Source organism: Methylobacterium sp. ME121, from assembly GCF_000974725.1.
Taxonomy (GTDB): Bacteria; Pseudomonadota; Alphaproteobacteria; order Rhizobiales; family Beijerinckiaceae; genus Methylobacterium; species Methylobacterium radiotolerans.
In genome coordinates this window covers 1-55,741 of sequence record NZ_BBUX01000009.1, presented here as the reverse complement: position 1 = coordinate 55,741, position 55,741 = coordinate 1, and the positions used below count along the sequence as shown (strand labels likewise).

The window sequence follows — 55,741 nt, the reverse complement described above, 5'->3', positions numbered from 1 at the left end:
GCGCTCAACGCCACGATCGAGGCGGCGCGCGCCGGCGCCGCGGGCCGCGGCTTCGCGGTCGTCGCCTCGGAGGTCAAGGCGCTCGCCGAGCAGACCGCCCGGGCCACCGAGGAGATCACCGGCCAGATCGGCCGGATCCAGTCCTCCACCGGGCAGGCCGCGTCGGCGATCGACGGAATCGGCCGGCGCATCCGCGAGATCGACGGCCTGGCCGCCAGCATCGCGGCCGCCGTGGAGCAGCAGGGCGCGGCCACCCAGGAGATCGTCCGCAACGTCGCCGAGGCGGCCGCCGGCACCGGCGCGGTGACCGGCACCATCGCGAGCCTCGCCCAGTCCGCCGAGGAGACCGGCACCGCCGCCGCCCAGGTGCTCGGCGCCGCGACCGAGATGTCGCGCCAGTCCGAGCATCTCGGGGCCGAGGTCGCCCGCTTCCTCGCCACGGTGCGGGCCGCGTAGGGAGCCCCTCACGGTCGGGCGGCGGATCGCGTAGGACGGCGCCATGCCGCCCGCCCTGCCGCCCGACATGCCGCCCAACTTGCCGCCCGCACTGACCACGATCCTGCTCCTGGCGGTGCCCCTCGCCGCCGCCCTCTCGGCGGGCCTGATCCTGCGCCTGCGCCCGCTGCTGCAGCGCTACGCCCTGGCCCGGCCGAACGCCCGCTCCAGCCACACCGTGCCGACCCCGCAGGGGGGCGGGATCGCCGTGGTGACGGCCCTGGTCACGATCTCGGGCCTGCTGATCGCGGCGCCGGAGATCGGCGGCCGGCCGGACTGGATCTGGCTCGCGGGCGGCGCCCTGGCCCTGGCGCTCCTCGGCGCCGTGGACGACGTCCGGCCGCTGCCGGCCGCCCTACGGCTCGCCGTGCAGGCCGTCGTGGTCGGCCTGCTGGTCTGGCACCTCGACGGGCGGCTGCTCCCCGCCCTGCCGCTCTGGCTGGAGCGCGGCCTCGCGCTGCTGGCCGGCCTGTGGTTCGTCAACCTGACGAACTTCATGGACGGGCTCGACTGGATGACGGTCGCGGAGTTCGTCCCGGTGGCGGGCGCGCTCCTGCTCATCGGCCTCGTCGGGCACCTGCCGCCGCTGCCGACCCTGGTGGCGGCGAGCCTGCTGGGCGCGGTGCTGGGCTTCGCGCCGTTCAACCGGCCGGTCGCGCGGCTCTTCCTCGGGGATGTCGGCTCGCTGCCGGTCGGGCTCGTCACCGCGTGGCTGCTGTGCCAGCTCGCCCTGGCGGGCGGCCTCGCCGCCGCCCTGCTGCTGCCGCTCGTGTACCTCGCCGATGCCAGCCTGACCCTCGCCGCCCGGGCGGCGCGGGGCGAGCGGGTCTGGGAGGCCCATCGCGGGCACTACTACCAGCGGGCCACCGTCAACGGGCTCGGCGTGCCCGGCGTGGTCGGGCGGGTGTTCGCGGTCAATCTCGCCCTGGCGGCGCTCGCCGCCGCGACCTTGTTTTGGCCGTCCTGGACGGTCACGCTCGCCGCATCGGCCGCCGGGCTCGCCCTGGTCGCCGCCCTGCTCCGCCGCTTCGCCCGCGCCCCGGCACCGGGCCCAGCCGAAGGTGCCGCCCAGCCGTGAAAGGTGCCGCCCAGCCGTGACCGGACTCATCGCGCTCACCGGGGCGACCGGCTTCATCGGCCGCCACCTGCTCGCCGACCTCACCGCGCGGGGCTACCGGGTCCGCGTGCTGCTGCGCCGGCCCACGACCGTGCCGGAGGGCGCGGCGAGCGCGGTCGTGGGCGACCTGACCCGCCCGATCAACATGGCGGCGGCCCTCAGCGGCGTCGACGCGGTGGTGCATTCGGCCGGCCTCGCCCACGCCAATCTGGGTCCGACGGCGTCGGGGACACCGGAGGACGACTATCGCACGCTCAACACCGAGGCGACGCGCAGGCTCGCGGAGGCCGCGGCGCGCGCGAAGGTGCGCCGCTTCGTGTTCCTGTCGTCGATCCGCGCGCAGGTGGGGGCGAGCGCGCCGGAGGTGGTCGGGGAGGGCGATCCGCCCCGGCCGACCGACGCCTACGGCCGCTCCAAGCTGGAGGCCGAGGCGGCGCTCGCCGAGATCGGCCTGGACTGGGTCGCGCTGCGCCCCGTCCTCGTCTACGGGGCCGGCGTGAAGGGCAACATGGCCGCGCTCCTGCGGCTGGCGCGCAGCCCCTACCCGCTGCCGCTGGGCGGCCTCGCGGCGCGGCGCTCGCTGATCTCGCTGGAGAGCCTGTCGGGCGCCGTGGACGCGGTGCTGGCGGCGCCCGCCCCCCTGAACCGGGCCCTCGTCGCGGCCGACCCGGACCCACTCAGCCTGCCCGAGATGATCGCGTCCCTGCGCCAGGGCCTCGGGCGCGGCCCGGGCCTCGTCCCGGTGCCGGCCGGGCTCCTCCGGCTGGCCTGCCGGCTGACCGGCCGGGACGCGCAGTTCGCCCGCGTCGCCGAGGGGCTCGTCGCCCGCGCCGACGGGCTCGCGTCCCTCGGCTGGCGGCCGGCCGGGTCGACCCGCGACGGACTCGCCCGGCTGGCCCGCGACGGCGGCTGAGGCGCGGCCCGCCTCAGCGGCCCGCGTAGATGTCGGTGATCTTGCCGAGCAGCGACAGGGCGTCCGCCTTCGAGCGCTGGAAGGCGTTGCGGCCGACGATCGAGCCGAACCCGCCACCCGCCTGGATGGCGCGGATCTCGTCGAGGAAAGTCGCCTCCTCGGCATGGGCCCCGCCGGAGAAGATCACGATCCGCCGTCCGTTGAAGGCGCATTGCACCACGTGGCGGACGCGCTCGGCCGCCGTGCCGATCGGGATGCCGGTCGACTCGTAGACCTTCCTGGCCGCCGGCTGCTCGATATGGGCCGAGGGCAGCTTGACCTTGATGATGTGGGCGCCGAGCTGCGCGGCGATCTGGGCCGCGTAGCCGATCACGTCGATGGCGGTCTCGCCCTCCTTCGAGAGGGCCGAGCCGCGGGCGTAGGACCAGATCACCACGGCGAGGCCGACGCTCTTGGCCTCCTCGGCGATCTCGCGGATCTGCCCGTACATGGCGTTGCGGTGGGCCGAGCCCGGGTAGATCGTGAAGCCGATCGCGCAGGCGCCGAGTCGCAGTGCGTCCGCCACCGAGCCGGTGATCGCCTGCTCGGGATCCTCCTCGTCGGCCAGGAGGTCGTGGTCGTTGAGCTTCAGGATGAGCGGGATGCGCCCGGCATAGTCGCGCGCGCCCGCTTCCAGGAAGCCGAGCGGCGCCGCGTAGGCGTTGCAGCCGGCCGCCAGGGCCAGCTCGAAATGGTAGTGCGGGTCGTAGGCCGGCGGGTTCGGGCCGAAGCTGCGCGCGGGCCCGTGCTCGAAGCCCTGGTCGACGGGCAGGATCAGCATCTTGCCGGTGCCGCCGAGCTTCCCGTGCTCCAGCATCCGGGCGAGGTTGGTGAGGGTCCCGGGGCTGTCGGCCCCGTACCACGACAGGATCTCGGTGACGCGGGCGGATCGGTCCATCGGGCAGCCTCCTGGCCAGAGACCGTCGCGCCGCGGATCGGGCCGCGGGTCGTGCGCGGACGGCTCGCGGTCGGAACGGTGAGGGCAAAGCCGAGGTTCCCGCACGGGGCGCTTTCGGCTAACCGGAGGTGAGCGGGCGCCGCCCGGTCTGGGCGCGCGCGCCGGAACCGGGAGCCCCGAGGCCGACCCACGATTCGCGTCAGAGGTTCGCTCATGCGCAGGCTGATCCTGCTGCGGCACGCCAAGTCCGACCGTCCGCCGGGCGTGGCCGACCACGAGCGCCCGCTCAACGAGCGCGGGCGACGCGCCGCCCCGGCGGTGGGCGCCCACCTCGCGCGGGAGGGTCTGTGCCCGGATCTCGCCCTGGTCTCCACCGCCGCGCGGACCCGCGAGACCTGGGCCGCGATGGAAGCCGCCCTCGGCAGCCCCGAGACGCGCTGGCACTCCGAGATCTACGAGGCGCCGGCGGATCGGATCCTCGGTGTGATCCGGCAGGCGCCCGACGCGGCCGCCACGCTGATCGTGGTCGGCCACAACCCGGGCCTCGGCGACCTCGCGGCGGCGCTCGCCGGGTCGGGACCGCGGGCGGCCCGGGACCGGCTGGCCCTGGAATTCCCGACGGCGGCCTGCGCGGTGATCGACTTCGACGGCGACCACTGGGCGGAGATCGCGCCGGGCCGCGGGCGCCTCGACCGGTTCGTGCGCCCCCGGGACATCGACCCGGATCTCGGCGGCTGACGCCTCAGGCGACCGGCACCGCGACGGCGTGCGCCTCGACCTCCGCGTGGGTCGGCAGGGGCGAGCCCGGCACAAAGGCCTCGAAGGCCGCCCAGAAATCCTGCCGGATCGCGTCGCGCTCGGTCAGGATCTCGTGCCGGGAATCCGGCAGGACCAGGATATGGCCGGCCTTCAGCCGGGCAGCGAAGCGCTCGGTGTCCGCCGTGCCGCAGACCGGGTCGGCGCCCGCCGCGACGATCAGGGTCGGCAGCCCGATCCGCGGCGCCGCCCGCGGGTCGCGCAGCCGCGCCATCGCGCGGAACGCCTCGGCGAGCCACGCGATCGTCGGATCGCCGACCGCGCCGGCGCCGACCTGCCGGGCCGCCGCGGCGTTGCGGGCGTAGCGGACGGGATCGCGCGACAGGCGGTTGCCGGCGTACGGGTTGGTGGCGATCGAGACCGGCTTGCCGAACGGGATGTAGCGGCTCCCGAGGCCGAGCCGCTGCAGCCCCCGCGACAGGATCGCGGCGCCGGCCGGCCAGCGGATCATCCGGATCGACAGCATCGGCGCCAGGGTCACCAGCCGCCGGAACGGCAGCGCGCCGTCGAGGGCCGCGAGGAGGGCGACGCATCCGCCCATGGAATGGGCGAGGCCGACATGGGGCTCGGGCATCAGCGGCACCAGGATCGTCTCGGCCACGGCCCGCAGGTCGAGGCGGTAATCGTCGAATCGGGCGACGTGGCCCTTGTGTGGATCGTCCACCCGCCGGTCCGATTCGCCCTGGCCGCGCCAGTCGAAGGCGACGACCGCGAAGCCCCGGGCGCGCAGCTCGTGGATCGTCTCGTAGTACTTCTCGATGAACTCGGCCCGGCCCTGGAGCAGGCAGACGGTGCCCCGGCAGGTGCGCGCCGTCGTCTGCCAGTAGGCCGCCCGCAGGGTGCAGTCGTCGCGCGTGCCGACGGCGATCAGCGTGCCGCCCGGCGGGACCGGGTTGTCGGGCGTGCTGCGCAGGGTCAGGAGCGGCGGCTCGCGCCCGGTATCACCGTCGAAGCGTCTCACTGGCCTCACCTCAGCGCCTCCGCGCACCGGTCGCTGCACGGCCCGATGCACCCTCCGATGCACTGTGCGACCGTAGCGAAAAAATCTCGTTTCCCGCCATCGCCGGGGGTCTTGAAGCGCGATTTTCCCCCTCCGATATCTCGTCTGTGCCGGCCGTCAGGCGGCACGAGAGACGGGTCCGGCCCATCGGGCGGACCGGAATTGCATGTTGCTCAGACGAGGATATGTCATGCGTCAGTTCGATCTCGCTCCCCTGTACCGCTCCACCGTCGGCTTCGATCGCCTGTTCTCCGCCCTCGACCAGTTCGCGAGCGCCGAGGCGGCCCCGACCTACCCGCCCTACAACATCGAGCGGACCGGCGAGAACGCCTACCGCATCACCGTCGCGGTCGCCGGCTTCACCGAGTCCGACCTGTCGATCGAGGTGCGGGAGAACGCGCTCACGCTGAAGGGCGAGCGCAAGGCCGAGGGCAAGGCGGAGTTCCTGCACCAGGGCATCGCGGCCCGCGCCTTCGAGCGCCGGTTCCAGCTCGCCGACCACGTCCAGGTGACGGGCGCGGCGCTGGAGAACGGCCTCCTCCACATCGACCTCGTCCGCGAGGTCCCGGAGGCGAAGAAGCCCCGTCGCATCGAGATCGCCTCGGCGGCGCGCCCGAGCGCCCCGGTGATCGAGGGCGACGTCCGCAAGGACGCGGTCCAGCAGGCCGCCTGATCCCGCCCTCGGGCGGAACCGTCCGGTCCCGATCAGGTCCCTGGAGCGCCCCGGCCCCGGCCGGGGCGCTTTCTCGCGTCGGCTGTCATAATGGCGTGTGGCCGTCGTGCTCTCTGTCGGATTCGACGGTGCACGGACGCGCACCCGGAGTGAACCCGACCATGGTCGCCAATCTCGCCCGCGGAGCCTACAGCGCGCTCGGAGCCGGCTGGCACAAAGGCGTGCAATGGGGCGTCGGCGCGCCGATCGCCAAGCTGCGCCGCCGGGCGGTCCCGCTGCCTGGCGTCGCGGGCGCGGGCGGAATCGACGACGTGCTCTCGGCCGAGCGGGCGATCCGCCTGCCCGAGCCGTTCGAGGGCCGCAGCCTCGGCCGCATCGGCAGCCTCGAGGTCCGGCTGGCGACGCGGAAATCCGAGATTCGGCGGGCCCAGCGGCTGCGCTACAAAGTCTTCTACGAGGAGATGTCGGCGGTGCCCTCCGGGCTCGCCGCGCTGTCCCGCCGCGACGTCGACGGCTACGACGCGGTCTGCGACCACCTGCTCGTTCTCGACCACGCGGTGCCGAGGCGGAAGAAGCCGTTCGTCGAGCCGCGCCCGAAGGTCGTCGGCACCTACCGGCTGCTGCGCGGCGAGGTGGCCGAGCGGCACACCGGCTTCTATTCCGAGAGCGAGTACGACCTCGCGCCGCTGCTCGCCGCGCAGGGGCACCGGCGGCTCCTGGAACTCGGCCGCTCCTGCGTGCTCAAGCCCTACCGGAGCAAGCGGACCGTCGAGCTGCTGTGGCAGGGGATCTACGCCTACGTCCTGCACCACCGGATCGACGCGCTGATCGGCTGCGCGAGCCTGGAGGGTACCGATCCGGACCGGCTGGCCCTGCCGCTCGCCTTCCTGCACCACCATGCCCGCGCGCCGGAGGGCTGGCGGGCCCGGGCGCTGCCGGAGCGGGCGGTGGCGATGGACCGGATGCCGCGCGAGGCGGTGGATGCCAAGGCCGCCCTGCAGGCCCTGCCGCCGCTGATCAAGGGCTACCTGCGCCTCGGCGCGACCTTCGGCGACGGCGCGGTGATCGACCGCCAGTTCGGCACGACGGACGTGTTCGTCACGCTGCCGGTCGAGGTGATCGGCGCGCGCTACCGGGGCCATTTCGCGCCGGCGGGGTGAGCGGCCGCTCCGGGAACCCGGAGGGTTCGTAGCTCAGCGTCCTCGCGCGCGGAGCGAGGCAACCCGGGAGCGCCGCGCTTCGCGGGATCGCGCTGCCCTCACTCGCTTCGCTCCGCTCGCCAGGACGAGGGTGCTGCAGGCCCTTAAAGATCCCCCAATGCCAGCTGACCCTGGTTGCGCGCCTTCGGCGGCGCGGCCTTGCGCTCCTTGGCCCGCCCGGAGGCGGGGCGGGCGGCGGCCGGCCTCTTGGGCTTCGGGTCGCCGCGCATCCGGGCCACCGCCTTGTCGCGGGCCACGGCCTCCGGGGCGCTCGGGTCGTCGGTCAGCCACTTGCCGCGCTTGATCACCTCGTTCACGCGGCCCTGGTTGACCCCGACCTTGAAGGCGATCTCCTGCTGGGTCATGCCGGTCGTGGCGTGCAGGTCCAGGATCGCCCGGGCGAGTTCCGGGGTCATCTTCTGTCCGGTCAGCCGCCGGGCGGGCTTCACCGTCCGGGTCGCGCGGTCGCGCTCGCGCAGGCGCTCCAGCAGCGCCAGCGCCATGTTCATGCCGTGCTCGCGCAGGGCTTCCTCGAATTCCTTCAACGTCGCCATCGGCGCCATCCTCCGCCGGGCTCTCGGGCCGGGTGCTAGCCGAGGAACGTGCCGGGAACGAAGCGGTTGCGCAAGCCGATCGGGCGGGCGCCCTCCGCCGGGCCGGTGGATGACACCCGTCGTCCACCGGAAATGCGCGGCGCTGGCCTCCCCCCGGCGGCTCCGCTACAGGGGGCCGCACCGTGACGGCAGCCAGCGCGCAGACGATGATCAGCCCGATCCGCAGAATTGCCCCCGGCGAGACGCCCGGCTCCCTGGCGCGGGAGCTGGAGGCCGGGGCGGTGCTGCTGTTCCCGGACCTGCCGTTTCCGTTCAGCGACTTCGAGCGCCGGTTCACCGAGCGGCCCTTCGCGGACGGCAAGGCCAAGAACGTCAACATCCGCGGCGAGGCCGCCGAGCTGCGCGGGGCGGCCGGCACGCCGGAGGAGCAGGAAGCCCTGCGCCAGCTGCTGATCCGCTACCGCGCCTTCGCCCGCGAGCTGATCGGCACCTATCTGCCCGAGTACCGCGACCGGGTGAGCCTCGCCGGCACCTCCTACCGGCCCTTCGACGTCGACCGGCGCAAGCTGAGCTGGCGGCGCGACGACACGCGCCTGCACGTCGACGCGTTCCCGTCGAACCCGATCGGCGAGAAGCGGATCCTGCGGGTGTTCCGCAACGTCAACCCGGCGGGCGAGCCGCGCCGCTGGCGGGTCGGCGAGGATTTCGGGTCGATGGCGCAGAAGTTCCTGCCGCGGCTGCCGGGCTACTCGCCGCTCTCGGCGCGCCTGCTCGCGGCTCTGCGCATCACCAAGGCGAAGCGCTCGGAATACGACCACCTGATGCTGCACCTGCACGACGCCCTCAAGCAGGACGAGACCTATCAGGCCGAGGCTCCCCAGGCCGACGTGGAATTCCGCCCGGGCGAGACCTGGGTGACCTTCTCCGACCTCGTGATGCACGGGGCCATGGGCGGCCGCTACATGCTGGAGCAGACCGCCTACCTGCCGGTCGCCGCCCAGGCCGACCCGGCCCTGAGCCCGCAGCGCATCCTCGCGGCCAAGCTCGGCCGCGCCCTTCGCACCTGAGACAGGGACGTCACCGATGATCCTCGAAATCGCGCAGATCGAGATCAAGCCCGGCATGGAGGCCGAGTTCGAGAAGGGCATCACCGAGGCCTCGGCGATCTTCAAGCAGGCCAAGGGCTGCCGGCACTTCGAGGTCCGGCGCTCCATAGAGCATCCGCAGCGCTACCGGCTGCTGATCCACTGGGACACGCTGGAGGCCCACACGAAGGACTTCACCGGCTCGCAGCCCTGGCAGGATTACCGCGCGCTGGTCTCCCACTGCTTCGCCGGCCCGGTGGCCGTCGAGCATGCCGAGCAGGTGCTGAAGGCGTTCTGAGCCTCGGCGCGGGTCCGGGTAGAGCCTCCGGCGGCCCGAAGCGTTGCGACACCGACCACCGGTGCTAGGCTCCCGCGCGACCGGACCCGAGGCGAATCATCGGGGTCGCGGCGGGTGGGGAACAGGCTGATGGCGCGGCTCGGACGGCTCGCGGGTGCCCTGGCGCTCCTCGGAGGAATCGCGGGCGTTCCGGCTCTCGCCCAGTCCCCGCTCGCGCAATCCCCGCCTGCGGCCCGCACCGCGCCCCGGCCGGCCACCGCCATCGCCGCGCCGTTCGCCAGGACCTTCGTCCGGCCCGACCTCGCCAGCGCGGCGGTCCGCCTGGAGACCGCGCTCAAGGCGGAGGCCGGAGGCCCGCTGCGGCCGGCCGGCCAGTCCCGCGCCGCTGGGCTGGCCCTGCTCGCCGCCGACAAGCCGGACGAGGCGCTGGCGCCGCTCACCGCCGCGGTGGCGGCCGACCCGACCGACGGGCGCAACTGGCAGGCCTACGCCCGCGGGGCCGCCGCGGCCCTGGGCGCGCTGGAGGACAACGACTACCAGGGGCGGTCGCGGCTGCGCGGGCGGGTGACGGCCGCCGCCTACCGCGCCTACGAGCGCGCCGGGACGGCCGCCGACGCCGCGGCGGCGCTGGCCGCGCTCGGCGCCGCGGAGGCCGAGCAGGAATCCTGGCGCCCGGCGCTCGACGCCTACGCGGCGAGCCTCGCCCTGGCCGAGACCGGCCCGGTCCGGGAAACCTACGAGACCCTGCGGACCGAGCACGGATTCCGCATCCTCGACTACAAGGTCGATTCCGACGCCGCCGCCCCGCGGGCCTGCTTCACCTTCTCGGAGGCGATCAGGCCCAAGACCGACTACGCGCCCTTCGTCGCCGTGTCGGGCAGCAGCGCGGCCGCCGTGACCGGGGAGGGCTCCCAGGTCTGCGTCGACGGGCTCAAGCACGGCGGGCGCTACGCCATCGTGGTCCGCCAGGGCCTGCCCTCCGCGGTCGGCGAGAGCCTGCTCAAGGCCGCCGATTACGAGATCTACGTCCGCGACCGCGCCCCGCAGGTACGCTTCACCGGGCGCAACTACGTCCTGCCCCGGACCGGACAGGCCGGCGTGCCCCTGGTCTCGGTGAACGCGCCCAAGCTCGACGTCGAGGTGCTGCGCATCGGCGACCGCGGCCTGCTGCCGACCCTGCGCTCCGAGGATTTCCTGGGCCAGCTCAGCGGGTCCACCGCCCGGACGATCGCGTCCGAGAAGGGCCAGCGCGTCTGGAAGGGCACCCTCGACACCGCCAAGGCGGAGGTGAACCAGGAGGCCGTCACCGCCTTCCCGGTCCTCCAGGCGGTGGGCAAGCTGGAGCCGGGCCTCTACGTGATGCTGGCTCGCCCGTCGGGCGTGGCCGCCTCCGACGAGGAGTACGACACCCAGGCGACCCAGTGGTTCGTGGTCTCCGACCTGGGACTCACCGCCACCAAGGGGCGGGACGGGGTCCACGTGGTCCTGCGCTCGCTCGCCTCCGCGCAGGTGATGCCGGGCGCCGAGATCCGGCTGATCGCCCGCAACAACGAGGTGCTGGGCACGCGGACCACGGACGCGCAGGGGCACGTCGCCTTCGATCCGGGGCTCGCCCGCGGGGAGGGCGGCCTCGCGCCGAGCCTCGTAGTCGCCCAGGCGGGCGGCGATTACGGCTTCCTCGACCTCAACCTCGGCGCCTTCGACCTCACCGACCGCGGCGTGAAGGGCCGCCCCGAGACCGGCGGCCTCGACGCCTACCTCTTCCCGGAGCGGGGGGTCTACCGCACGGGCGAGACCGTCCAGCTCACCGCCCTGCTGCGCGACCCCCGCGGCGCCGCCGTGCCGGACCTGCCGCTGACCCTGGTGGTCAAGCGGCCGGACGGCGTCGAGTACCGGCGCGTCTCGGTGCCCGACCAGGGGCTCGGCGGCCGGGCCCTTCCGCTGCCGCTCCTGTCGGGGGCGATGCACGGCACGTGGCGGGTCTCCGCCTACACGGACCCGAAGGCGCCCGCGATCGGCGAGACCAGCTTCCTCGTGGAGGATTACGTCCCCGAGCGGCTGGAGGTGACCCTCAAGGCCCGGCAGGCGGCCCTGAACCGGGGTGAGGCCGCGCAGGTCGACGTCGCCGCCCGCTACCTCTACGGCGCCCCGGGCGCCGATCTCGACGTGTCGGGCAGCGTGACCGTGCAGGCGGCGGCCACCAGCGGCATCAAGGGGCTGGAGAATTATTCCATCGGTCTCGACGACGAGGCCGTGGAGCCGACGACCCAGGAACTGCAGGACCACGCCACCACGAACGCGCAGGGCGATGCCACCGTCACGGTGCCGGTGCCGCAGGTCGCGGCCCCGCGGGCGCTGGAGGCGAAGATCACGCTGGCGGTCGGCGAGCCCGGCGGCCGGGCGCTGTCGCGCAGCCTGACCCTGCCGATCCTCCCGGCCAGCCCGGTCCTCGCCCTGCGCAAGGGCTTCACCGACCTGAAGGAGGGCGGGATCGCGGGCTTCGACGCGGTGTTCGCGAGTCCCGACGGGGCGCTCCTCGCCCGGCCGGGCGTGAGCTGGACCCTGTCGCGGATCGACTCCTCCTACCAGTGGTACCGGGCGGACGGGCGCTGGTCGTTCGAGGCGGTGAAGTCCGCCCGGCGCGTCGCCAGCGGCACCGTCGACCTCACGGCCGCCGGTCCGAGCCGGATCGAGGCGCCGGTCGGCCTCGGCCGCTACCGGCTCGAGGTCTCGGCCGCGGGCGCCCCGGAGGCGACCGCGAGCCTCGGCTTCGAGGTCGGCTGGGGCGGCTCGGAGACCGCGGAGGCGCCCGACCTCCTCGACCTGACCCTCGACAAGGCCGCCTACGCGGCCGGCGACACCCTGCGGGCCAAGCTCAGCCCGAAGTTCAGGGGTCAGGCCAGCCTGATGGTCGTCAGCGACCGCGTGCACCAGACCCTGGAGGTCAGCGTGCCCGAGGGCGGCACCACGGTCAGCCTCCCGGTGAAGGCCGAGTGGGGCGCCGGCGCCTACCTGGTGGCCACCGCCTACCGGCCCCTCGACCAGGCGGCCAAGCGCCTGCCGGGCCGGGCGCTCGGCTTGGCGTGGTTCTCGGTGGACCGGGAGCGGCGCAGCCTCGGCGTCGCCCTGAAGGCGCCGGAGCGGGCGCGCCCGCGCCAGGACCTGACCGTGCCGGTCCAGCTCACCGGGCTCAAGGCCGGCGAGCCGGCTCGGATCACCGTGGCGCTGGTCGATGTCGGCATCCTCAACCTGACCCGCTACGCGGCGCCGGACCCGACCCAGTATTTCCTCGGCCAGCGGGCGCTCGGGCCGGAGGTCCGCGACCTCTACGGCTACCTGATCGACGGCATGCAGGGCTCGGCCGGGGCGATCCGCTCGGGCGGCGACGCGGGCGGCGGCGAGCTCGCCGATTCCCCGCCGACCCAGGCACCGCTCGCCCTCTATTCGGGCGTCGTCACCGTGGGGCCGGACGGCGCGGCCAGCGTCACCTTCCCGGTCCCGGCCTTCAACGGCACCGGCCGCGTCATGGTCACCGCCTGGAGCGGCGACCGGATCGGGCAGGCGCAGGCCGACGTGATCATCCGCGACCCGGTCGTGCTCAGCGCCACGCTGCCGCGCTTCCTCGACACCGGCGACCGCTCGCGCCTGTTCGTGGCCCTCGACAACGTCGAGGGGCGGGCGGGCGAGTACACGGTCGACCTGAACCCGACCGGCCCGGTCGTGGTCGGGGCCAGCGCGCTGCGCCAGACGCTGCGGCTGGAGGCCGGCGCCAAGGGCCAGTTCGCGATCCCGCTCACCGCCGCCGGACCCGGCACGGCCCGGCTCGACCTCGCTCTGACGGGGCCCGGCCTCCCGGCCGCCCTGAACCAGAGCTTCGCCCTGGGAATCTCGCCGGGGACCGGCGCCCTGCTGCGCCGCTCGGTGCGCAGCCTCGCCCCCGGGGCGAACCTGACGCTGACCTCGGACCTCCTCGCCGACCTGCAGCCCGGGACCGGCAGCGTCTCGCTCTCGGCCACGGCCCTGCCGGGGGTCGACGTGGCGGCCCTGCTCCGGGCGCTCGACCGCTACCCCTACGGCTGCTCCGAGCAGGTGGTGAGCCGGGCGATGCCGCTGCTCTACGTCAACAAGCTCGCGGCCCTGGAGAAGCTCGCCCTCGACGCGGGCGCGGACGAGCGGGTGCGCGAATCGATCGAGCGCCTGCTCGCCCGCCAGGATTCGAGCGGCGATTTCGGCCTGTGGTCGGCGCAGGGGTCGAGCGACCTCTGGCTCGACGCCTACGTGACCGACTTCCTGACCCGCGCCCGGGAGCGCGGCTTCGCGGTGCCGCAGAAGGCCTTCGCCCAGGCCCTCGACTACCTGCGCAACGCCGTGGCCAACGCCACGGAGGTGCGCAACGGCGGCGCCGACCTCGCCTACGCGGCCTACGTGCTCGCCCGGAACGGTCGGCCGGTGATGGGCGACCTGCGCTACCTCGCCGACACCAAGATCGGCGATTTCTCCTCTGCCCTCGGTCGGGCGCAACTCGCCGCCGCCCTGGCGCTGCTGGGCGACCGCGGCCGGGCCGCCAAGGCGATGGACTCGGCGCTGACCGTGCTGCGGACCGACCGCGACAAGGGCCAGTACCGCGCCGATTACGGCTCCCGCCTGCGCGACGGGGCCGGGCTGATCACCCTGGCCGCCGAGAGCGGGCTGGCGCAGGGGGCGCTGGGCCCCGCGGCGGCCGCGCTCGGCGAGGAGCAGCAGGCCGACCGGGCGACGAGCACGCAGGAGAATGCCTGGATGGTGCTCGCCGCCGAGAGCCTCTCGAACGAGGCGGGCGGCCTGTCGTTCACCCTGGACGGCGCGCCGCAGACCGGGACGCTCGCCCGGGTCTACCGGGAGGCAGCCCTCGGCGAGCGGGGCGTTCAGCTCACCAATACCGGCCGCAACCCCGTGCAGGTGGCCGTGACCGTCAACGGCAGCCCCCTGGTGCCGGAGCCGGCGGCGCAGCAGGGCTACACGATCGAGCGCAGCTTCCGCCGCCTCGACGGCAGCACCGTCGACCCGGCGAGCGGCCTGCGCCAGAACGACCGGCTGGTGGTGGTGCTCAAGGTCACGGAGGCCAAGGCGGAGGCGGCGCGGCTCCTGCTGGTCGATCCGCTGCCGGCGGGTCTAGAGATCGACAATCCGAAGCTCCTCGACGCCGACGCGCTCCAGGGGCTCGCCTTCGCCAAGTCCGACGTGCAGCCGGTCCACACCGAGTTCCGCGACGACCGGTTCGTGGCGGCCTACGACCGTGACCCGAGCCAGTCGGCGTTCTTCACGGTGGCCTACACGGTGCGGGCGGTCTCGCCCGGGACCTACGTCCATCCCGGCGCCACCGTGGAGGACATGTACCGGCCGGCGCGGTTCGGCCGGACTGCCTCGGGCAGCGTGACGGTCGGGGCGGCGAAGTAGGGCGGCCGGCGTTCGAGCGCTGCGCTCGACGTCGACCTCGCGTCATCGCGAGCGCAGCGAAGCGACCCAGGGCAGCGTGCCATCGGTGAGCTTGCCGCTTCCCTGGATTGCTTCGCTGCGCTCGCAGAGACGCGGTGCTGAGGCCATCGTCCGGCCCCCGCCTCGGACGCGAAGGCGCAACCCGCTACGCCGGGTCGCTGCGTTGCGGCGAGCACATGGTGCGCTGCGGAACCCTCGCCAGCGCCCACCCATTGCCACAGGTCTCGTTCGGAACCCGTGGAGCGATGCCCGATGCCGGACCTCGACGCGCTCGCCGGCTCCGCAGCCCGCGCGCTGGCCTACCTGCCATGGTGGGCCGAGAGCCTGATCCTCATCGTCGCCTGCTGCGCCGTGGTGATGCCCCTGCACGGGATCGTGTATCGGGCGATGAAGCGGGCGGTCGCGGGCAAGAGCCTGTTCTGGCGCTCGCTGGTGTCGCGCACCCGCGGACCGAGCCGCCTCGGCCTGATCGTGGTGGCGATCAGCCTCGCCTCGACCACCGTGCACCTGTCCTGGGAGGTGCGGATCGCCCTCAACCAGATCCTGCTGGTCGCCTTCGTGACGCTGACCGGCTGGTGCTGCGCCACCGCGCTCCACATCGCCACAGTGATCTACCTGCGCCGGTTCAAGCTCGACGCCGAGGACAACCTCCTGGCGCGCAAGCACTTCACGCAGATGCGCATCCTCGAGCGGGCCGGCGTGACGCTGGTGGCGCTCGTCACCCTCTCGGTGGCGCTGATGACCTTCGAGCCGGTGCGCCAGTACGGCGTCAGCCTGCTCGCCTCGGCGGGCGCGGCGGGCCTCGTCCTCGGGCTGGCCATGCAGCCGGTCCTGTCGAACCTCGTGGCCGGCATCCAGATCGCCATCACCCAGCCGATTCGGATCGAGGACGCGATCATCGTCGAGAACGAGTGGGGCTGGGTCGAGGAGATCACCGCGACCTACGTGGTGGTCCGGCTCTGGGACTGGCGTCGGCTGGTCCTGCCGCTGACCTACTTCATCCAGAAGCCGTTCCAGAACTGGACCCGCGACGGCGCCTCGCTGATCGGCAGCGTCTTCCTCTACGTCGACCACCGGGCGCCGGTCGCGGCGATGCGCGAGAAGCTCGCCGAGATCGCCAGGGCCACGCCCCTGTGGGACGGGCGAGTGGTCAACCTCCAGGTCTCGGACGCGAAGGAATCGACGATCGAGATCCGGATGCTGGTGAGCGCCCGCAACGCGCCCCAGGCCTGGGACCTGCGCTGCGTGGTCCGCGAGGCGATGATCACGTGGCTCCAGGCCGAGCACCCGGAGGCCCTGCCGCGGCACCGGACGGAATGGGTCAGCGCCGAGGAGCCGGCCCTGCGCCGGGCGGAGGCGCGGCGGTTCGCGGCGTGAGCGACACCATTCTGTGTTCCGGATTCCCCAGCCACGCCCTCATCCTGAAGCGCGGGTTCGACGTCTTCCGTTCGATCGTCGCTCAGTCGTCGTCGCCGGCGTAGAAACTCTCCACGCCGATGCCCTCCTCCTGCATCAACCGGGCGCGGGCGCGCAGCTTCTCGGTCTCGCTCTTGAGCTGGCCGCAGGCCGCCAGGATGTCCCGGCCGCGGGGCGTGCGCACCGGCGAGGCGTAGCCGGCGTTGAACACGATCTCGGAGAAGCGCTCGATCCGGTCCCAGTCCGAGCACTCGTAGCGGCTGCCCGGCCAGGGGTTGAACGGGATCAGGTTGATCTTGGCCGGAATGCCCTTGAGCAGCCGGACCAGCTCCCGCGCGTCCGCGTCCGAATCGTTGACGCCCTTGAGCATCACGTACTCGAAGGTGATCCGGCGGGCGTTGCTCAGGCCCGGATAGGCCCGGCAGGCGGCGAGCAGCTCGGCGATCGGGTATTTCCGGTTGAGCGGCACCAGCTCGTTGCGCAGGTCGTCGCGCACGGCGTGGAGCGAGATCGCCAGCATGGCGTTGGCCTGCTCGCCGAGCCGCGGGATCTGCGGCACGACCCCCGAGGTCGAGACCGTGATCCGGCGGCGGGACAGGCCGAGGCCCTCCTGGTCCGACATCACCCCGACCGCGTCGACCACGGCGTCGAGGTTGTAGAGGGGCTCGCCCATGCCCATGAACACGATGTTGGTCACGAGCCGGCCGACCTCGCCGGAGCCGCCGGCGTCGCGGCTCGGCATCTGGCCGGGCCAGTCGCCGAGCTCGTCCCGGGCGGTGACCAGCTGCTGGACGATCTCGGCCACCGAGAGGTTGCGCACGAGACGCTGCGTGCCGGTGTGGCAGAACGAGCAGGTCAGGGTGCAGCCGACCTGGGAGGACACGCAGAGCGTGCCCCGGTCCGGGCCGGGAATGTAGACGCACTCGATCTCGGCGCCGCGGTTGTGCTCCTGCCGGTTGGTCGGGGCCATGCGCAGCAGCCACTTGCGGGTGCCGTCGCGGGAGACCTGCCGGCTCGCCACCTCGGGCCGCTCCAGGGTGAAGTGCTCGGCGAGCTGCGCCTTCAGCGCCTTGCCGACATTGGTCATCTCGGCGAAGTCGGACGCCCCGCGGAAATTGACCCAGTGCCAGACCTGGCCGGCGCGCATCCGGCTCTCGCGCTCGGGCACGCCCATGCCGACGAGCTGCGCCTTGAGGGCCCCGCGGGTCAGGCCGACCAGCGACGGGCGGCGACCGGGCAGCGCCTCGGGGAGGAGATCCGGCGCCTTCTCGATCGCGGCATCGGCCGCGCGGGCGCTGTCGAGCGACGGCGTCGCCATGGCGTTCAAACGATCCATACGTTGGAAAGGGTCTGATATAGGCGATCGCGGCGGCGAATGCGAATGCGCGCCGCCCACAGGGGCCTTGATGGAGAGCCATGGCGACCGACACCCGAGCCGGGCAGGCGATCTACAATCCGCGGACGCTGCGGATCTACGACCTCGTCGTGCTGCGCCTGTCGAACCCGCTGATCTGGCGCTGCCCGACCGCGCGGATCCTCGCCCTCTACGATCAGCACGCGGGCGCCTCGCATCTCGATGTCGGGGTCGGGACAGGCTGGTACCTCGACCGGTGCCGCTTCCCCGCGCCCGCGCCGCGGGTCGGCCTGATGGACCTCAACGCCGACAGCCTCGCCTTCGCGGCCGACCGGATCGCGCGCTACCGGCCCGAGACCTACCGGTTCGACGTGCTCGGCGCCCCGGCCACCGGCATCGCGCCGTTCGCCTCGATCGGGATGACCTACCTGCTGCACTGCCTGCCGGGCGACATCGCCGCGAAGGCGAAGGCCTTCGACACGGTGCGGCCGTGCCTGGCCGACGGCGGCGTGGTGTTCGGCGCCACGATCCTGTCGGGCGGCGTCCCGACCACGGGTGCGGCGCGGGCGCTGATGCGGATCTACAACCGCAAGGGGGTGTTCTCCAACGTCGCCGACACCCTGCCGGACCTGCGCGCGGCGCTGGACCGCCGCTTCCGGTCGGTGGAGATCACGGTCGTCGGATGCGTCGCGCTGTTCGTGGCGCGCGAGCCGCGCTGAATCGGTCGCCGTCGTTGCGAGCGCAATGAAAAAGGGCGCCCGCAGGCGCCCTCATCCAACGTGCCGAGTCTCAAAAGAGTCAGGCGGCGGCGGTCTTCACCGGCACGCCCTTCTCGGACAGGAAGGTCTGCAGCTCGCCCGACTGGAACATCTCGCGGGTGATGTCGCAGCCGCCGACGAACTCGCCCTTCACGTAGATCTGCGGGATGGTCGGCCAGTTCGAGAAGGCCTTGATGCCCTCGCGGATCTCCTGGTCGGCCAGGACGTTCACGCCCTTGAACGGCACGCCGAGGTAGTTGAGGATCTGCACCACCTGCCCGGAGAAGCCGCATTGCGGCATCTGCGGCGTGCCCTTCATGAACACCACCACGTCCTGGGAGGCGATCTCGTTCTGGATGGTCGTGTTGGCGTCGGTCATTCCTAAAAACCCTTCCACTGTTCGACGGACTTAGTGACTGTCCCCAGAACGTTTCAATACCAGGGTCAAGCGCTCGAGCGCACGATCCATATCGAAGTCGGGCGCGACGAGCTCCTCAGGCGTAAACGGCATTGCCTCTGGCAGCCCACGGACCAGCTTGTCACCGAAGACGTTGAGGGACGCGGCCGCGAGCTTCATCGAGTCGGTCCAGAGACGATCCCAGTCAATGCGCTGCCGCATCGAGCGACGATAATCCCGCGCGGCCAAAGTCTGGAAGTAGAGGACTTCCTTGCGCCAGGACTTTGTAGATTGAGCGAGGGGCGCGGACGCATACTTTAGGATGTGGATCAGCATCTGCAGGAGCGCACTCTGGACTCCGCCGATCTCGGACCGTCCCACGCTCTCGACCTCCTCGACCACATTCTCCCAGTCGAGCACATTCGATAAGTCGGGCCTCTGAGCAAGCGCGCGCAGGGCCGCCGCCTGCTCCTCGGCCCAGGTCACGATATCGTCGTCGTAGAGACTCGGTCGATCCATCGGGAGAGCTCCCGCGTGAGGGTTCAATCCTGCGGCACGCCCGTGGTCAGCGCAAGGGCGTGGAGCACGCCGCCCATCCGACCCTGGAGGGCGCCGTAGACCATCTGGTGCTGCGCCACCCGAGTCTTGCCCTTGAAGGCCGCCGACAGGACGGTGGCGGCGTAGTGGTCGCCGTCGCCCGCGAGGTCGCGGATCTCCACCTGCGCGTCCGGCAGGGCCTCGCGGATCATGCGCTCGATCTCGCCCGCATCCATCGGCATCGGGAAACTCCTGGGCTTGAAGGGATCAGGAAGCGGGCGCGGCCGGCTGGCTCGCCATGTAGTCGGGCAGCCAGCCCTCGTGCGCCGCGGACAGGTCGGCGAGCGATATGGTCTCGCCGCCCGGCAGGGTCAAACGGTCGGAGCCGGCGACGCCGACCGAGGCCGCCGCCACACCCTGGGCCGCGGCGGCCGAGAGGAGGTCGGTGGCCGCCTCCGGCCGCACCGCCAGCAGGTAGCGGCCCTGATCCTCGCCGAACAGGTAGGCGTGGGGCGGCAGGTCAACCGGCACGTCGGAGAGCGCCGCGCCGAGGCGGCCCGCCATGGCCATCTCGGCGAGCGCGACGGCGAGGCCCCCGTCCGCGAGGTCGTGGACCGTGTCGACGGTGCCCGCCTGGATCAGGCCGCGGACGAAGTCGCCGTTGCGGCGCTCCAGCGCGAGGTCGACGGGCGGCGGCGCGCCCTCCTCGCGGCCCTCGATCACCGACAGGTAGGCCGACTGGCCGAGCCAGCCGTCGCTCGCCCCGATGAGCACCAGCACGTCGCCCTCGCGCTTGAGGGCGATCGTCGCGTGGCGCGCGACGTCGTCGAGCACGCCGACGCCGCCGATGGTCGGGGTCGGCAGGATGCCGACGCCGTTGGTCTCGTTGTAGAGCGAGACGTTGCCCGACACGACCGGGAAGTCGAGCGCCCGGCAGGCCTCGCCGATGCCCTGGAGGCAGCCGACGAGCTGGCCCATCACCTCGGGCTTCTCGGGGTTGCCGAAGTTGAGGTTGTCGGTGATGGCGAGCGGCTTGGCGCCGACCGCCGTGATGTTGCGCCACGCCTCAGCAACGGCCTGCCGGCCGCCCTCGACCGGGTCGGCCTCGCAGTAGCGCGGGGTGACGTCGCAGGTCAGCGCCAGCCCCTTCGGCCCGTCTTCGACCCGCACGATGGCGGCGTCGCCGCCGGGCTTCTGGACGGTGTTGCCCAGGATGAAGTGGTCGTACTGCTCGAACACCCAGCGCTTCGAGGCGAGGTCGGGAGAGCCGACGAGGCGCTTCAGCGCGTCGGTGAGCGAGGCCGGGGCCGGAACCTCGGAAGCCGCGATCACCGGCTGGTGGGTGTTGGCCAGATGCGGCCGGTCGTAGAGCGGGGCCTCGTCGCCGAGTTCCTTGATCGGCAGGTCGGCCACGGTCTCGCCGTGCCACTTGATGACGAAGCGCAGCGTGTCGGTGGTCCGGCCGATCACCGCGAAATCGAGGCCCCACTTCACGAAGATCGCCTCGGCTTCGGCCTCCATGCCGGGCTTGAGCACCATGAGCATGCGCTCCTGGCTCTCCGAGAGCATCATCTCGTATGGCGTCATGCCCTCCTCGCGGGCCGGCACCTTGTCGATGTCGAGCTCGACGCCGAGGTCGCCCTTGGCGCCCATCTCCACCGCCGAGCAGGTGAGGCCGGCCGCGCCCATGTCCTGGATGGCGATGACCGCGCCGGAGGCCATCAGCTCCAGGCAGGCCTCCAGCAGCAGCTTCTCGGCGAAGGGGTCGCCAACCTGCACGGTCGGGCGCTTCGACTCGGATTCCTCGTCGAACTCGGCCGACGCCATGGTGGCGCCGTGGATGCCGTCGCGGCCGGTCTTGGAGCCGAGATAGACGATCGGGTTCCCGATGCCGGCGGCGGCCGCGTAGAAGATGCCGTCGGTGCGGGCGAGCCCCACCGCCATGGCGTTGACCAGGATGTTGCCGTCGTAGCGCTTGTGGAAGCCGGTCAGGCCGCCGACGGTCGGCACGCCGAAGGAGTTGCCGTAGCCGCCGACCCCCGCGACGACGCCGGAGACGAGGCTGCGGGTGCGCGGGTGGTCGGGGGAGCCGAAGCGCAGGGCGTTGAGCGCCGCGATCGGCCGCGCGCCCATGGTGAAGACGTCGCGCAGGATGCCGCCGACGCCGGTCGCCGCGCCCTGGTAGGGCTCGATGTAGCTCGGGTGGTTGTGGCTCTCCATCTTGAAGACGCAGGCGTGACCGTCACCGATGTCGATGACGCCCGCGTTCTCGCCCGGCCCCTGGATCACCCACGGCGCCGAGGTCGGCAGCCCGCGCAGGTGCTTGCGGGAGGATTTGTAGGAACAGTGCTCGTTCCACATCGCCGAGACGATGCCGAGCTCGGTCAGCGTCGGGTCGCGCCCGATCAGGCCGCGGAAGCGCTCGTACTCGTCCGGCGTCAGGCCGTGCTGGGCCACGAGCTCGGGGGTGATCGGAACGTCGTTGCGGAACATGGGCGGTCTCGACGAGGGCGGTCCGGGAGCCCCGGCAGGGCCCTCGACCCGATGCGCGACCCGAACCGGGCCGCGCGCGGCGACGGTGACGGATTAGTGCGTTCCGCCACCGCGTTGCAATACGCCGGCACTGCTGGCCGTGTATGGGTGCCGCTCACGCCGCCGGCGGATGGGCCAGAAAATCGGCGATCGCCGCCACGAACTTGTCGCCGTAGGCCTCGCGCTTGCGCTCGCCGACGCCGTGCACGGTGCGCAGCGCCCAGAGGTCGACGGGCTTCTGGCGAGCCATCTCGATGAGGGTGCGGTCCGGGAAGACCATGAAGGCCGCGATGCCCTCGGCCCGGGCCAGCGTGGCGCGCAGGCCCCGCAGGTGCTGGAACAGCGCCTCGTCGGCCTCCGAGAGGGCGATCTCGCCGTCCTCGCGGGCGGCGGCCCGGCGGCGCTCGCGGGATTCGGCCTTCGGCTCCGGGTCGGGGCGGAGCTGGACCGGCTCCCGGCCGAACAGGATCGCCTCGCCCTTCTCGGTCATGGACAGGCCGCCGTAGCCGTCGGCGTTCTCGGCGATCGCCCCGGCCGCGAAGAGCTGGCGCAGGATCGCCCGCCAGGCCGCCACCGGCTTGTCCGCCCCGACCCCGAAGGTCTTGAGGCTCGCGTGGCCGTTGCGGCGGATCTGGTCGCTCTCCTTCCCGTGGACCACATCGCAGATATAGGCCGCGCCGAAGCGCTGGCCGGTGCGCACGATCGCCGAGAGGATCTTCTGGGCCGGTACGGTCCCGTCGACGAGGGTCACGCCACCGCGGCACAGGTCGCAGCGGCCGCAAGCGCCGCTCGACTCGCCGAAATAGGCGAGCAGCGACTGGCGGCGGCAGGTCGCGCCCTCGCAAAGGGTGATCATCGCCTCGAGCTTGCGCCGCTCGACCCGGCGGCGGTCGTCCGAGATCTCCTTCTCGTCGATCTGGCGGCGGCGGAGCGCCATGTCGTCGAGGCCGTACAGGGTCAGCGTGTCGGCGGGCAGCCCGTCGCGGCCGGCGCGGCCGATCTCCTGGTAGTAGCCCTCGACGTTGTTGGGCATGTCGGCGTGGCAGACGAAGCGCACGTCCGGCTTGTTGATGCCCATGCCGAAGGCGACGGTGGCGGTCATCACCACCCCGTCCTCCTGCAGGAACCGGTCCTGGTTCGCCATCCGCGTCGCCTGGTCGAGGCCGGCATGGTAGGGCAGGGCGTCGAACCCGTCCTTCCGGAGGGTCTCGGCCAGTTGCTCGGTGCGCTTGCGCGACGAGCAGTAGATGATCCCGCTCTCCGATCGCCGGTGCTTCAGGAACCGCTCGATCTGCCGGGCCGGGTTGTCCTTCGGCTGGAAGGTCAGCCGGATGTTCGGCCGGTCGAAGGAATGGACGAAGATCTTCGGCGGCCGGTCCTGCGGGAACAGCCGCTCGGCGATCTCGGCGCGGGTCGCGGCGTCGGCGGTGGCGGTGAGCGCCAGGGTCTGGACGTTGCCCAGCGCCGTCCGGGCGCGGGCGATCTCCCGGTACTCGGGCCGGAAATCGTGCCCCCACTGCGAGACGCAGTGGGCCTCGTCGACGGCTAGCCGCCGGACGCCGGCCCCGCGCAGGGCGTCCATGCAGCCGTCCATCAGCAGGCGCTCGGGGGAGACGAACAGCAACCGCAGGTCGCCGGAGCGCAGGGCGCGCCACGTCTCGCGGGACTCGGATTCCCCGACCGTCGAGTTCAGGGTCGCGGCGTGGATGCCGACGCTGCGCATCTGCTGGACCTGATCGTGCATCAGCGCGATCAGCGGCGAAACCACCACGGTCAGCCCCGGGTCGACCAGGGCCGGGAGCTGGTAGGTCATCGACTTGCCCGAACCCGTGGGCATCACGGCGAACACGTCGGTCCCGTCGAGCACCGCGCCGATCACCTCGTCCTGGCCGGGGCGAAAATCCTCGTAGCCGAACGTCTTCTTCAGCGCGGCGCGGGCCTCGTCGAGGCGGGTCATCGGGATCCTTGGTCGGGGTTCTGGCCGCCCTTGCGGCAGGGGTGTGTAGACACTAGCCTCCACGTGTCTACACGGGAGCCGCTATGCCGCTCAACATCCGCAGCGAAGAGGTGAATCAGCTGGCCGAGAAGCTGGCATCGCGGGCCGGCGTGAGCAAGACCGAGGCGGTGCGACTCGCGCTCGCGAACGAGCTGGAGCGCCGGGAGTCGTGCCTGTCCCTTGCAGAACGGCTGAAGCCCCTCCTCGACAGGATGGATGCCGTGCCGCGCACGGGCCTTGAGGCCGACAAGGCATTCTACGACAGCCTGAACGCCGAGTGATGTTCGTCGACACCTCGGCCCTCGTGGCGATCCTGACCGCGGAAGCGGAGCGTTCCACTCTGCTGAGCCGCCTCGACGGTGCGGTGGACCCTCTGACCTCAAGCCTCGCCGTCTTCGAAACGGCGATCGCGGTGGCCCGCAAGACGGCGATGTCCGTGGCCGACGCCGAGGCGCAGGTCGCGGAATTCATCCGCGTCGTAGGTCTGCGAATCGTCCCCATCGCCGAGGCTGAGACCGCCCTGGCCCTCGCGGCCCATGCCCGCTACGGCAAGGGCCGCCACCCGGCGCGGCTGAACCTCGGCGATTGCTTTGCCTATGCCTGCGCGCGGGTGCACGGCGTGCCGCTGCTCTACGTCGGCGACGATTTCTCGCAGACCGACATCCGCTCGGTCCTCGGCTGAGCCTCAGCCGCCGTGGAACTCGGCCACGTGCTGGGCCACGATGGCGTCGAAGGACGCGTCCGCCCGGAAGCCCAGGGCCAGGGCGGCCTCCGGCTCGAACGCCTCCGGCCAGGAGCCGACGATCCGCGCGATGGTAGCGTCGGGCGTGCGCCGGATCAGCGCCACGGCCTTGTCGCCCGCCGCGCGGCGCAAGGCCTCGATCTCCTCCGCCACCGTCGCCGAGACGCCCGGCATGGTAAGGCTGATCCGCGGGCCGATCGCCGCGAGGTCGAGCCCGGCGGCGTGGACCAGGAAGCCCACCGCCGCGGCGGGGCTGGCGAACCAGTGCCGGACGGTGTCGGGCACCGGCAGGATCGCCTCCTGGCCGGCCAGCGGCTCGCGGATGATCCCCGAGAAGAAGCCCGAGGCCGCCTTGTTGGGCTTGCCGGGTCGCACGCAGATCGTCGGCAGGCGCAGGCCGATCCCGTCGAGGAAGCCGCGGCGCGCGTAGTCGGCGAGCATGAGCTCGCCCATGGCCTTCTGCACGCCGTACGACGAGGCCGGGCGCAGGATGTGGTCGTCCGGGATGACCTTCGGGAAGGGCGGCCCGAACACCGCGAGGGAGGAGGTGAAGACGAGCTTCGGCCGGTAGCCGTCCGCCGCATTGGCCGCCCGGATCGCGTCGAGGAGCAGGCGGGTGCCGTCGAGGTTGACCCGGTAGCCGAGTTCGAGGTTGGCCTCGGCCTCGCCCGAGACCACGGCGGCGAGGTGGAAGATCACCCCCGGCCGCTCGGCGATGGCGGCCTCGGCGGCGCCCGGCGCAGTGAGGTCGGCGGCCTCGGCCCGCACCGGGCCGGAGAAGCCCTCGGGCGCCGAGGGCGGCACCACGTCGAGGAGCGTGAGGGCGGTGAGCGGCTCACCGCCGACCTGGCCGTCCTTCACCAGGGCGTCCACGAGGCGGCGGCCGATCATGCCGGCGGCGCCGAGAATCAGGGCGTGCATGGAAAACCTCCCGTGGGGTTGTGGCGTCAGGCCATCATGTCGAGGGCGCGGCCGAAGAAGTCGGCGCCGCCGAAATTGCCGGATTTGAGGGCGAGCAGCATCGGCTCGGGCCGGCCCGCCGTGCGCAGCACCGGCACGCCCGCCGCGATCTCCGGCCCGAGCAGGAAGGCGGTCAGCCCCAGCCGGTCGACCACCGCGCCGGAGGTCTCGCCGCCGGCGACCACGAGCCGGCGGACCCCGCGAGCGACTAGGCCCTCGGCGATCGCCGCCAGCGCCGCCTCGATGGCGTGGCCGGCCGCGTCGACTCCGTGGGCGGCCTGGAGCGCGCGGACCGCCTCGGGCGGGGCCGAGGTGGCGATCAGCACCGGGCCGGAGGACAGGCGCTCTTCCGCGAAGGCCAGGGCCTCCGCCACCACGTCGTCGCCCGCGAGCAGCCGCGCCGGGTCGAGGCGCAGCACCGGCATGATCGCCTCCGCGGCGGCGACCTGCTGGAGGGTCGCCTGCGAGCAGCTGCCGGCGAGGCAGGCCGAGGCTCCGCCCACCGGCTCGCCCACGGCCGCGCCGGCGGCGTCCCTGGTGCCGCGCCCGTCGGCCGCGAGCGCCCGCGCGAGGCCGAGACCGAGACCGGAGGCCCCCACCGAGAATTTGCGGTCGAGGATCGCTCGGCCGAGCACTTCGAGGTCGCTGTCGAAGATCGCGTCCGCGATGGCGGCGCCCTTGCCCTCCTGCGCGAGGGCGTCGAGGCGGGCGGCCACGGCCTCCGCGCCCCGGGCGACCGTGGCGGTGTCGATCAGGCCGACCGGACTCCGGCTCTGGCGCCCGAGCACGCGCACGAGGTTGGCGTCGCGCATCGGGTTGAGCGGGTGGTCCTTGAGCGGGCTCTCGTTCAGCGGCACCGAGCCGACGAACAGGTTGCCCTGGTAGACGCTCCGCCCCGTCTCCGGGAAGGCCGGCGTCACGAGCGCCACGGTCTCGCCAGCGTCGGCCCGCAGGGCGTCCATGACCGGGCCGATATTGCCCGCATCGGTCGAATCGAAGGTCGAGCAGACCTTGAACATCACGTGGGCCGCGCCCCGCGCCCGCAGCCAGCGCTCGGCCTCGCGGGAGCGCGCCACGGCCTGATCGGCGGGGATCGAGCGGCTCTTGAGGGCCACCACCACCGTGTCGGCCTCCGGCAGCGCCCGGCCCGCCTCAGGCACGCCGATGGTCTGGATCGTGCGCAGGCCCGCCTTGGTCAACGTGTTGGCGAGGTCCGAGGCGCCCGTGTAGTCGTCGGCGACGCATCCCAGCGCGAGGCTCATCGGGCGCTCTCCTTGTAGGCGGCGAGCCAGCCGAGGCCCGCGACGGTGTCGGCGGCCGGAATGTACTCGCAGCCGACGAAGCCGCGGTAGCCGAGCCGATCCAGCTCGTCGAACAGGAAGAAGTCGGCCATTTCGCCGGTGCCGGGCTCGTGCCGCTCGGGCACGCTCGCGGTCTGGACGTGGCCGATGAGCGGCATCAGGGCGCGCAGCCGCATGGTCACGTCGCCGTGCAGGATCTGGCAGTGGTAGAGGTCGAACTGCAGCTTCAGGTTCGGCAGGGCGAGGTCGCGGATCAGGTCCGCGGCCCGGCCGAAATCGTTGAGGAAGTAGCCCGGCATGTTCCGGCCGTTGATCGGCTCCAGGACGAGGTCGAGGCCGGCCGACGCCAGCCGCTCGGCCGTCCAGGTGACGGCCCGGCGGTAGGACTCGGCGGCCTCGGGATCGTCCCAGGGCGCGAGGCCCGCCATCAGGTGGAGCCGCCCGACGCCGGTCGCCTCGGCGTAGCGGAGCGCCGTCTCGACCCCCGCCTTCAGCTCGTCGAAGCGCTCGGGGAAAGCCGCGATCCCGCGCTCGCCCTTGGCGAAGTTCCCCGGCGGCAGGTTGAACAGGGCCTGGGTCAGGCCGTTGGCCCGGAGCCGCTCACCGATGGCCTCCGGCGGGTGCTCGTAGGGGAACAGGAACTCGACGGCGTCGAACCCGGCGCGGGCCGCGGCCTCGAACCGGTCGAGGAAGGGCACCTCGTTGAACATGAGGCTCAGGTTTGCGGCAAAGCGCGGCATTGTCTTCGAACTCCCTGCGCTCGATCCGGCTACTTCTGACCCGGCAGCTTCGCGCCCGAGACCTGCGCGTAGAGCCGCGCCACCGAGGCGTCGTCGTCCCGGCCCATGCCGGCGCCGGACGCCATCAGGAACATCTGCAGGGCCGCCGCCGCCACCGGGACCGGGTACTTCTCGGCCCGGGCCATGTCCTGCACGATGCCGAGATCCTTGACGAAGATGTCGACCGCGCTCTTCGGGCTGTAGTCGGCGTCGAGGATGTGCGGCACCCGGTTCTCGAACATCCAGGAATTGCCAGCCGACTTGGTGATCACCTCGTAGACGCGCCGGAGGTCGAGCCCCTGCTTGGCCGCGAAGGCCATGGCCTCGGCGGCGGCGGCGATGTGCACGCCCGCGAGCAGCTGGTTGATCATCTTGAAGGCCGCGCCCTGGCCGGCCGCGTCGCCGAGCTCGTAGAGCGTGCCGGCCATGGCATCGAGGGCGGGTCGCGCCTTGGCGAAGGCCGCCGCCGAGCCCGAGGCCAGGAAGGTCAGGCCGCCCTCGGCCGCGCGGGCGGCGCCGCCGCTCATCGGGGCGTCGAGATAGTGGCGGCCGGTGGCCTCCAGCCGCGCCGCCAGCGCCCGGGCGACGGCCGGATCCATGGTGGCGGAGGAGACGAACACCGCGCCCTCCGGCATCGCGGCGGCGGCGCCGTCCTCGCCGAACAGCACCGCCTCGGTCTGGGCCGCGTTGACCACCACGCTCACCACCACGTCGGCGTCGCGCGCCGCCTCGGCGGGGTTCGCGGCGGCGCGCCCGCCGGCGGCCGCGAAGCCCGCCACCGCCTCCGGGTTCACGTCGCAGGCGGCGACCGAGAAGCCCGCGCGCAGGAGCGAGCCGGCCATGCCGGAGCCCATGGAGCCCAGGCCGATCACCGCGGCGCGGTGTGTTGCGTTGGTCATCGGGGCGGCTCCTGCATGAAGGGGAGGGCGCCTCCGCATCACCGCGTGAGGCGCAAGTCCCCTCTCCCGTGCGGGAGAGGGGCGGGTCGTGCCGGGATCCGGCGCGTCAGCGGTTGACCATCCGGGCGGGCGTGACGAACACGCAGACCGAACCGACCACCAGCATGGCGGCCAGCGCGTAGAGGCCGGTGGCGGTGCTGCCGGTGGCGTCGCGCAGCGCGCCGATCACGTAGGGGCTGACGAAGCCCGCGAGGTTCCCCACCGAGTTGATCAGCGCGATGCCGGCCGCCGCGCCGGCGCCGCTGAGGAACGCCGTGGGCAGCGACCAGAACAGGGGCGAGCAGGTCAGCACGCCGGCCGCCGCCACCGACAGCGCCGCGATGGCGAGCGTCGTCGAGCCGGCATTGGCCGAGACCACGAAGGCGACCGCGCCGATCAGCGCCGGGATGATCAGGTGCCAGCGGCGCTCGCGCATCCGGTCGGCGGAGCGGCCGAGCAGGACCATCACGATCGCCGCGCAGACGAAGGGGATCGCGCTGATCAGGCCGATGTTGAAGTTGCCCTGCACGCCCGACGCCTTGACGATCGTCGGCATCCAGAAGGTCAGCCCGTACTGGCCGGTGACGAAGGCGAAGTAGATCAGGCTCATGAACCACACGCGGCCGTTGCGGAACACGGTGGCGATGGAGTGCGGGCTCGACTCCTTGCCCTGGTTGTCGGCCGCGATGTCGCGCTCGAGGAGCTGCTTCTCGGCGTCGGTCAGCCACGTGGCCTCGGCGGGGCGGTTGTCGAGGTAGAAGAACACCGCGAGGCCGATCAGCACCGCCGGGACCGCCTCGATCAGGAACATCCACTGCCAGCCGGACAGGCCGTGGGCGCCGTTGAACGCGTCCATGATCCAGCCGGAGAGCGGGTTGCCGAAGATGCCGGAGATCGGGATCGCGGCCATGAACACCGCGATCACCCGGGCCCGCCGATGGGCCGGGAACCACGAGGTCGTGTAGAGGATGACGCCCGGGTAGAACCCGGCCTCGGCGAGCCCGAGGAGGAAGCGCATCCCGTAGAAGCTCCACTCGGAGTTCACGAACAGGAACGCCCCGGAGATCACCCCCCAGGTGATCATGATCCGGGCGATCCACACCCGGGCGCCGACCCGGTGCAGGATCACGTTCGAGGGCACCTCGAACAGGAAGTAGCCGAGGAAGAAGATGCCGGCGCCGAGGCCGTAGACCGTCTCGGAGAACTTCAGCTCCTGGGACATCTGGAGCTTGGCGAAGCCGACATTCACCCGGTCGAGATACGCCACCACGTAGCAGAGCATCAGGAACGGTACGAGGCGCCAGAACACCTTCGCGTAGGTGCGGTCGGCGAAGGATTTCTGGTCCGCGGCTGCGGAGGCGCCCCCCAGCGGGGCAGCTTGGACCGGCATGGCGTACTCCCTGGTCCGGGCCGCACGGCCGCCGGACATTGGTCTTCACCGCTCGTCGGGCGGCGCTGGGGCGGTGCCATATCGCTTTTTGGCAGCGCTGCCAATCCGGTTGTGCGAGATAATGCAGGCGGCTATGTCAGTTGCGGATCGCCGCGGACGGTCTTCCCATCCCCTGCCTTATCCCGAGGCGCCGCAGCGCGGCGGAGGCCTCCTTCGGGCCCCGCCTCGGGTCGCCTCAGGATGAGGGAAGCAGGCCGGGAGGTTCGACGGGCGTCGTGGAAAAAAAACCGCGCCGGGAGAGCGGGGCCATGGACGACATCCAGCCGCCGGGGCGGCTCGTCACCCTCACCGACGTCGCCCGCGAGGCCGGGGTCGGCGAGAGCACGGTCTCGCGGGTCCTGCGCAACCACGGCTCCTACTCCAAGCGCGCCGGCGAGCGGGTGGCGGAGGCGGTGGCCCGGCTCGGCTACGTGCCGAACCGCCTCGCCGGCAGCCTCGCCGGCCAGGGAGCGAGCGCGCGGCTCGTGGGCGTCGTCATCCCGTCGCTCGCCAACGTGGTCTTCCCCGACCTGCTGCGCGGCCTGACCGCGGCCCTGGATGCCGAGGGCATCCCCTGCGTGATCGGGGTGAGCGACTACGATCCAGACCGGGAGGAGGCGCTCGTGGCCGCGCTCCTGTCCTGGCGGCCGGCGGCGCTGCTGCTCACCGGGCTCGAGCACAATCCCGGGACCGTGACCCTGGCGAAGGCCGGGGGCGTGCGCGTGGTCGAGATGATCGACACGGACGGGGAGGGGATCGACGCGGTGGTCGGCTTCTCCAACCGGGCCGTGGGGGCGGCGAGCGCCCGCCACCTCGTCGCGCGCGGCTACCGGCGGATCGGCTATCTCGGCCACGACCTCGCGGTCGACCTGCGCGCGGGCAAGCGGCTCGCCGGGTTCGAGGCGGCGCTGGGGGAGGCGGGGCTGGCGCTCTGGGGCAGGGAAATCCGGCCGGGGCCGTCCTCGCCGGCCTCGGGCCGAGCCGGCCTGGAGGCGCTGCTGGCGCGCGTGCCCGATCTCGACGCGGTCTACTTCTCCAACGACGACATGGCGCTCGGCGGCTACTTCGGCTGCCTGTCGGCGGGGCTGGCGGTGCCGGGGCGGATCGCGCTGTTCGGCTTCAACGGGCTCGACTTCGCGGCGGCGATGCCCCAGCCCCTGTCGACGGTGCGCACGCCGCGCCTGGAGATCGGTCGGCGGGCCGCCGCCTGCCTGACCGGCGAAGGCCCGAAAACAATCGATCTCGGATTCGAGCTGATCGAGGGAGCGACCGCATGAGCGACGAGAGCCGGCTGCGCGAGGAGATCTGCCGCTACGGCCGCTCGCTGTTCGAGCGCGGGCTGACGCCGGGCTCGTCCGGCAACATCTCGCTGCGCCTGCCCGACGGCGGCTGGCTGGTGACGCCGACCAACGCGTCGCTCGGCTTCCTCGACCCGGCGCGGATCTCGCGGCTCGACGATGCGGGGCGCCTCGTCTCCGGCGACAAGCCCACCAAGGAGATCCCGCTGCACAGCGCGCTCTACGAGAGCCGGAGCGCGGCGAAGGCCATCGTCCACCTGCACTCGACCCACGCGGTGGCGGTGTCGATGCTGCCTGAGATCGACCCGCGGCAGGTGCTGCCGCCGCTGACGCCCTACTACCTGATGCGGACCGGCGGCACGGCGCTCGTGCCGTATTACCGCCCGGGCGACCCGGCCGTGGCGGACGCGATCCGGGGCTTGGCCGGGAAGTACAGCTCGGTGCTGCTCGCCAATCACGGACCGGTGGTGGCGGGCGACAGCCTGGAGGGCGCGGTCTTCGCCACCGAGGAGCTGGAGGAGACCGCCAAGCTCTACCTGCTCCTGCGCAACCTCAACCCGCGTCAGCTGAGCCCCGGGCAGGTGGCCGATCTGGTGAGCCATTTCGGCCTGACCCTGCCCGAGCCGGACGACCATGCCGGGCACGATCACGGGTGAGGAGCCTCAAGGGTCGGTACGAGGCGCAAGTCCCCTCTAGGGGGACTTGCGCCAGATCCTGCGCTCGGTGCGCCGACGCTCACCCCTCGATCTTCGCGAACTCCGCCACTTCCCGCGTCGCGGCGCGCAGCGCGTTGAGCAGAGCCAAGCGGTTCTCGCGGAGCTTCGGGTCGGGCGCGTTGACGGTCACGTCCTGGAAGAACGCGTCCACCGGCGCGCGCAGCGTCGAGAGCGCCTGCATGGCGCCTGAGAAATCCTCGCGGGCGACGGCCGCCGAGGCGGTCTCCCGCGCCTTCGCCAGGGCTTCAGCCAACGCCCGCTCGGCCGGCTCACCCGCGGCGGCGAGGGCGGCGTCGGGCGCGGAATCGTAGGCGCGGCCGTCCTTCTTCTCCTCGATCCGCAGGATGTTGGCCGCGCGCTTGTAGCCCGCGAGCAGGTTCTTCCCGTCCTCGGTGTCGAGGAAGGCGGCGAGCGCCTCGACGCGGCGGACGACCATCAGCAGGTCGTCCTGGCCGGGCAGGGCGAAGACGGCGTCGATCAGGTCGTGGCGGGCGCCCTGGTCGCGGAGATAGACCTTCAGGCGGTCCGCGAAGAAGCCGAGGAGGTCCCGCGCGTCGGCGCCCGCCCGCCCGGCGAGGCCGCGATCCGCCGCGCCGACCTGCTCCAGCAGGGCCAGGCGCAGGCCCCGGTCGAGGATCAGCCGGATCACACCCAGCGCCGCCCGGCGCAGGGCGAACGGGTCCTTGCTGCCGGTGGGCTTCTCGTCGATCGCCCAGAAGCCCGCCAGCGTGTCGAGCTTGTCGGCGAGCGCCACCGCGATGGAGACCGGATCGGTCGGCACCCGGTCGGAGGGGCCGAGCGGCTTGTAGTGCTCCTCGATGGCGGCGCAGACGCTGTCGTGCTCGCCCTGGAGCGCCGCGTATTTCCGGCCCATCAGGCCCTGGAGCTCGGGGAACTCGCCGACCATCTCGGTGACGAGGTCGGCCTTGGCGAGGCGGGCGGCGCGCTCCGCGAGTGCCGGGTCGGCGCCGACCAGCGGCGCGAGGTCCTTCGCCAGGGCGGCGATGCGGGCGATGCGCTCGCCCTGCGTCCCGAGCTTCTCGTGGAAGACGATGGCGTCGAGCTTGGGCAGCCGGTCTTCCAGGCGGGTCGCCTTGTCGGTCTCCCAGAAGAACTTCGCGTCCGAGAGCCGCGCCCGGACCACCCGCTCGTTGCCGGCGGTGATCGCTTGGCCGCCGTCGGTGGCCACGAGGTTCGAGACCAGGATGAAGGCCGGCGCCAGGTCCTCGGAGCCGCCTTTCCGCAGCACGAAGCACTTCTGGTTCGCCCGGATGGTCGCGCGGATCGCCTCGGCGGGGATGTCGAGGAAGGACTCGTCGAACGAGCCCATCAGCACCACCGGCCACTCCACGAGGCCCGACACCTCCTCCAGCAGGCCCTCGTCCTCCACGAGGTCGAGGCCGCGGGCGAAGGCGAGGTCGCGGGCGTCGTGCAGGATCACGTCCTTGCGCCGGTCGGCGTCGAGGATGACCTTCGCGCGCTCCAGCGCCTGAATGTAGTCGTCGAACCGGCGCACCTCGATCGCCTCGGGGGCGAGGAAGCGGTGGCCGTAGGTCACGGTGCCGGCCGCGATCCCGGCGACCGAGACGGGGACCACCTCCGGCGTCTCGGTCTCGGGCCCGAAGGTCGCGACAATCGACTGCAGCGGGCGCACCCAGCGCAGCGAGCCCGGCTCGGCCGAGGCCGCGCCCCAGCGCATGGATTTCGGCCAGGGGAAGCTCTTGACGATCTCGGGCAGGAGCTCGGCCAGGACGTCGAGCGTCTCGCGGCCGGGCCGCTCGATCACCGCGAGGTAGAACTCGCCCTTCTTCGGGTCGGTGACGGTCGTGGCCTGATCGAGGCTCGCGAGCCCCGCGCCCTTCAGGAAGCCCTGGACGGCCGCCTCGGGGGCGCCGACCCGCGGGCCGCGGCGCTCCTCGCGCACGGCCTCGCCCCGGGCGGGCAGGCCGGCGATGTGCAGCGCCAAGCGGCGGGGCGTCGAGAACGCCCGGGCGCCCTCGTACAGGAAGCCGCGCGCCACAAGGGCGTCGGTGACGAGCTTCTTGAGATCCTCCGCCGCGCGCCGCTGCATGCGGGCGGGGATCTCTTCCGAGCGGAGTTCGAGCAGGAGGTCGGGCATGGCGCGGCCATATCGCCGCGCCGCACCCCTGTCGAGGGTCGGCGCGCGGGGCTCAGCGCGACTCGCCCTTGAGGATGGTCGAGAGCTGCCACTTCCGGTCGCCGATCGCGTGGGCGTCCGAGACCCGCCAACCGCCATCCTCGCGCACGAGATCGTACACGATGACGTTGGCGCCGTTGCCGCCCTTGCGCTCGACGGTGACCTTCGCTTGGTCCTTGCCCTCGGTGGCCTCCTTGAAGGTCAGGTTCTTCACCGTGTCGGGCTTCAGGGGCTCGCCGTTCAGGCGGTAGTCGAAATCGAGGTTGCCGGTGGCGCCGTTGGCCTGCTTCGCGTCGGCGTCGAACAAGCCCTGCAGGCGCTTCGAGTACACGGAGGAGTGATTCGGGTGCGGCTCGGCGTAGAGCTTCTTCACCGTGGCCTCGGGACCGGGATCGGCCGCCAGCGCGGGGGCGAGGCCGAATCCCAGGAGGCTGAGGGCGAGGATCGTCTTCTTCATCACGAGGTTCCCGCGTCTGCGGACGCGCCGAGGCGCGCCGGTTGGCGGGGGTTGCAACGCGCGAGGGCTCAAGGGGCTCCGCCGGCCGCCGTCTTCAGCCACGCCGCGCCGCAGGCCTTGGCCAGCTCGCGCACCCGCAGGATGTAGCTTTGGCGCTCGGTCACCGAGATCACGCCGCGCGCGTCGAGCAGGTTGAAGACGTGGCTCGCCTTGATGCACTGGTCGTAGGCCGGCTGCGCCATCCGGTGGCGCTCGCCTTCAGCGGCCGGCGCTCCGGCATCGAGGTAGGACCGGCAGGCGGCCTCCGCGTCGGTGAACTGGCGGAACAGCATCGCCGTGTCGGCCGCCTCGAAGTTGTGGCGGGAATATTCCTGCTCGGCCTGCAGGAACACGTCTCCGTAGGTGATGCGGTCGGCGCCCTCGGCGCCGTTGAAGTCGAGGTCGTAGACGTTCTCGACACCCTGGACGTACATGGCGAGCCGCTCCAGCCCGTAGGTCAGCTCACCCGCCACCGGCGCGCACTCGAAGCCCGCGACCTGCTGGAAATAGGTGAACTGGCTGACCTCCATCCCGTCGCACCAGCACTCCCAGCCGAGGCCCCAGGCGCCCAGCGTCGGGCTCTCCCAGTCGTCCTCGACGAAGCGGATGTCGTGGAGCTGGAGGTCGACGCCGATGGCGGCGAGCGACGCGAGGTAGAGCTCCTGCAGGTTGGGCGGGTTCGGCTTCAGGATCACCTGGAACTGGTAATAGTGCTGGAGCCGGTTCGGGTTCTCGCCGTACCGGCCGTCCTTGGGCCGGCGCGACGGCTGGACGTAGGCCGCCTTCCAGGGCTTCGGGCCGAGCGCCCGCAGGGTCGTGGCCGGGTGGAACGTCCCGGCGCCGACCTCCATGTCGTAGGGCTGGAGGATCACGCAGCCCTGCGCCGCCCAGAATTCCTGAAGCGTCAGGATCAGACCCTGGAAGGATTTTTTCTGGGACATCGGTCTCGGCGGCTCGGGATCGCGCGGCGGCTGGGGCCGCCGGCGGGCCGGTTTAGGTGCGGGCGGCCGGGGGTGCAAGGCGGCGGGCATCGGGCGCGAGGCGACGCCCGGGATCTGCGGCGCCGGCGGCCCGGGTTGCCTGCCCGGCCCGGATGATGGTCCGATCGCCCCGGACCCGCGGAGACAGCCGGAGACAATCATGGACAGCAGCGTCGCGATTCGCCCAATCGGCCCCGGCGACCGGGATGCGTGGCTGCCGCTCTGGCGGGGCTACCAAGCCTTCTACAAGGTCGACTTGTCGGAGGCCGTCACGGACACGACCTGGCAGCGCCTCAACGATCCGGCCGAGCCGGTGGACGGCGCCCTGGCCTGGCGCGGCGCCGAGGCGGTCGGCCTGGTCCACCACATCCGCCACCGCTCGGCCTGGACGATCGGCGACTACTGCTACCTCCAGGACCTGTTCGTGGCGGACGGCACCCGCGGGCTCGGGATCGGCCGCCGGCTGATCGAGCACGTCTACGCGGCCGCGCAGGCCGCCGGCTGCTCCCGCGTCCACTGGCTGACGCACGAGACCAACGCGGACGCGATGCAGCTCTACGACCGGATCGCCGAGAAGTCGGGCTTCGTGCAGTACCGCAGGATCCTCTGAGCGCCGGCGCCCCGCGTGCGCCGGGACACCCAAGCGTGGCGGTTTTTGGGCAATAAACCGGAACCGCCGAGCTGACGGCCAAGTTATCAGCGCAACAGGGGATCTCGGCACCTCAGCGCTGCCGAACACAAGACGTCGGACCACTCGTCATGTACAATGCTCGCACCCGCAACACCTTCGGCCGCAAGAACATCGCCGTCTTCGCCGCGCTCGCCATCTCGTCGCTGGCCGCCACGCCGTTCGTGATGAGCGCCAGCCGCGCGCTCGCCACCTCCGAGGACCAGCCGGTGGCCGCGACCCTGCGGGTCGAGCCGGTGGAGGTCGCCCCCGTGGCGGCCGCTCCGAAGGCCGAGCCGGCCTGCCGGCACAAGGTGCGGGTCGTCTACAGCGGCTACGGCCAGCCGGCGGACGGCTGCGCCGCCCACTGACGGCCCGTCGACGGCCGCGGCCGCGCCGACATCGCCTAGCCGTGGGCCGGCGCGGTCCCGGCGAGACGCTTGAGATGGAGTTCCTCCAGGTCGATCTCCGTCTCCAGCTGCCGCAGCACCGAGCTGTGGATCCGATCCTGCCGGTGCAGGTCGATCAGGGCCGACCGGCCTGAGCGCACGGCGAGCAGCGCGGCGGCGAAGTGCTCGGCCTTCTCGGCCTCCAGCGCCGTCCGCTCGTCGCGGTCCCGCGAGGACGCCCGCACCCGGCGGCGATACTCCTCGACGAGGCGCGGGTGCTGCAGCGCCCCGGTCTCGGGGAACACCAAACCCTCGAGGGCGGCGAGTCCGGCCTCGTTCACGACCACGCGGGCCATGGGCGCGTCGAGATGGCCGTCGGGGAGGTGCGCCGCGGGGTCGAGGCGGAGGCTGCGGATCAGCGGCCCCAGGGTCGTGCCCTGCACCAGCACGGTGAACAGGATCACCGCGAAGGCCGCCACCAGGATCGCGTCGCGGCCGGGAAAGTCCACCGGCAGGGCCAGGGCGGCCGCCAGGGTCACGACCCCGCGCATGCCGGCCCAGCCGACGATCAGCGGCACGGCCGGACTCGGGGAGGGCTCCTGCGCGCGGAACCGCGGCGACAGGAGCCGCCGCAGGTAGACGGCGGGGAAGACCCAGAGCAGGCGGGCGACGACGCAGGTCGCGGTGACCGCGAGGGCCAGCGGCATCTCGGCCGAGAGCGCCCCCAGCTGGCCGCCGGTCCGGGCCAGCACGCCGCGGAGCGCCAGCCCGATCAGCACGAAGACCAGGGCTTCCAGAACGAACACGACGAATTCCCACACCGCCACGGAATGGCGGCGGGCATGCGCGTCGAAGGTCTCGTGCTCCCGGCCGCCCATCATCAGGCCGCAGGCCACCACGGCCAGGACGCCGGAGGCGTGGAGCTCCTCGGCCGCGAGGTAGGCCACGTAGGCGGCGAGAAAGCTCAGCACCGTGATGGCGTTGGCGTCGTGCATCCGCCGCATCACGAGCGTCACCGCCACCCCGCAGGCGATCCCGACCGCGACGCCCGCCACCGCGAGCCACGCGAAGCTGCCGAGTGCCGCGGCGCTGCTGAAGCTGCCGGTCAGGGCCGCCGCCACCGCGAAGCGGTAGAGCACGAGGCCCGAGGCGTCGTTCACGAGGCTCTCGCCTTCCAGGACCGTGATCATCCGGCGGGGCAGGGCGACGCGGGCCAGCACCGCCTTGGCGGCCACCGCGTCCGGCGGCGACACGATGGCGCCGAGGGCGAAGCAGGCGGCCCAGGGCAGGGACGGCACCACCGCGTGGGCGACGAGCCCGACCGCGAGGGTCGTGAACAGGACCGCGCCGAGGGACAGCGACAGGATCGGGCCGAGGCTCGCCCGGAAGTCGCGCCAGACGGTGAAGTAGGCGGATTCGAGCAGGAGCGGCGGCAGGAACAGGACCATGATCAGGTCCGGGTCGAGATCGAAGGCCGGCAGGCCCGGCGCCACCGCCAGCGCCATGCCGCCGACGACGAGGGCGGCGGCCGGCGGGAAGCCCAGGCGCCCGGCCGCCAGCGACAGCAGCAGGGCCGCGCCGAGGAGGCCGAGGATCAGCTCGAACAGGGCGACGGATGTCATCGATCGGTCTCGGCGCCGGAACTCCGGCAAGCGCGGCCGTTCTAGGACGTTTCCGGGTCGGATGAATACCGAGCCGCCCAGGGTCGCGGTGCGGGCCGCGCCCTACAGCGCCCCTTCCCGCACGGCCCCCGGGTCGGCCAGCGCGTGCAGGATGCGCGCGGCGCTGTGGGCGAAGCGCAGCGTCACGGCCTTGCGGCGGGCGCCGCTCAGCGGGTGCTCCGGCGGCTCCCGCAGGATCCCGGCCCCGTAGGCGTCGGCGACGATCAGGCCGCACTCCTCCGGGATCAGCGACTCGGGCACGTCCTCGGGGATGGCGAAGAAGAACCGGTCGCAGAAGTCGCGGTAATCCGGCCATTTACGGTCGGCGCGGAAATCGGCCACGCTCGACTTGATCTCCACGATGGTGAGCTTGCCGGCGCCGCAGAGCGCGATCACGTCGGCGCGGCGGCCGTTGACGAGGGAGAATTCCGGCAGGGTGACGCAGCCCATCTCGGAGAACAGCCGGCGCACGCCGCGCTGGATGCGCAGGGCCGTGGGCGATTGCCGCCGGTCTGGCGGCAGCAGCGCCTCGACGGACGGGGGCGCGGAATCGGGAAGGCCGAGGGTGGCGGACATCGAGCTCGGGGGATGCGTCTGCGGGTGCGTCTGTACCGAATCGGGACATCCTGCCAAGTCGCGCCCGGTCCGTCACCTGCGGCGCGGCATCGCCCCACGGCATCGCCCAGCGGCGCTCACCCGAGGCAAGCCCGGATTGCGTCGAACCCGTCGGTGAGCGCGGCCGGGCCGGGCTGCAGGATCAGCGGCGCCTTGATCTCGTGGATGCGCCCGTCGCGCACCGCCGGGATCGCCGCCCAGCCGGGTCGGGAGCGGATGCGCTCGGCGTTGACCCGCTTGCCGCACCACGAGGCGAGGATCACCTCGGGCGCGGCCGCGATCACCTGCTCGGCGGTGACGATCCGGTCCCTCGCGGCCGGCTGGCGGCTCAGCTCCGGAAAGACGTCCCGGCCGCCCGCGAGGCCGATCAGGTCCGAGACCCAGCCGATGCCGGAGATCATCGGCGCGTCCCACTCCTCGAAGTAGACGCGCGGGGGCGGCCGGTCCCGCACCTCCGCGGCGGCCGCGGCCAGCCGCGCCTCGAGGCCCGCCGCCAGGGTCTCGGCCCGCTCCGGCAGGCCCACGAGGGCGCCGAGCGTCCGCACCATCGCGAGGCAGCCCGCCACGTCGCGCTGGTTGAACAGATGGACCGCCACGCCCGCGCGGGCGAGGTCGGCGACGATGCCGGCCTGGAGGTCCGAGAAGGCCAGGACGAGGTCCGGCGCCAGCGCCAGGATCTTCGGGATGTCCGCGCTGGTGAAGGCGGAGACGCGCGGCTTCTCCCGGCGGACCCGGGGCGGGCGCACCGCGTAGCCCGAGACGCCGACGATCCTGTCCTCCGCGCCCAGGAGGTACAGGGTCTCGACCGTCTCCTCGGTGAGGCAGACGATCCGCTCGGGCGGGAAGCGGCGCATCAGCGGTCGCGCCGGGTCATCGGTCGAGCCACGTCAGCAGCCCGGCCCCGGGGGCCAGCAGCACGAAGGCCCAGACCAGGGCGGAGGCGACGTTGGCCAGCTGGAACGGCAGCCGCGCCAGGCCGAGGATCCCGGCGAAGAGCGGGACCAGGGCGCGGGCCGGCCCGAAGAAGCGTCCCAGAGCCACCGCGGCGATGCCCCAGCGGCCGATGAAGGCCTCGGCCTTGGCCATGAGCTCGGGATAGCGCCGCAGCGGCCACTTGGTCTTCGCCCCCGGCCCGAACCAGCGCCCGGCCTCGTAGGAGATCCAGTCGCCGAGGGCGGCCCCCAGCGCCGCGGCGATCACCACCGGCCAGAACGGGATGTCGGCGCCGCCGACGAGGGCCCCGATGCCGACCAGGATCACGGTCGCCGGGACGAACAGCGACAGGATCGCGATCGATTCGCAGAAGGCGAGGCCGCCGGCGATGAGGGGCGTCCAGGCCTTGTGCGCCTCCACGAAGGCGAGGGTCGAGGTGCGCAGGGCTTCGATGTCCATGGGGCTCCGAACGGGGCTCAGGGGGCAGGGGGAGGGTCGGTCCCATCTGAGGCGCGCGGGGGAGGGCGGCAAGGGACAGGGGTGCGGCCGGCGCGGGAACCGGCTAACCGTAGCGGGACAACGAGCGAGTCCCGCGTTGAACGTCCTGTCGATCCAGTCCCACGTCGCCTACGGCCATGTCGGCAACGCCTCGGCGGTGTTCCCGATGCAGCGGCTCGGGGTCGAGGTCTGGCCGGTCCACACGGTGCAGTTCTCCAACCACACCGGCTACGGCGCGTGGCGCGGCCCCGTCTTCGACGCGGCAATGATCCGCGAGGTGGTGCGCGGCATCGGCGAGCGCGGGGTCCTGGGCGGCTGCGACGCGGTCCTGACGGGCTACATGGGCTCGGCCGAGATCGGCGCCGCGATCCTGGAGGCGGTGGACGCCGTGCGGGCGGCGAACCCTCGGGCGCTCTACTGCTGCGACCCGGTGATCGGCGACGTCGAGGAGGGCGTCTACGTGCGGCCCGGCATCGAGGCGTTCCTGCGCGAGCGCGCGGTCCCGGCCGCCGACATCCTCACCCCCAACCAGTTCGAGCTCGGCCTGCTCACCGGCCTGCCGAGCGGCACCCTGGCGGAGGCCAGCGCCGCGATCGCGGCGCTCCGGGCGCGCGGGCCGCGGGTGGTGCTGGTCACCTCGGCGCTCTGCGCCGACACGCCGGCCGACAGCATCGACCTGCTCGCGGGCGCCGAGGGGCGGGTGTTCCGGGTCCGGACGCCGCGGCTCGCCATCGCGGTCAACGGGGCCGGCGACTGCATCGCGGCGCTGTTCCTGGTGCACTACGCCCGGACCGGCTCGGCCGAGGCGGCGCTCGGCGCGGCGGCGGCCTCGATCTACGGGCTGCTCAAGCGCACCGCCGAGGCGGGGTCGCGGGAGATCCTGACGGTGGCCGCGCAGGAGGAGTACGTGAACCCGAGCGCGCGGTTTCCGGTCGAGGCGGTCTGAGGCGCCCCCGGGCAAACCGCTCCGCTCAAGTCCGCAGAGAGCAGCAAGGATCGACACGATGGCGCGCCGCTTCGTCACCCTCGACGTGTTCACCGAGCAGAGGCTCGCCGGAAATCCCCTCGCCGTGGTGCTCGACGCGGAGGGGCTCGACACCGCCGCCATGCAGGCCATCGCGCGGGAGTTCAACCTGTCGGAGACGGTCTTCGTCCTCCCGCCCCGGGAGGCCCGGCACCGGGCGTCGCTGCGCATCTTCACCCCCGCCCGGGAGCTGCCCTTCGCCGGGCACCCGACAGTCGGCACCGCCGTGCTGCTGGCGCTGCAGGACCCGACCCGGGGCGACGCCCGGGCCTTCGGCCTGGAGGAGGGGATCGGGATCGTCCCCTGCGTGGTCGAGACCCTGGCGGACGGGACCGGCGGACGGGCCCGGTTCCGGCTCCCGGTCCTGCCGGACTACCTCGGGCCCGGTCCCGATCCCGCGGCGCTGGCGCCGCTGCTGGGCCTCCAGCCCGGCGACATCGGCACCGGCCGGCACGCCCCGAGCCGCCACGGCGTGGGCCCGACCTTCACCTGCGTGCCGGTGGCCTCGATCGCCGCCCTCGACGCCGCCCGGACGGCCCAGGCGCCCGATCCGGCCGACGGGCTCTACCTATACACCCCGGATCCCGAAGGCGCCGGCCAGAGCTGGCGCGTCCGCATGTTCGCGCCGAATGTCGGCGTGCCGGAAGACCCCGCCACCGGCTCGGCGGCCTCCGCCTTCGCGGGGGTGCTGATGCAGTTCGAGGCTTTGGGCGACGGCACCCACGACGTGGCGATCCGCCAGGGCGAGGCGATGGGACGGCCGAGCGACATCGCGCTCCAGCTCACCGTCGCGGCCGGCGCCCTGCAGGGCGTCGAGATCGGCGGCGCCGCCGTGATCCTATCGGACGGCACCCTGCATGTCTGAACGCTCTTCTGACGGCTTCTCCGACGGCTTCCGGATCACCCGCGTCGCGGACGTGGCGGCGCGGTTCGTGGACCACGACTGGGCCTTCCCCCGGGCGCACGAAGCCGCCATCGCGGCCCACTGGCAGGCCCGGCTGCGCCGCAGCCCCGGCATGTTCGACGGGACCGTCCTGCTGTGCTGCGACCACGCCGTCGCCGACGGGGTCGCCCGACTCGACCTGTTCGCGACGCGCTACGCGACCTTCACCTACTACCGGGAGGTGCCCCACGCCGAGGCCCGCATCGCCAACGCCTTCGCGGCGATCGTGCCCTGGACGGCGGACGGCGCCGTCCTGCTCGGCGAGATGGGCGCCCACACGGCCAATGCCGGCCAGCTGTACTTCCCCTGCGGCACCCCGGATCCGGACGACGTGCGCGGCGCGCAGGTCGATCTCACCGGCAGCGCCGCCCGGGAACTCGCCGAGGAGACCGGCCTCGCGCTGCCGGACGAGGCCGAAACGGATTGGGTGCTGCTGGAGGGGGAGGGCCAGCTCGCCTTCCTCCGGCCGGTGCGCTTCCCCGAGCCGGCCGCGCGGCTCGTGGCCCGGATCGCCGACCATCTCGGCGCCGAGGCCGAGCCGGAACTCGCCCGGATGCACGTGGTGCGCGGCCGCGACGACATCGACGCCGCGCGGATGCCGGGCTTCGTGCGGGCCTACCTGGCGGACGCGTTCCCACCCGCCCGCTGACCGGCGCGGCGCGCGGGGGGAGACATTCGTCTCCCCCCGCGGGTCGATCGGATGTCATCTCGCGCATCGACCGCGGACAATACAGATTTTCTTTTCGTTGACCGTCCTGGCGGCAAGCATAAAATCGGCCATCCACAGAACAGTCCCGCACAACTCGGGCAGCGGATCGTGGCAGGCCTCATGCTCATCGGATCTCACGCGCGTCCCGGCGGCCGCCGGCTCGCCGGGGCGCTGCTCGCCGCTGCACTGTCGCTGGCCATGACGACGCTGGCCGCGGTGACCGCCCGCGCGGAGGAGGTCGTCCTGCGGGTCGGCGACCAGAAGGGCGGGAACCGGTCGCTCCTCGAGATCGCCGGCGACGCGAAGGATCTGCCCTACCGGGTCGAGTGGTCGGAATTCCCCGCCGCCGCGCCGATCCTGGAGGCGCTCAACGCCGGCGCCCTCGATGTCGGCTACACCGGCGACCTCTCCTTCCTCACCGCCGTCGCGGCCGGGGCGCCGATCAAGGCGATCGGCGGCACCAAGTCGGATCCGCGGACGCAGGCCATCCTGGTCCGCGCGGATTCGCCGATCCGCTCGGCCGCCGACCTGAAGGGAAAGCGACTCGCCGGCACCCGCGGCGGCTGGGGCCAGTTCTTGATCAGCGCGACGCTGGAGAAGGCCGGGATCGCGCCGTCCGAGGCCACGTTCGCGCCGCTCAACCCGGTCGACGCCAAGGCCGCGCTCATGGCCGGCTCGGTGGATGCCTGGGCGGTCTGGGAGCCCTACGTCGCGTTCGCGACGCTCAAGGACAGGGCCCGGCCGATCGCGGACGGCGCGGGCCTCACGCCGACCATCACCTTCGTCGTCGCCACGGACAGCGCCATCGCCACCAAGCGGGCGGCCCTCCAGGACTTCCTGAGCCGCCTGAGCCGGGCGCGGCTCTGGTCGCTGGACCACCTCGACGCCTACGCTCGGAACACGGCCGCGCTGACCAAGCTGCCCGAGGACGTCCTGCGTGCGGCCTACACGGCGCAGCGGACCAGCCCGATCGCGCTCGACGCGGACGTCGTGAGGGAGGTTCAGGCGGCCTCGGACCGGGCGACGCGGTACGGCATCCTGTCGAAGCCCCTCGATGTCGGGCGGGCCGTGGACCGGAGCTTCACGGCCGCGGCCTCGAACTGAGCGCGGGACGGTCGTCACGCCCCCCCGCGATTTTTGCGGCGATGCGGGAGCTTCGCTGTTTTCGGCACGTTCACCAGGGGCTCCCCGCAGCGGCACGTGGCCGTGCGGGTCGCGTTCCGGAGTGTCCATGTCCGATTCCCGTCGTCCCGCATCGCAGGCCCGCGCGACCCGCTCGCGCATCCAGGAAGGCCGCCCCTATCCCCTCGGCGCCACCTGGGACGGGCTCGGGGTCAATTTCGCGCTGTTCTCGGCCCACGCCACCAAGGTCGAGCTCTGCCTGTTCGACGACCAGGGCGACCAGGAGATCGAGCGGATCGAGCTGCCCGAGTACACGGACGAGATCTGGCACGGGTACCTGCCCGACGCGCGCCCCGGCACGATCTACGGCTACCGCGTCCACGGCCCCTACGAGCCGAAGGCCGGTCATCGCTTCAACCCCAACAAGCTGCTGATCGACCCCTACGCGAAGGGGCTCGTCGGCTCGATCACCTGGAACCCGGCGCTGTTCGGCTACCAGATGGAGACGGGCGACGACCTGACCTTCGACGAGCGCGACAGCGCCCCCTACACGCGCCGCTCCCGCGTCATCGACCCGGCCTTCACCTGGGGACGGCACCAGAAGCCGCTGGTCCCGTGGGAGAAGACGATCATCTACGAGACCCACGTCAAGGGCATGACCAAGCTCGACCCGCGGGTGCCGGAGAAGCTGCGCGGCACCTATGCCGGCCTCGGCACCCGGGACGTGCTCGACTACATCAAGAGCCTTGGCGTCACCTCGGTGGAGCTGCTGCCGGTCCACGCCTTCGTGCAGGACGACTACCTGCAGCAGAAGGACCTGGTGAATTACTGGGGCTACAACACGATCTCGTTCTTCACCCCCGCGCGCCGCTACGCGGCGGTGCCGGACTTCGCCTTCTCCGAGTTCAAGGAGATGGTCTCGCGCTTCCACGGCGCCGGCCTCGAGGTGATCCTGGACGTGGTCTACAACCACACCGCCGAGGGCAACGAGAAGGGTCCGACCCTGTCGTTCAAGGGCGTCGACAACGCCTCCTACTACCGGCTGCTGCCGAACGATCCGCGCTACTACATCAACGACACCGGCACCGGGAACACCTTCAACCTGTCGCACCCGCGGGTGCTGCAGCTCGTCACCGACTCCCTGCGCTACTGGGCGCAGGAGATGCAGGTGGACGGGTTCCGCTTCGACCTCGCCACGATCCTGGGCCGCGAGCCCTACGGTTTCGACGAGGGCGGCGGCTTCCTCGACACCTGCCGGCAGGACCCGGTGCTCAACAACGTCAAGCTAATCGCCGAGCCGTGGGATTGCGGCCCGGGCGGCTACCAGGTCGGCGGTTTTCCGCCGGGCTGGGCCGAGTGGAACGACCGGTTCCGCGACGACGTCCGCGCCTACTGGAAGGGCGACGGCGGGCTGCTGCCGGACCTAGCGGCACGCGTCTCGGGCTCGGCCGACAAGTTCAACAAGCGCGGGCGCAAGCCCTGGGCCTCGGTGAACTTCCTCACCGCCCACGACGGCTTCACCCTGCACGACACGGTCTCGTACAACGACAAGCACAACGAGGCGAACGGCGAGGGCAACCGCGACGGCCACTCGCACAACCTCTCGTACAATTACGGGGTGGAGGGCCCGACGGACGATCCCGAGATCCGTGCGGTGCGCCTGCGCCAGATGCGCAACATGCTGGCGACCCTGTTCCTGTCCCGCGGCACGCCGATGCTGCTCGCGGGCGACGAGTTCGCCCGGACCCAGAAGGGCAACAACAACGCCTACTGCCAGGACAACGAGGTCTCCTGGCTCGACTGGGGAGCGATTGGCGACGAGGAGCGGGATCTGGCCGAGTTCACCCAGCGCCTGATCATCCTGCGCAACGCCCTGCCGATCCTGAGCCGCGGGCGGTTCCTCACCGGCCAGTACGACGAGGAGTTCGGCGTCAAGGACGTGACGTGGCTGCGGCCGGACGGCAGCGAGATGGCGGGCGAGAACTGGTCGGACGGCGAGGCCCGGGCCTTCGCGGTCCAGCTCGACGGGCGCGCCCAGGCCACCGGCCTGCACCGCCGCGGCGGGGACGCGACGCTGCTGATCATGTTCAACGCCTACCACGACCTCGTGACGTTCACGCTGCCGGAATCGGTCGGCGGCGTCGCCTGGACGCGGCTCCTCGACACCAACCTGCCCGACAGCCAGGACGTGGAGAGCTTCAAGTTCGGCTCCGGCTACGACGTGACCGGGCGCTCGCTGCTGATGTTCGTGCTGAAGCCCGAGGATAGCCCCGGGGTCGAGGACAACGCCATGGAGCGCTCCTACCAGCACGTGATGCAGGCCTTCGAGCGGGCGAACGTGGAGCATGTCCGCTTCCACCTCGACGACGCCGAGGGGTGAGGGACGCGGCCGGGCGGTTTTCGCATCGCCCGGCCGTCAGCGCCTTGCGCCGGACGGCGCACCCGGCTAACAGCACGGCACCGCGCGGCCCTGGCCGCGCCCGGCGCGCCGCGTGCGCGCCCGGGTGCCCGGTTCGCGGACGGAGGGGTGGCCGAGTGGTTGAAGGCGCACGCCTGGAAAGTGTGTATACCGGAAACGGTATCGCGGGTTCGAATCCCGCTCCCTCCGCCAACCTGCTCTGATTTTGCTGACAAATTTCTGAGGCCTGCGCCTCCGCCCCACCATCTACCCCACCAGCAGCCGGGATGTGATGGCCAAGGAACCTGCGACAGTCTTCGAGCTGCGCAAGGCAGCCGAGGTCACCGACCAAAAGATCGATGCCGCGGTCGACGCCGTACTCGCGGATCTGGTAACCAAGGGCTGCGCGCTCGCGAAGGGCTGGATCCTAGACATCGTCGAGACGCTGCGCACGAACGCGAGCGCGGCCGAGGGGCTGACCACCGATACGTTCGCCTGGAAGCGGAACATGGTCCGGGCCGAGATCCTGATGGCGCATCCGGGAAGGATTTGTCAGTGGCGCAGTCCGCGAAGATCGTGAGCCTCGACCGCGTGCGCGCGGGACGCGAGGCTTCGTGCGGCTCATTTCCGATGGGCCAGACTCGCGATCGCTTGTTGTTCGCCCTGGAATGGGGCCACGCTCACGTCGTCTTCGACGAGGCGCAACTTGCTGAGGAGTTCGCGACGAACCAACCCATCCAGCATCTCCTCAAGGCTCTCGGCGGCGGCTGGAGCGCGGAGCCCGATGACGGGCGACCGGGCAACTGGATCTTTCAGTGCCATATCTCGACGCAGAAGGCCTGGACGCGCATCACAGGCCTGACTGCTGAGTGAGCGAGTATCCTAAGCCCCTACGCCAGCACCTGCGCCTGCCTGGTCTCCGCCACCGCGAGCGATTTTCGTCGCTCTTCAGCACTTTCTGACCGGGCCGGCAGTCGGCCCATCAGGAGGCTGGCATATGCCGTTCAGCGAGTCCAAGGAAGGCATCATCAGATATTCGCAGGGACAGAAATGGAGTGAGATCGGCCCGTGGCTGGTCAACGTCATTTCGGGCGACGGCATTGGTTTGCCGGGCGTGCGTATGGCCGCTCTGTTGGCCGATGCCTTCAATTCGAAGACCGCCGCGTGCTGGCGCACAAACGGTCGAATGGCCGCGACCCTGGGTGTCAGTCCGTCGGCCGTGATTGAGGGGCTGCGTCAGCTTGAGAGGAACGGACACATCCTCTCCATCATGGAGCCGCGCAATGGCAAATCGATGCGGCACATCTACCCGAAGTGGAATGAAGGCACAGCTCGGCGCAAGGTGCGTGCACCGCACGGCGGAGTTCCCAAAGGCACTAAACCAAAAACGGGGCCGGCTGCCGCTGTCGGTGAACCTATAGCCGTTCCGAAGGCCGCGCCAACGTCAACCTATGAGCCGGCGCGCCGTGCGGAGGACCATGGTCAGAAATCCGTTACGCGTCGGAGCACCTCGCCGGATCCTGACTCGCTCGTTGTCCAGCTCTCCGAAGGTGGCATGCCCTATCTGAAGAGCGATTTGGAAGAACTCGTCCGCCAAACGCGCTTCGCTGGCCTCAGTCGTAGCAAAGTGGGAACCGAACAAGCTCCTATACAGGGGACCGAACCGCGCCTGGCTGGGGGGACTGAATCGGCACGGGTGAGGGGGACTGAAGGGCAGCAGGGCGAGGGCGCCGAGGTTCAGTCCCCTATAATCCTGGAAAAATCCACACATCAATCCCCCACTCCTATCCAGGCCGCTCCCATGACGAAGGGTCCGCGGCCGGCTGTCGAGGGGAGGGATAAGCGGATGGATGTGACGGGTTGTGGCTACCCCGGCTGCCATCACCAAGCCTCTTACGTCTGCGAAGCGATAGGTACGACGTTCTGTGTTCGGCACCGCGGCACAAGCAATCGGACAGTGCCAATCCCACACGCAGTGACTTAATACGGACGGCTGAACCGCAACTCGTCTGGACCAGACAGGCGGCATAGCTGTCGAAGGCATAGGCGTTGGCCTATGGGTAGGCTACGTCACCTGCTCCGAGCGTCCAGCCGGTGCACAGCGAGATCCAGGTTGGCCGGCCAGCGGCACGCCGAGCAGCATGCCCATCCGGCCATCGTTGTCCTGGAAGGTGAGTTGCACGTCGCCGCGGCCGAAGAAGCTGAGGCCTCGGGCGTTCGGCAGCGTGTAGCCGCGGCTGATCACGTCGCGGACGAACAGCTTCGCCACCGCCGCGCGCGTGCCGGCATCCGTGGTCGCGAACCCCTCGCAGACCGGCTGCATCCGTCGCCGGGTGCCGAGGAACGAGGTCGCGATGATGTAGGCGAGCAGGCGCCGGTCCAGGACGAACGCGTAGGCCAGGAACACGGCGAGCAGGTGGTTGAGCCTGTCGACTTGCGCCTGCGTGTATGAGCCGAACATCGGCTTCAGCGCGGGGAAGAACTTGGCGCGGTCCAGGCCCGCGAACGCGCGCCCGTCGGTGGACGTGGCCATGGCGGTCTTCGGGTGTTGAGGGCCGGCCGAAGATGGCGAGGTGAACCGCACCTCGTTTTGACCGGACAGGTGGCATAGCTCACGAAGGCATAGGCGTTGGCCTATGGGTAAGGCTATGTCATCCGATCCGACCGCCCCGCCGGTGCACGGCGAGATCCTGTCCGGCGTTCAGCGTCGACGGCGCTGGTCCACCACCGAGAAGATCCGCCTCGTCGAGGAGAGCCAGCAGCCCGGCTCGTCCGTGTCGTTCGTCGCCCGTCGCTACGGCCTCTCGCCCAGCCTGCTGTTCTCGTGGAAGCGGCGCATGCTGGAGGGCGGTCATCAGGCCATGCACGCCGACGAGGAGGTCGTTGGACCCAGCCGGGTTCGCGAGCTGGAGCGGCGCGTGCGCGACCTCGAACGCTTGCTCGGGCGCAAGACCATGGAAGTCGAGATCCTGAAGGAGGCGCTCGACCTCGCGCGCACAAAAAAACCGACCTCGCCGCTCAGCTCCTGGAGCGGTTCGACGGGCGGTTCGCGGTGAAAGCGGTCGCCGACACGCTCGGCGTGGCCCGCTCCCACCTGGCCGAGCGCCTGAGTCGACCTGTTCGGCCGCGCGGCCTCTACCACAAGCCCGAGGATGCACGGCTGCTGCTGACGATCCGCGCGATCGTCGATGCCCGCCCCAGCTACGGCTATCGCCGCGTCACCGCACACGTGAACCGGGCCCTGCGCTCGCGCGGCGAGGCGAGCGGCAGTGCCAAGCGGGGGCCGCGCATCCTGCAGGCGAACAGGCTCACTCTCGCGCCGCACACCGCCCGTCGTCCCGGCCGCACCCACGACGGCACCGTGGTGGCGTTGCGCTCGAACGTGGAGCGGGTAGCTCGGATCACCTCGAACTGCGCTGCCGGGACGGTGCGGTCGTCCGCGTGCTGTTTGCCATCGACGTGTGCGACCGAGAGAACATGGTGTGGTCGGCGACCATGGCAGGCGTCTCGGCCGAGATGGTCTGCAACCTGATGATCGCCTGCTGCGAGCGCCGGTTCGGCGCGACGAAGACCCCGCACCCGGTCGAGTGGCTGTCCGACAACGGCTCCGCCTACATCGCCAAGGAGACAGCGCGGACGGCCGCCGCGCTCGGCCTACGGCTGCTGTTCACCCCGGTGCGCTCGCCGCAAAGCAACGGCATCGTGGAGGCGTTCGTGAAGACGCTCAAGCGCGACTATGTCCGCCTGGCCATCTTGGCCGACGCCGAGACCGTGATGCGGCTTCTGCCGGCTTGGTTCTAGGACTACAACACGATCCACCCGCACTCCGGCCTGCGCATGCTCTCTCCCCGAGGGTACCTCAGCCGGACTGCCTAAACCGCCCCGCTGCTTGTCCGGTCAAACAGGGTGCCCTCCACGAGGCGGACGCGCCTACACCCGACAGGCCGATGGCCCATGCCACGAGAGATCGATCGCCCGCCCAGCGATGAATGGGCCGCGGTCCGTGGTCCGGACCACGATTGAGCGGCCCGTGGCGGCGCAGGTGACCCGCACACGTGTCCCGAACGGCAGCGTCTTGTGCGCGGCGGTGAGCGCGTCTTGGCCGAAGCGCGACCCGTCGGCGGCGCGGCACCCGAGAGCAGCTCGCACCGAGAGACGCAGGAGCACCAGTATCTTCAGTTAGGGCTTGGGGCGCTTCAGCCGCGCGGGCCGGTGCCGGTGTGTTGACTGCCTACCAATCGCTCAGAGCGGCCCGCTTCCAGCGGTTCGGCGCGACGCAGCGATATTCGTAGCTCTGATCCCAGGCGCGCTCGCCTATGACGCACGGGGCGCTCGACGAAGCCGGAACATGGGGGATGGTCTCGACGAGCCGGCCAACATAGGCCGCGCCGTCGTCGGCGATCCTAATCATCGGGCCGCCGCTGGTCATGTATGTCAGCGAGCCATCGACCGGGTTGAAGCCAAGGAAGCGGCTGAACTTCCCGTCCGCGTTGCCGTCGAGACCGATCCACTGCCCAGGCGCCATCAGGATCGCGGCACCGCTGAATGAGGCACCTGCGAGGTCGAGGCCTATGCCGAACGTCGAGCCGACGTTAGCCGTCGAGAAGGCCCGGTCGATGGTCACGCCCTGACTGGTTGAGACCATGTAGCCGTAGGCCACGTGGCTGCCGGGCTCGCCGCCGCCGCCCGCGTGTGAGAGCACGCGCTGCCGGTTCGGGTCCGGTCCGACTACACCGCCTATATCGAGTTCAAGCGCGATGCACGACGTGGTCGGCGAGGCTTTGCCCGTCTGGTCGACGCAGTTGAAGTTGCCGGCCCAGGTCGTGCCGGTCTCCTCGCCGTTGTCGGTCGGCTTCTTCCAGGCCGTACCATTCACGGCCACGTTCTGGGCGTTCGCACTCTTGCGTGAGCGGTTATTCAGCTCGCCCGTGATCGTCCACTCGAAGCCGGGCGAGACGTAGCTCGTCGTCGTGTTCGCCCAGAAGGCCTTGTAGGTCCACCACGGCTTGCCGCCGCCCGACGCGGTCTCGACGTCCCGATCGACGCGCAAGGTCGCGCGATCATCGAAGGTCGCCCCGCCGAAGCTGTTCGACAGGAACAACGGCATCCCCTGGAGTCCGGGCTGGCCGGAATTGGCGACGCTTTTGGAGAAGGGTAGGGTGAAAGTCTGCCCCGCGGCTGGCGAGGCCAGGAGCGCCAGAGCAAGAGTGAGGGAAAACTTCACTGCACTAACTCGTTTGCGCGGGTGACGAGCGCCCGGGCATCACCGGCCGCTGGGGACAACACCGAGGAGCGCGAGGCCTGCGACTGCTTTCCTCACGATCGGATCCGAGATCCGCAGCTCGACGGCGAGATCCCAGTCCTCCTGCATGTCCTCGTCGGAGGCGATCATCGCGCGCACCCTCGCGACGACTTCTCCATCTGGCACAGCTCGATCTGACACGAAAGCTACGATGCGATCTTGCCCCGTATCGCGATGTCAGGGCTGGACGCGCCGCAGGTCGGCAGGCTCTCGACAGGGCCGTGCACCGCCGAAGTCGTTGCCGACAGGTCGTGGTAGCAGACGCAGCCTTCCGCGAAGTAGTGGTGCACCAGCGCCTTGCGGGAGCGCTGCATGTCCGCCCGCGCGGAGCCGCCATGCAGCAGATTCGCGTGCCAGAATAGCACGTCGCCCTTGCGCGCCGTGAAGTAGGCCGGCGTCGCCCCGTGCTCCCGGATCTCCTGCTTGATCGCCGGCTCGTAGCGATCCACGTAGGCGCCATAGCCGCGCTCGCGGAAGTCATCCGTGGAGATGCCGACGTCGTGGCTGAATAGGTACGGCAGGCGGTGGGTGCCGGGATAGTAGACCAGCGGCCCCGCATCAGCGTGGATGTCCTCCATGGCGACCCAGCAGGCGGCCAGATAGCCGAGCGGGTAGGTCGTCATGTGGATCGAGTCCGAGTGCTCGGATTGCTGGCTGCCTTTGTGGGATGCGATGGTCTGGAACGGGATCGCCGGACGGCCCAGCACCATGCTGCTGAAGTTCATCAGCACGGGATGCTTCAGCAGTCGGTCGAGTTCCTCAACCTTCAGATGGGGGTTGAGGTAGCGGCCCGGATGCGGATCGTCCGGTGCCGCCTTCTCGGGGGCGAGCGTCAGGTCGCCGCGCGCGATCGCGGCTTCGTAGGCGCCCCAGGCTTCGTCAATCGTGTCGGAATCGATCGCGCCGCGCAGGACGTAGTAGCCGTGCTCTTCCCAGTACCGGCAGATCTCAGCCTGCTTCGGGGTAATGTCCCGTCGCGCCACGCGTCGCTCGATGATCTCCGCGGCATCGGGCTGATCAAGCCACGGGCTCGGACCTGACTCAGGGAAGCTTTCAGCGCGGAACACCTTGATGCAGCCGATATCGACGGGCACGTCCGCATCGACAACATAGGGAGGACCGCGTGGTGGCTCTGGCGCGACAGGCAGCGCGTCATCACGGCCCAGTGTGAGATTGCGCACAGTCGTCTTGACGGTGCGCGCAAGGTCCGCAACTCGCGACAGTCCCTGAGTCATCTCTCCACCCTATCCCACCACGGCTGTTGTTGCCGCGATCACAGAAGCACCCACAACCCTAACGAGCCACCCGATCACGGCGGAAGTAGGTACAGGGGCAAGCGGAAATCTGGCATACAGTGTGTCCCCCGATCCGCAGGAGACCTTAAGCCTGTTGGCCGGGCCACGCCGCGAACTCCTCAACCGACGGGTTCCAGGTCAGACGCAGCTTCGTCCCGTAGCCTAAGTGTTTGGTTGCGGGACGTCGTTGGGATGCGGCGCGGTGGGCAATCAAATGCTATGCGTGGCGGTTCGCGGGTATGCGCCGCCAGTCTGCCAGGAGAGCCCGCTGATGCTCGCCATCCACCCCCTGGCCCGCACAACCCCAGACGTGCGCGCCGAGATCGCCTGCTCACACGAGAGCTCTGGCGTTCTGGCCAAGCGCTACGGTGTGCCCACCGAGATCATCCGCATGTGGCGTAAACGTGGTTTCGACGCGTGTCAGGGCCGCTCGGCGCGGCCCCCACAAGCTCGCGTGGCGCGCCAGCGATGAGGAGCGCGCCATCGTGTGTGCGCTCCGCCGCGCCACCGGCTTTCCCGTCGACGCGCTGACCTTCGTCGTCAGCCACTTCTTGCCACACCCGAACCGGGATGCGGTCTACCGCATCCTCAAAGCCGATGGTCTCAACCGGCTGCCGCCGGCCGAGAAGGCCCACAAGCCGCACGGCAGCTTCTAAGGACTACGAGGTCGGCTTCATGCACGTCGACGTGAAGCACCTGCCCAAGCTGCGGGATCGCGATCGCGTCTCGCGCAAACGCTACCTGTACGTCGCCGTCGACCGCGCCTCCCGCTACGTGCATCTCGCCGTCAAGGACGACGAGACCACCGCCTCGGCGGTGGCCTTTCTCTCGGACGCCCTCGGGGCTTTTTTCGTTCAAGGTCACGCACGTGCTCACTGACCGCGGTTCCTGCTTCACGGCCGATGCGTTCGACGCCGCCTGCGAGCGGCACGCTGTGCAGCATCGCAAGCCGCGCCCCTACACACCCACACAAACGGCATGGTCGAGCGCTTCAACGGCCGCGTCCAGCGGGAGGTGCTCGGCACCACGGTCTACAGCCACGCCGACTTGGAGATCGTGCTGCGCGGCTTCAACGCCGCCTATAATGGCCGCCTGCAGCGCGTACTCAATGAGCTCTCGCTTGAGATGATTCTGCGCCAGCGTCACGAAGCCAATCCCGAACTGGCCAACCCAACCTACAAGCCACCCAGTTCCAGCTTCATCAAACGCGCCCTCCGCATCGTTGAAGTCGCCAAGGAGGTCTGACATCCTGACAGCATGAGGATCGAGGTCCGTCCGCTGGGCCCATCGACGGCAGGTCGGGCGAGCAGGGCAGGTGTGTGACCGGAGTTCGACGGGGTTTGCTGCCGTCGCTAAAGATGGGTCCGGCGTCTTCACCCGGTTCGCCTTGCATGAGGCATCTTGGTCAGGAACGCCGTGTTCCGCCGGATACGAGTGGATCCGCGCGCCCAGCGCTCGCACGACACCCGGCTCCACGCACGCCCAAAGCCTCAGTCACCACACCCTTGCGGAAACGCCCCATACTGGTCGAGCTGAGCGAAAAATCAGAATCTTCCCAGCAATGTGAGAAATTATCCCACGGCCCTGATGCGGATCGGGTGACCACTCGGCGAAGCTGTCAATAGCAAGTCGGGAAATTAACCTGATCGACAAGTTGAACACCTCTGTGATACGCGACGTCACCTTATGGTTGTGCGCCGCCGCTATCTTTCTGGCTTGCTGTCGGTCGTTCAGGAGGGGCTTGGAAAGCGAGTGCGGAGGCGACTCTCTCTGGTGCAGAGAAAGGTGTTCGAGTGTCCGACGATCATTCGAAAGAACTAGTCACTGACGAGAATTTTAACGAATATGCCTATCTGGCCGCGAACCCAGATGTTGCTGCCGCGCGAGTTTCGCCACGTTTACATTTTAATCTTTGTGGCCGCGCGGAAGGCAGAAGCCAATTCAAAAACCTTCCAAAGAATCGCGGCAAAAAATTCCTGCGCTTCAAACACGTACTTAAGTCGCCTTTCGACAAGGATCCAACTGAGACATTTCCAATTATAACAAGTGAACAACATTTTGATATTGGTGATTACGTCAATGAAAGTGCCAACCCGGGGTATGGTGGCTTCGATCACGAATTAGCTACGAACCCAGAAAAGTTGTATCTCGACATCGGTTGCGGCTTCCGCGAGAAAATGTTTGATAATTGCCTCTACTTGGAGGTGTACCCTTCGCGATCGGCAGACCTGATCGTAGCCCCTGATTGCACTTACCCGATCCGCGACGGCGTTCTCGACGGCATCGGATGTTTCGCCGTTCTAGAACACACTCGCAAACCCTGGCTAGTCATCCAAGAAATGCACCGCATGCTAAAACCGGGCGGCCGCGTGTGGATTGATTTGCCATTCCTCCAACCTGTTCATGGCTATCCATCGCATTTCTTCAATGCAACGCGCGAAGGCTTGACAAGCGTTTTCCAGGATTCCGGCTTCCGAATCGACAGTGCGGAAACACTAATCAATCAAACGCCGGCATACACGATTTGGTGGATCCTGGCCGTGATGGCGCTGCGCATCGAGGATGCAGAACTACGGACCGAATTTGAAGAAATGACCGTCAAGGAATTAATAGCGCTCGATCAACAGAGTCCGACTTGGTGGAAGTTTCTCAACGCTATCAGCCCTTCCGCGATGTCGGAGCTCGCTGCCGGCAATTTCCTAATAGCTACCAAGACCTAATAATCTTCACTGATTGGTGTTGGTGTGACAAGCGTCTTCTTATCGATGATTTGAGGTTTCAACCATGTTCTCTCCACAAATCACGGACATCTCTTCGTATTCGGCGAAGTAGCCAT

Annotated in this window: 51 protein-coding genes, 1 tRNA gene and 3 pseudogenes (1 of these 55 cut by a window edge); 29 read left to right on the top strand and 26 right to left on the bottom strand. The window is 71.0% G+C overall.

Features of this window, described 5'->3' with window-relative positions; all coding sequences use genetic code 11:
• The 3 genes in view from ME121_RS08975 to ME121_RS08965 are tightly spaced (at most 43 nt apart) and all read left to right on the top strand, a layout consistent with a single transcriptional unit that may run on beyond the window.
• A protein-coding gene (locus tag ME121_RS08975; RefSeq protein ID WP_059408693.1) for a methyl-accepting chemotaxis protein crosses the window boundary here: on the top strand, positions 1-456 show its 3' portion. It extends 1,230 nt beyond the left edge of the window; the window shows 456 of its 1,686 coding nt (coding positions 1,231-1,686); the start codon falls outside the window, past its left edge; the stop codon is at positions 454-456.
• Between the two features lie 43 nt (positions 457-499).
• Positions 500-1,573, top strand: a complete 1,074-nt coding sequence (locus ME121_RS08970; RefSeq protein WP_179240063.1) for an MraY family glycosyltransferase — start codon at positions 500-502, stop codon at positions 1,571-1,573.
• A gap of 16 nt (positions 1,574-1,589) precedes the next feature.
• Positions 1,590-2,525 (top strand): NAD-dependent epimerase/dehydratase family protein, encoded by a 936-nt coding sequence (locus ME121_RS08965; protein WP_053620875.1) that lies wholly within the window; start codon positions 1,590-1,592, stop codon positions 2,523-2,525.
• A gap of 13 nt (positions 2,526-2,538) precedes the next feature.
• On the opposite strand, the gene ME121_RS08960 is transcribed toward ME121_RS08965, so the two are convergent.
• Complete coding sequence (locus tag ME121_RS08960; protein ID WP_024830779.1) at positions 2,539-3,462, bottom strand: class I fructose-bisphosphate aldolase; 924 nt, start codon at positions 3,460-3,462, stop codon at positions 2,539-2,541.
• A 213-nt stretch (positions 3,463-3,675) separates the two neighbouring features.
• Here ME121_RS08960 and ME121_RS08955 point away from each other — a divergent pair, with 213 nt between their 5' ends.
• Complete coding sequence (locus ME121_RS08955; protein WP_012318114.1) at positions 3,676-4,200, top strand: SixA phosphatase family protein; 525 nt, start codon at positions 3,676-3,678, stop codon at positions 4,198-4,200.
• Between the two features lie 4 nt (positions 4,201-4,204).
• On the opposite strand, the gene ME121_RS08950 is transcribed toward ME121_RS08955, so the two are convergent.
• On the bottom strand, positions 4,205-5,239 hold the full coding sequence (locus ME121_RS08950; RefSeq protein ID WP_024830778.1) for an alpha/beta fold hydrolase: 1,035 nt from the start codon (positions 5,237-5,239) through the stop codon (positions 4,205-4,207).
• A 229-nt stretch (positions 5,240-5,468) separates the two neighbouring features.
• On the opposite strand from ME121_RS08950, the gene ME121_RS08945 reads away from it, so the two are divergent.
• Positions 5,469-5,951: an Hsp20 family protein gene (locus ME121_RS08945; protein WP_012318116.1), complete on the top strand. Its 483-nt coding sequence runs from the start codon at positions 5,469-5,471 to the stop codon at positions 5,949-5,951.
• Positions 5,952-6,112: 161 nt separating this feature from the next.
• Positions 6,113-7,111 (top strand): l-ornithine N(alpha)-acyltransferase, encoded by a 999-nt coding sequence (gene olsB, locus ME121_RS08940; RefSeq protein ID WP_043073317.1) that lies wholly within the window; start codon positions 6,113-6,115, stop codon positions 7,109-7,111.
• Positions 7,112-7,254: 143 nt separating this feature from the next.
• Here the strand turns inward: olsB and ME121_RS08935 are convergent, their stop codons facing one another.
• The gene (locus tag ME121_RS08935) at positions 7,255-7,704 is read right to left on the bottom strand and encodes a DNA-directed RNA polymerase sigma-70 factor (RefSeq protein ID WP_012318118.1); all 450 of its coding nucleotides are present in this window, start codon (positions 7,702-7,704) and stop codon (positions 7,255-7,257) included.
• A 206-nt stretch (positions 7,705-7,910) separates the two neighbouring features.
• Between ME121_RS08935 and kdoO the strand changes: the two genes are divergently transcribed.
• From kdoO to ME121_RS08915, 4 genes are all read left to right on the top strand, one after another.
• Positions 7,911-8,771 (top strand): Kdo hydroxylase KdoO, encoded by an 861-nt coding sequence (kdoO, locus tag ME121_RS08930; protein ID WP_024830777.1) that lies wholly within the window; start codon positions 7,911-7,913, stop codon positions 8,769-8,771.
• A 16-nt stretch (positions 8,772-8,787) separates the two neighbouring features.
• Entirely contained in the window at positions 8,788-9,087 is a 300-nt protein-coding gene (locus ME121_RS08925) for an antibiotic biosynthesis monooxygenase family protein (protein WP_053620874.1), read from the top strand.
• A gap of 129 nt (positions 9,088-9,216) precedes the next feature.
• Complete coding sequence (locus ME121_RS08920) at positions 9,217-14,523, top strand: alpha-2-macroglobulin family protein (RefSeq protein WP_059408692.1); 5,307 nt, start codon at positions 9,217-9,219, stop codon at positions 14,521-14,523.
• 291 nt (positions 14,524-14,814) lie between these two features.
• A complete protein-coding gene (locus ME121_RS08915) occupies positions 14,815-15,939 on the top strand; it encodes a mechanosensitive ion channel family protein (RefSeq protein WP_059408691.1) in 1,125 nt (374 codons plus the stop codon).
• Between the two features lie 82 nt (positions 15,940-16,021).
• Here the strand turns inward: ME121_RS08915 and rlmN are convergent, their stop codons facing one another.
• A complete protein-coding gene (rlmN, locus tag ME121_RS08910) occupies positions 16,022-17,296 on the bottom strand; it encodes a dual-specificity RNA methyltransferase RlmN (RefSeq protein ID WP_059408690.1) in 1,275 nt (424 codons plus the stop codon).
• Between the two features lie 98 nt (positions 17,297-17,394).
• Between rlmN and ME121_RS08905 the strand changes: the two genes are divergently transcribed.
• Positions 17,395-18,051: a class I SAM-dependent methyltransferase gene (locus ME121_RS08905; protein WP_053620870.1), complete on the top strand. Its 657-nt coding sequence runs from the start codon at positions 17,395-17,397 to the stop codon at positions 18,049-18,051.
• A 79-nt stretch (positions 18,052-18,130) separates the two neighbouring features.
• On the opposite strand, the gene grxD is transcribed toward ME121_RS08905, so the two are convergent.
• The 5 genes from grxD to recQ form a co-directional block, all read right to left on the bottom strand.
• Positions 18,131-18,469, bottom strand: a complete 339-nt coding sequence (grxD, locus tag ME121_RS08900) for a Grx4 family monothiol glutaredoxin (protein ID WP_010685583.1) — start codon at positions 18,467-18,469, stop codon at positions 18,131-18,133.
• Positions 18,470-18,499: 30 nt separating this feature from the next.
• Complete coding sequence (locus ME121_RS08895; protein WP_043073299.1) at positions 18,500-19,006, bottom strand: DUF29 family protein; 507 nt, start codon at positions 19,004-19,006, stop codon at positions 18,500-18,502.
• Between the two features lie 23 nt (positions 19,007-19,029).
• Positions 19,030-19,266 carry a BolA family protein gene (locus ME121_RS08890; RefSeq protein ID WP_007568343.1) on the bottom strand — a complete coding sequence of 79 codons (237 nt, stop codon included), beginning with the start codon at positions 19,264-19,266 and terminating at the stop codon, positions 19,030-19,032.
• 25 nt (positions 19,267-19,291) lie between these two features.
• Positions 19,292-21,517, bottom strand: a complete 2,226-nt coding sequence (gene purL, locus ME121_RS08885) for a phosphoribosylformylglycinamidine synthase subunit PurL (RefSeq protein WP_053620869.1) — start codon at positions 21,515-21,517, stop codon at positions 19,292-19,294.
• 154 nt (positions 21,518-21,671) lie between these two features.
• Positions 21,672-23,513 (bottom strand): DNA helicase RecQ, encoded by a 1,842-nt coding sequence (gene recQ, locus ME121_RS08880; protein ID WP_012318127.1) that lies wholly within the window; start codon positions 23,511-23,513, stop codon positions 21,672-21,674.
• An 83-nt stretch (positions 23,514-23,596) separates the two neighbouring features.
• Between recQ and ME121_RS08875 the strand changes: the two genes are divergently transcribed.
• On the top strand, positions 23,597-23,833 hold the full coding sequence (locus ME121_RS08875) for a type II toxin-antitoxin system VapB family antitoxin (protein ID WP_053620868.1): 237 nt from the start codon (positions 23,597-23,599) through the stop codon (positions 23,831-23,833).
• Positions 23,833-24,234, top strand: a complete 402-nt coding sequence (locus ME121_RS08870) for a type II toxin-antitoxin system VapC family toxin (RefSeq protein ID WP_053620867.1) — start codon at positions 23,833-23,835, stop codon at positions 24,232-24,234. Before ME121_RS08875 ends, ME121_RS08870 begins: the two co-directional genes overlap by 1 nt.
• A 3-nt stretch (positions 24,235-24,237) precedes the next feature.
• Here ME121_RS08870 and denD read toward each other — a convergent pair whose 3' ends face one another.
• The 5 genes from denD to ME121_RS08845 form a co-directional block, all read right to left on the bottom strand.
• Complete coding sequence (gene denD, locus ME121_RS08865) at positions 24,238-25,215, bottom strand: D-erythronate dehydrogenase (protein ID WP_059408689.1); 978 nt, start codon at positions 25,213-25,215, stop codon at positions 24,238-24,240.
• 26 nt (positions 25,216-25,241) lie between these two features.
• The gene (gene otnK, locus ME121_RS08860) at positions 25,242-26,516 is read right to left on the bottom strand and encodes a 3-oxo-tetronate kinase (protein WP_059408688.1); all 1,275 of its coding nucleotides are present in this window, start codon (positions 26,514-26,516) and stop codon (positions 25,242-25,244) included.
• Entirely contained in the window at positions 26,513-27,295 is a 783-nt protein-coding gene (gene otnI / locus ME121_RS08855) for a 2-oxo-tetronate isomerase (RefSeq protein ID WP_059408687.1), read from the bottom strand. The genes otnK and otnI overlap by 4 nt, the downstream gene beginning before the upstream one ends.
• Positions 27,296-27,324: 29 nt before the next feature.
• Positions 27,325-28,233: an L-threonate dehydrogenase gene (gene ltnD / locus ME121_RS08850; RefSeq protein ID WP_059408686.1), complete on the bottom strand. Its 909-nt coding sequence runs from the start codon at positions 28,231-28,233 to the stop codon at positions 27,325-27,327.
• A 106-nt stretch (positions 28,234-28,339) separates the two neighbouring features.
• Positions 28,340-29,662 carry an MFS transporter gene (locus ME121_RS08845; RefSeq protein ID WP_012318134.1) on the bottom strand — a complete coding sequence of 441 codons (1,323 nt, stop codon included), beginning with the start codon at positions 29,660-29,662 and terminating at the stop codon, positions 28,340-28,342.
• 308 nt (positions 29,663-29,970) lie between these two features.
• Between ME121_RS08845 and ME121_RS08840 the strand changes: the two genes are divergently transcribed.
• Both ME121_RS08840 and otnC read left to right on the top strand, forming a co-directional pair.
• On the top strand, positions 29,971-30,978 hold the full coding sequence (locus ME121_RS08840) for a LacI family DNA-binding transcriptional regulator (protein WP_059408685.1): 1,008 nt from the start codon (positions 29,971-29,973) through the stop codon (positions 30,976-30,978).
• Positions 30,975-31,655, top strand: coding sequence for a 3-oxo-tetronate 4-phosphate decarboxylase (gene otnC / locus ME121_RS08835; protein ID WP_059408684.1), 681 nt, complete (start codon positions 30,975-30,977; stop codon positions 31,653-31,655). Before ME121_RS08840 ends, otnC begins: the two co-directional genes overlap by 4 nt.
• Before the next feature lie 79 nt (positions 31,656-31,734).
• On the opposite strand, the gene glyS is transcribed toward otnC, so the two are convergent.
• The 3 genes from glyS to ME121_RS08820 form a co-directional block, all read right to left on the bottom strand.
• A complete protein-coding gene (gene glyS, locus ME121_RS08830; protein WP_059408683.1) occupies positions 31,735-33,834 on the bottom strand; it encodes a glycine--tRNA ligase subunit beta in 2,100 nt (699 codons plus the stop codon).
• Positions 33,835-33,886: 52 nt separating this feature from the next.
• The gene (locus ME121_RS08825) at positions 33,887-34,330 is read right to left on the bottom strand and encodes a hypothetical protein (protein ID WP_024830717.1); all 444 of its coding nucleotides are present in this window, start codon (positions 34,328-34,330) and stop codon (positions 33,887-33,889) included.
• 68 nt (positions 34,331-34,398) lie between these two features.
• Positions 34,399-35,310 carry a glycine--tRNA ligase subunit alpha gene (locus ME121_RS08820; protein WP_059408682.1) on the bottom strand — a complete coding sequence of 304 codons (912 nt, stop codon included), beginning with the start codon at positions 35,308-35,310 and terminating at the stop codon, positions 34,399-34,401.
• Between the two features lie 199 nt (positions 35,311-35,509).
• Between ME121_RS08820 and ME121_RS08815 the strand changes: the two genes are divergently transcribed.
• Positions 35,510-35,959: a GNAT family N-acetyltransferase gene (locus ME121_RS08815; RefSeq protein WP_012318140.1), complete on the top strand. Its 450-nt coding sequence runs from the start codon at positions 35,510-35,512 to the stop codon at positions 35,957-35,959.
• A 149-nt stretch (positions 35,960-36,108) separates the two neighbouring features.
• Positions 36,109-36,387 carry a hypothetical protein gene (locus tag ME121_RS08810; RefSeq protein WP_059408681.1) on the top strand — a complete coding sequence of 93 codons (279 nt, stop codon included), beginning with the start codon at positions 36,109-36,111 and terminating at the stop codon, positions 36,385-36,387.
• A 35-nt stretch (positions 36,388-36,422) separates the two neighbouring features.
• On the opposite strand, the gene ME121_RS08805 is transcribed toward ME121_RS08810, so the two are convergent.
• The 4 genes from ME121_RS08805 to ME121_RS08790 form a co-directional block, all read right to left on the bottom strand.
• Positions 36,423-38,027: a Na+/H+ antiporter gene (locus ME121_RS08805; protein WP_059408680.1), complete on the bottom strand. Its 1,605-nt coding sequence runs from the start codon at positions 38,025-38,027 to the stop codon at positions 36,423-36,425.
• A 102-nt stretch (positions 38,028-38,129) separates the two neighbouring features.
• Positions 38,130-38,642, bottom strand: a complete 513-nt coding sequence (locus ME121_RS08800; protein WP_012318143.1) for an MmcB family DNA repair protein — start codon at positions 38,640-38,642, stop codon at positions 38,130-38,132.
• Between the two features lie 116 nt (positions 38,643-38,758).
• A complete protein-coding gene (locus tag ME121_RS08795; protein WP_059408679.1) occupies positions 38,759-39,535 on the bottom strand; it encodes a cobalamin-binding protein in 777 nt (258 codons plus the stop codon).
• Positions 39,536-39,551: 16 nt separating this feature from the next.
• Positions 39,552-40,073, bottom strand: coding sequence for a DedA family protein (locus ME121_RS08790; protein WP_012318145.1), 522 nt, complete (start codon positions 40,071-40,073; stop codon positions 39,552-39,554).
• Positions 40,074-40,209: 136 nt separating this feature from the next.
• Here ME121_RS08790 and pdxY point away from each other — a divergent pair, with 136 nt between their 5' ends.
• From pdxY to ME121_RS33480, 9 genes are all read left to right on the top strand, one after another.
• Complete coding sequence (gene pdxY / locus ME121_RS08785) at positions 40,210-41,058, top strand: pyridoxal kinase PdxY (RefSeq protein WP_059408678.1); 849 nt, start codon at positions 40,210-40,212, stop codon at positions 41,056-41,058.
• Between the two features lie 58 nt (positions 41,059-41,116).
• Positions 41,117-42,001 (top strand): PhzF family phenazine biosynthesis protein, encoded by an 885-nt coding sequence (locus ME121_RS08780; RefSeq protein ID WP_024830712.1) that lies wholly within the window; start codon positions 41,117-41,119, stop codon positions 41,999-42,001.
• Positions 41,994-42,728 carry an NUDIX hydrolase gene (locus ME121_RS08775; protein WP_053620857.1) on the top strand — a complete coding sequence of 245 codons (735 nt, stop codon included), beginning with the start codon at positions 41,994-41,996 and terminating at the stop codon, positions 42,726-42,728. Before ME121_RS08780 ends, ME121_RS08775 begins: the two co-directional genes overlap by 8 nt.
• 180 nt (positions 42,729-42,908) lie before the next feature.
• Complete coding sequence (locus ME121_RS08770; RefSeq protein ID WP_029361059.1) at positions 42,909-43,892, top strand: ABC transporter substrate-binding protein; 984 nt, start codon at positions 42,909-42,911, stop codon at positions 43,890-43,892.
• A 127-nt stretch (positions 43,893-44,019) separates the two neighbouring features.
• Entirely contained in the window at positions 44,020-46,290 is a 2,271-nt protein-coding gene (glgX, locus tag ME121_RS08765; RefSeq protein WP_020092480.1) for a glycogen debranching protein GlgX, read from the top strand.
• Positions 46,291-46,431: 141 nt separating this feature from the next.
• Positions 46,432-46,521: transfer RNA gene (locus ME121_RS08760), tRNA-Ser, on the top strand.
• 79 nt (positions 46,522-46,600) lie between these two features.
• Complete coding sequence (locus ME121_RS08755; RefSeq protein ID WP_053620848.1) at positions 46,601-46,888, top strand: hypothetical protein; 288 nt, start codon at positions 46,601-46,603, stop codon at positions 46,886-46,888.
• Positions 46,864-47,181 carry a hypothetical protein gene (locus ME121_RS08750; protein ID WP_053620847.1) on the top strand — a complete coding sequence of 106 codons (318 nt, stop codon included), beginning with the start codon at positions 46,864-46,866 and terminating at the stop codon, positions 47,179-47,181. Before ME121_RS08755 ends, ME121_RS08750 begins: the two co-directional genes overlap by 25 nt.
• A gap of 124 nt (positions 47,182-47,305) precedes the next feature.
• Positions 47,306-48,292, top strand: a complete 987-nt coding sequence (locus ME121_RS33480) for a helix-turn-helix domain-containing protein (RefSeq protein WP_143739300.1) — start codon at positions 47,306-47,308, stop codon at positions 48,290-48,292.
• Positions 48,293-48,373: 81 nt separating this feature from the next.
• Here the strand turns inward: ME121_RS33480 and ME121_RS08745 are convergent, their stop codons facing one another.
• On the bottom strand, positions 48,374-48,841 hold the full coding sequence (locus ME121_RS08745; protein ID WP_059408677.1) for a lysozyme family protein: 468 nt from the start codon (positions 48,839-48,841) through the stop codon (positions 48,374-48,376).
• A 103-nt stretch (positions 48,842-48,944) separates the two neighbouring features.
• Here ME121_RS08745 and ME121_RS08735 point away from each other — a divergent pair.
• Positions 48,945-50,184: pseudogene (locus ME121_RS08735) on the top strand (IS3 family transposase).
• Positions 50,185-50,238: 54 nt separating this feature from the next.
• Here the strand turns inward: ME121_RS08735 and ME121_RS33475 are convergent.
• The 4 genes and pseudogenes from ME121_RS33475 to ME121_RS08725 form a co-directional block, all read right to left on the bottom strand.
• Positions 50,239-50,442: pseudogene (locus tag ME121_RS33475) on the bottom strand (septal ring lytic transglycosylase RlpA family protein); the annotation flags it as partial.
• A 97-nt stretch (positions 50,443-50,539) separates the two neighbouring features.
• Entirely contained in the window at positions 50,540-51,532 is a 993-nt protein-coding gene (locus tag ME121_RS08730) for a hypothetical protein (protein WP_089231561.1), read from the bottom strand.
• Between the two features lie 39 nt (positions 51,533-51,571).
• Positions 51,572-51,700: a hypothetical protein gene (locus ME121_RS33470; RefSeq protein ID WP_280951376.1), complete on the bottom strand. Its 129-nt coding sequence runs from the start codon at positions 51,698-51,700 to the stop codon at positions 51,572-51,574.
• A gap of 56 nt (positions 51,701-51,756) precedes the next feature.
• Positions 51,757-52,845 carry a phytanoyl-CoA dioxygenase family protein gene (locus ME121_RS08725; protein WP_053622762.1) on the bottom strand — a complete coding sequence of 363 codons (1,089 nt, stop codon included), beginning with the start codon at positions 52,843-52,845 and terminating at the stop codon, positions 51,757-51,759.
• Positions 52,846-53,176: 331 nt separating this feature from the next.
• Between ME121_RS08725 and ME121_RS08720 the strand changes: the two are divergent.
• Positions 53,177-54,150: pseudogene (locus ME121_RS08720) on the top strand (DDE-type integrase/transposase/recombinase).
• A gap of 548 nt (positions 54,151-54,698) precedes the next feature.
• Positions 54,699-55,625 carry a methyltransferase domain-containing protein gene (locus ME121_RS33465; protein ID WP_143739299.1) on the top strand — a complete coding sequence of 309 codons (927 nt, stop codon included), beginning with the start codon at positions 54,699-54,701 and terminating at the stop codon, positions 55,623-55,625.
• Positions 55,626-55,741: the final 116 nt, after the last annotated feature.

Excerpts from the sequence above, each read along its gene's own strand:
- ME121_RS08970 (WP_179240063.1), top strand. The coding sequence starts at position 500 with ATGCCGCCCGCCCTGCCGCCCGACATGCCGCCCAACTTGCCGCCCGCA.
- ME121_RS08960 (WP_024830779.1), bottom strand. The coding sequence starts at position 3,462 with ATGGACCGATCCGCCCGCGTCACCGAGATCCTGTCGTGGTACGGGGCC.
- ME121_RS08955 (WP_012318114.1), top strand. The coding sequence starts at position 3,676 with ATGCGCAGGCTGATCCTGCTGCGGCACGCCAAGTCCGACCGTCCGCCG.
- ME121_RS08945 (WP_012318116.1), top strand. The coding sequence starts at position 5,469 with ATGCGTCAGTTCGATCTCGCTCCCCTGTACCGCTCCACCGTCGGCTTC.
- olsB (WP_043073317.1), top strand. The coding sequence starts at position 6,113 with ATGGTCGCCAATCTCGCCCGCGGAGCCTACAGCGCGCTCGGAGCCGGC.
- ME121_RS08935 (WP_012318118.1), bottom strand. The coding sequence starts at position 7,704 with ATGGCGACGTTGAAGGAATTCGAGGAAGCCCTGCGCGAGCACGGCATG.
- kdoO (WP_024830777.1), top strand. The coding sequence starts at position 7,911 with ATGATCAGCCCGATCCGCAGAATTGCCCCCGGCGAGACGCCCGGCTCC.
- ME121_RS08925 (WP_053620874.1), top strand. The coding sequence starts at position 8,788 with ATGATCCTCGAAATCGCGCAGATCGAGATCAAGCCCGGCATGGAGGCC.
- ME121_RS08920 (WP_059408692.1), top strand. The coding sequence starts at position 9,217 with ATGGCGCGGCTCGGACGGCTCGCGGGTGCCCTGGCGCTCCTCGGAGGA.
- ME121_RS08915 (WP_059408691.1), top strand. The coding sequence starts at position 14,815 with ATGCCGGACCTCGACGCGCTCGCCGGCTCCGCAGCCCGCGCGCTGGCC.
- rlmN (WP_059408690.1), bottom strand. The coding sequence starts at position 17,296 with ATGGCGACGCCGTCGCTCGACAGCGCCCGCGCGGCCGATGCCGCGATC.
- ME121_RS08905 (WP_053620870.1), top strand. The coding sequence starts at position 17,395 with ATGGCGACCGACACCCGAGCCGGGCAGGCGATCTACAATCCGCGGACG.
- grxD (WP_010685583.1), bottom strand. The coding sequence starts at position 18,469 with ATGACCGACGCCAACACGACCATCCAGAACGAGATCGCCTCCCAGGAC.
- ME121_RS08895 (WP_043073299.1), bottom strand. The coding sequence starts at position 19,006 with ATGGATCGACCGAGTCTCTACGACGACGATATCGTGACCTGGGCCGAG.
- ME121_RS08890 (WP_007568343.1), bottom strand. The coding sequence starts at position 19,266 with ATGCCGATGGATGCGGGCGAGATCGAGCGCATGATCCGCGAGGCCCTG.
- purL (WP_053620869.1), bottom strand. The coding sequence starts at position 21,517 with ATGTTCCGCAACGACGTTCCGATCACCCCCGAGCTCGTGGCCCAGCAC.
- recQ (WP_012318127.1), bottom strand. The coding sequence starts at position 23,513 with ATGACCCGCCTCGACGAGGCCCGCGCCGCGCTGAAGAAGACGTTCGGC.
- ME121_RS08875 (WP_053620868.1), top strand. The coding sequence starts at position 23,597 with ATGCCGCTCAACATCCGCAGCGAAGAGGTGAATCAGCTGGCCGAGAAG.
- ME121_RS08870 (WP_053620867.1), top strand. The coding sequence starts at position 23,833 with ATGTTCGTCGACACCTCGGCCCTCGTGGCGATCCTGACCGCGGAAGCG.
- denD (WP_059408689.1), bottom strand. The coding sequence starts at position 25,215 with ATGCACGCCCTGATTCTCGGCGCCGCCGGCATGATCGGCCGCCGCCTC.
- otnK (WP_059408688.1), bottom strand. The coding sequence starts at position 26,516 with ATGAGCCTCGCGCTGGGATGCGTCGCCGACGACTACACGGGCGCCTCG.
- otnI (WP_059408687.1), bottom strand. The coding sequence starts at position 27,295 with ATGCCGCGCTTTGCCGCAAACCTGAGCCTCATGTTCAACGAGGTGCCC.
- ltnD (WP_059408686.1), bottom strand. The coding sequence starts at position 28,233 with ATGACCAACGCAACACACCGCGCCGCGGTGATCGGCCTGGGCTCCATG.
- ME121_RS08845 (WP_012318134.1), bottom strand. The coding sequence starts at position 29,662 with ATGCCGGTCCAAGCTGCCCCGCTGGGGGGCGCCTCCGCAGCCGCGGAC.
- ME121_RS08840 (WP_059408685.1), top strand. The coding sequence starts at position 29,971 with ATGGACGACATCCAGCCGCCGGGGCGGCTCGTCACCCTCACCGACGTC.
- otnC (WP_059408684.1), top strand. The coding sequence starts at position 30,975 with ATGAGCGACGAGAGCCGGCTGCGCGAGGAGATCTGCCGCTACGGCCGC.
- glyS (WP_059408683.1), bottom strand. The coding sequence starts at position 33,834 with ATGCCCGACCTCCTGCTCGAACTCCGCTCGGAAGAGATCCCCGCCCGC.
- ME121_RS08825 (WP_024830717.1), bottom strand. The coding sequence starts at position 34,330 with ATGAAGAAGACGATCCTCGCCCTCAGCCTCCTGGGATTCGGCCTCGCC.
- ME121_RS08820 (WP_059408682.1), bottom strand. The coding sequence starts at position 35,310 with ATGTCCCAGAAAAAATCCTTCCAGGGTCTGATCCTGACGCTTCAGGAA.
- ME121_RS08815 (WP_012318140.1), top strand. The coding sequence starts at position 35,510 with ATGGACAGCAGCGTCGCGATTCGCCCAATCGGCCCCGGCGACCGGGAT.
- ME121_RS08810 (WP_059408681.1), top strand. The coding sequence starts at position 36,109 with ATGTACAATGCTCGCACCCGCAACACCTTCGGCCGCAAGAACATCGCC.
- ME121_RS08805 (WP_059408680.1), bottom strand. The coding sequence starts at position 38,027 with ATGACATCCGTCGCCCTGTTCGAGCTGATCCTCGGCCTCCTCGGCGCG.
- ME121_RS08800 (WP_012318143.1), bottom strand. The coding sequence starts at position 38,642 with ATGTCCGCCACCCTCGGCCTTCCCGATTCCGCGCCCCCGTCCGTCGAG.
- ME121_RS08795 (WP_059408679.1), bottom strand. The coding sequence starts at position 39,535 with ATGCGCCGCTTCCCGCCCGAGCGGATCGTCTGCCTCACCGAGGAGACG.
- ME121_RS08790 (WP_012318145.1), bottom strand. The coding sequence starts at position 40,073 with ATGGACATCGAAGCCCTGCGCACCTCGACCCTCGCCTTCGTGGAGGCG.
- ME121_RS08780 (WP_024830712.1), top strand. The coding sequence starts at position 41,117 with ATGGCGCGCCGCTTCGTCACCCTCGACGTGTTCACCGAGCAGAGGCTC.
- ME121_RS08775 (WP_053620857.1), top strand. The coding sequence starts at position 41,994 with ATGTCTGAACGCTCTTCTGACGGCTTCTCCGACGGCTTCCGGATCACC.
- ME121_RS08770 (WP_029361059.1), top strand. The coding sequence starts at position 42,909 with ATGCTCATCGGATCTCACGCGCGTCCCGGCGGCCGCCGGCTCGCCGGG.
- glgX (WP_020092480.1), top strand. The coding sequence starts at position 44,020 with ATGTCCGATTCCCGTCGTCCCGCATCGCAGGCCCGCGCGACCCGCTCG.
- ME121_RS08755 (WP_053620848.1), top strand. The coding sequence starts at position 46,601 with ATGGCCAAGGAACCTGCGACAGTCTTCGAGCTGCGCAAGGCAGCCGAG.
- ME121_RS33480 (WP_143739300.1), top strand. The coding sequence starts at position 47,306 with ATGCCGTTCAGCGAGTCCAAGGAAGGCATCATCAGATATTCGCAGGGA.
- ME121_RS08745 (WP_059408677.1), bottom strand. The coding sequence starts at position 48,841 with ATGGCCACGTCCACCGACGGGCGCGCGTTCGCGGGCCTGGACCGCGCC.
- ME121_RS33470 (WP_280951376.1), bottom strand. The coding sequence starts at position 51,700 with ATGATCGCCTCCGACGAGGACATGCAGGAGGACTGGGATCTCGCCGTC.
- ME121_RS08725 (WP_053622762.1), bottom strand. The coding sequence starts at position 52,845 with ATGACTCAGGGACTGTCGCGAGTTGCGGACCTTGCGCGCACCGTCAAG.